Below are 57,671 nucleotides of genomic sequence, written 5' to 3'. Positions count from 1 at the left end.
ATTTTCTCCTCGATTAAAAGTAGAAGCAATCAAATCCCTTCGGGTTTATTTGACCATGACAAATCCGCTCTTATTCACAGACTATACAGGAGTTTCGCCAGAAGTGCGGTTCCAACGGGCTGGTAGTCATCTACTGACGGGTATTGAGGATCGCAACATCCACTTTCCTACAAAAAGCTTTACACTGGGAGTGCAGTTAGGACTTTGATCAAGGCAAAGACGAGGGGTGATTCCCCCCTTTACAAATCAAGCATACCCATCATAAATTTTCATCAGGAATGAAGGTGCGGACCTACTTCATCGATTTGTGAATGATATCGGTTTTTAGGGGAGTGCCTTAAATAGACCGGGACATTAGGGCTGATTTTTAGACCGAAAAAGAAAGACAAAACACCAAACCGTTATACTTTCATTGGCAAATTCGTTACTTACATGAAGAAATTCAGTACGTTCATGAAGTTGTAGGTGAATTAATTCCGGGATTTTCGGAGCTTTGGCCTACAACAGGATTTCACAAAACGATTTCATTGAATTTTACAACGAAAGAAGCAACTTTCATTACTTACTAAACAATACAAAAATGAAAATACAACTAGACTGGCTCCAACTCTATCAGAATCTTCAATTTGAAAAAACTGATACTCTTCTTCTATTTTTTAGGAATTATGTCGTTTTCTCCCATTTTAAAAAAATTCTTACAGGGGTAATCTGTTTCTTAACCTTTTCAAATGCCACGGGACAAATCACCTATAATTCAGATAATGTTCCTAAGGTAACTACCACTTTTGGTTATTTGGAATTTGGTCCTAAAACCGCTATTTATAGTCATTTTAAAACCGATCGGTCCATGTTCCACTTCAACAAGGAAATTAGAGTAGGTGGTGCCATTGGAAGCTACACTGGAAATCTAACTCTTCAAGCTGCAGGAAATACGGCAATTACAGTTCTTAACTCTAATAGATATGTAGGTATTGGGATTGGAACTCCGGAAAACAGATTACACGTGGAGCAATCATGCACGTATAACAACACCGTATATGGAGCGGCTTTCCGGATTTCATCACCTGGTAGCGCAAGTGCAGTTGGAAACTATCACAGCACCATCGCCATGAGTCGTGGAACAGGGCATGTGGCTATATCAGCTGTACAAGAGCACGTTGATTCTGATGTAATGGGCATAGCTTTTTTTACGCATCCCGGCACAACTGGTGGTGATCCGAGCGTAGAACAAGTTAGGATCGATCATGATGGTAATGTAGGCATCGGCACCGACAATCCAGAAGCCAAACTTCATGTTGAACAAAACAAAGATTACGCAGGAATTGCCTATGATGCCGGGATCAGGATAAAATCAAACAGTAATATTGGCCTCGGCAATTATCATGGGACCCTTGCTATTGGTCGGGGACTAGGCCATGCTTCTATTTCCGCAGTACAGGAAGGCATTGATGAAGATGAACTCGGCCTGGCGTTCTTTACACATCCAAGTGCCGCTGCGACTTCACCAGCAGAAGAAAAAGTACGGATCGATAAGGATGGTAATGTAGGCATTGGCACCACCAGCCCTGAAGGCAAACTTCATGTAGAGCAATCGGACACTTATGGCGGACTGGCTCAGAATGCAGGGATTAGAGTAAAGTCAGTTAACAGCCTTAGTGGTGAAGGCAATCACCATAGTACCATTGCATTGGGAAGAGGAACAGGACACGTGGCCATGTCTGCGGTGCAAGAACATTATGATTCTGATGTAATGGGTATTGCTTTTTTTACGCACCCCAGCACCACCGGAGGTGATCAGGCCGTGGAACAGGTAAGGATCGATCACGATGGAAACATGGGCATTGGCACCGACAATCCAGAAGCCAAACTTCATGTAGAACAACCAAATAACTATGCTGGTTCGGTATATAACTCGGGTATTAGAGTAAAATCACCTGGGAGTATCGATGGGATTGGTAATTATCACAGTACCATCGCCTTGAGTCGAGGAATCGGCCATGTGGCCATGTCTGCGGTACAAGAGCACAATGATTCAGATGTAATGGGCATTGCTTTTTTTACGCATCCGAGCACCACCGGAGGTGATCCTGCCATAGAAAAGGTAAGAATTGATCACGACGGAAATATGGGTATTGGCACAACTACACCTACTCAAAAACTTTCCGTGGCTGGCACAATCAACGCAGAAGAACTGCTTCTGGAAGATGTACAAGGGGCAGATTTTGTGTTTGAAGAGGACTATGATTTACGTTCCTTAGAAGAAACAGAACAATTCATCAAAGCCAACAAGCACCTACCAGAAATTCCTTCCGCGGCAGAAATGGCCGAAGAAGGTCTTGAGATCAAAACCATGAACATTCTGCTTTTGCAGAAAGTAGAGGAATTGACTTTGCATTTGATCCGACAGGAAAAAGAAATGAAGGATATGCAAGAAGAAATTCAGGCATTGAAGTCTTCTCAAAACAACCATTAATCGTGCTAAAAACCATCGTTGTGCTTTGGGTTGTATTATGTGCGACTCAAGCCTTGGTTGCACAAAACAGCAATCAAAATTTATTGCCCAATGTCACCGGCCCTTCACCAGAGGTGGCTCAATTAGGGAAGTTCGGTTCCTATGATGTAAATTATTTCACAGGGACAGCCTCCATTGAATTGCCAATCCACACGATTGTTGCCAAGGATATACAAATACCCATTGTACTGCGCTATCACCCTTCAGGGATCAAGGTTACTGATCGCCCGGGCTGGGTAGGGTTAGGTTGGTCTATGGATGCGGGTGGATTTATTTCCAGGCAGGTTTTGGGCCTGCCTGATGAATTACAGCAAGGTTATGCCAATACGGCGCTTCCTGCCTCCCTCAATCCGGCCGTAAATGCGGACCTCCATTACCTCAATGATGTAAACAGAGGTTTGATTGATGCGGAGCCAGATGTGTTTTCCTATGGCTTTGGCGGCTATAGCGGGAAGTTCATGCTCGATCCGCTGCAAAATAGCCCTGATGCGAATAACACTGTAGGCGGTACAGGAGGGCCGTATTTTAATGCTCACAGGATAGCCGAAGCAGAACAAGGCTGCGATGATGATGATGTGATGATGATCCCATATCGACCGTTAGATATTCAACCAACCTATGGCACGAGCTCAGTCACTTTCAAAGCTTTTGATCCCTATGGCCGGGAATATCAGTTTGATAAATATGAGACGACCAAGGAGGTGAATGAATCGCTGAATGTTCGCTCTGCCTGGAAGCTGACCAAGGTGATTTCGAAGAATAAAACAACTGAAGTGAGTTTTGATTATCACACCAGAAGCGGTCAGGTCTCCAAAGACCGGAGCTACTCCATAATGGTCAATGATCTGGTGCAAAACTTACCGGGAGGTTCCACTTACACGGCCAATCCTGGGGTTTATAATTCGCAGGATCATAACATGCATTCGACGGAGCAGTATTTAGAGACCATTACTTACCCGCTGGGTAAGGTCGAATTTATTCGGTCCGGTGTAAGAGAAGGGGGATTTACGGGACAGCAAATGCTCGATGAGATAAGAATCTATCAAACAGTCGGTGGTACTGATGTTTTGATCAAAAAAATTGATTTTGACTATGGCACTTTTACCTCAACAGATGGCACAGGAGCAAAAAGATCCTACTTAAAGGATTTGTTTGTGAAATCTAGTTCAGGAGTTTCCGTTCAGAAATACCATTTCGATTACAATACCTCTCAGATGTTACCGGACTTCCTTTCTACGAAGCGGGATTTGTGGGGCTATTATAATAACCAAAGTAATGCACGCTTTGGAATTGCTACATTGGTTCCCAAGCATAGCATCAATTATCAGGCTGTTCATAATGGATCTTCCACGACCATAGAAATTGGCTCGGAAAACAGCAATGGACGTGCACCGAATAGCCTTTTCGCACAAGCAAATATTCTGAATAAGATTACTTACCCCACAGGTGGATATACGCAGTTCATCTATGAAGGGAATAGTTATCTGGATGGTACGACCAGTGTTGCAGGGCCGGGTCTAAGGATCAAGGAAATCCACACCTATGAAAGTAGCACTGCCACGCCCATCAAAAGAAGCTTCGAGTATGGCGATGGCCGGGCTAATTTCTTAAATGAACATTACACATTTGATAGTGAAGTCAATCACCGGACCATAGACGCACATTCACAAGCCATATGTTGTACGATGCGCTCCCGAACATATTTGTCCTCCCCAAATATTGCATTGGAACCGTTCGATCAGGCACTGGTGGTTTATCCTCAAGTGACAGTCTATGAAGGGACAAGCACGGCCAATATCGGCAAGAGCATTTATGACTACTGGGATTATAATGATACACCGGGACCGGGGTTTCAGATTGGAACGCCGAGCGTAGAAAGTAATCATTGGCGCAGAGGCAAGCTAAAGCAAATGCGGGCTTACCGCTATGATGGTGGGGCTAATCCTTACACATTGGTGCAGGAACAAAATCATACTTATGGCGGCTTTGGCCTTTGTCAGATGGGTAATGTGGGCCTGAAAGTCAAAAAGCTTTTTATCAATGGCGGGGATGCACTTTGGGAAGGAGGTACAAATAATGATGTGAATTCCTTTCAGTTTGCCTATTACCGGGTATTGCGGGGTGATGATATGCTGCTTAGTACTGAAGAGATCAACTATTCTGAAACAGATACGGCCTATACGGTTTTAACCGAGTATTTCTATGATAGCTATGCGCATCAGCAATTGACCTTTACAAAGACCACTTCCAGCAAAGGAGAAGCGCTTTCAAAAGAATTATACTATCCGGGGGAAGTGTCAGGTACGGTTTATACGGATATGGTCACTAACCATCAGATTGCTTATCCTGTTATTGAAACTTCACTTCGGGACAGTATCGAGGTTCAAAAACTGGTCAGAAATTATTCAGAACCTGGGACAGACATATTTGAGCCAAGTACCATCACCACTCAGCGTGCAGGAGGGACAATCTTCACAGAAGCTACTTTCCATAGCTATGACAGCTATGGCAATCCGACAAGCTTTACCGGAAGAGACGGTGTGCAGAAGTCTGTACTTTGGAGTCATGATGGTCAATATGCCGCGGTGGTGGGCGAAAATATTGATTTCATATCACTACAGGTTGCCGTAGGCTTTAGCCTCCCTTCAGGTTACAATTCCTTGCAGGAACTAATGGATCAGATGGGTGAAATTGCCACAAATGCGTCAGCACAGGCCGATTGGCAAGCCTTCAATAACACGCTCAGGTCACAAACGACGCTTGCAGCGGCCTTTATCCAGACCTTTACTTATGATCCGGCCATTGGTCAAACATCTGCCACAGGTGCGACCGGACTGACCAGCTATTACCGCTATGATAATCACAATCGGCTGTATCAGGTGAAAGATTTTCAGGGCAATGTGCTGGAAGAACATCTTTACAATTTCAAAAACAACTAATCCCAAAACCATGAAAAGAATACTTTTTCTATTGCTCACGGTAATGGGTTTTATGCATGTTCAGGCCCAAACATCGACGAAGAATTACATCATGTCCATGCGAGCAAGGCAGGCCCTCACCGGGACGTTACAAAGCCAAAAAAGCAAGCAGGATTCCGTACAAACGAATATCACCTATTTCGATGGGTTGGGCCGACCGGAACAAATTAATCAACACCGAGCATCCGTGTCCAATAGTGGCACACCTGGTGATATCATTATGCCATATTTCTATGATAATTATGGCAGACAAATCAAACAGGGCTTGCCCTTTGAGGTGAATGCCTCAGGCAATTACCAGTCAAATGCCATGACCCAATTGGAGGCCGAGTATGATGCAACCCGCGCTGTTGGAATTCCAGAGATTGATAATCCGTATACCGAAACAAAGTTTGAGGATTCATCACTCGGTCGTACGATGAAAACCGCTTCACCGGGTGATTCCTGGAAGATGAGCGGCGATCATACCGTGGATTTCCTCTATCGTGCAAATATTACATCTGACTCTATTCAGGACTTGGATATCGATCAATCCGGATATCCGATTGTATCTGACTATGGGATATATACTTCAGGTGAGTTGTGGATGGTTGAGATCAACGACGAAGATAATCACAAAGTCTATGAGTTCAAAGACAAAGAAGGAAGGGTAATCTGTAAGAAAATAGAGAACGGCGCGGAAGATGCCATCACCTATTATCTCTATGATGATTTTGGCCAACTCACGATGGTGGTTTCACCTGAGGCTGTATCTCAAATCATAGCAGTGAATGAATGGACGAAGCTCAATGATGCGAAATTTAGGGATCAATGGCTGTATATCTATCGCTACGACGAGCGTGGGCGCATGATCGAGAAAAAAGTGCCCGGCGCCGCACCTGTCGAAATGGTCTATGATGCAAGAGATAGGATCGTGCTCACCCTTGATGGGAATAGACGAAACGGGGGCATGAACTCGGGCACGATTGAACATGTGGAAAGCGGATTGCTGGAAGTCACGGAATATCAAGGCAAGAGCTATACCAGAGCCCCTGGAGCAAAAATCTTGTTCAAAAAACCAGATTTCGAGACCACAAAATCTGATGGCTTTTTTGGCAAGAAAGCGAGCAATGCCCCAACGAGTAAATGGATTTACACGAAATATGATGCGCTCAATCGTCCGGTTATGACCGGAATCATTGCTTTGACAGAGTCACGGCAAAGCCTGCAAGATGCAATTGATAATGATAGTGGCTATGATTTTTCCGTAGCCTATATCGGAAATGGGAGTGGCAATATTTATGGCTATGATAATACTAGCTACCCTTCCACCACAGGTACGGAGATACTCTCGGTCACCTATTATGATAACTATGATTTTATCACGCACCAATCATGGGGCAATAACTATACCCATACAGGGCATCATACGGCAACCAAGGGATTAGTAACAGGTGGGCTTGTCAAAGTGCTGGGTACTTCAACCTATCTCAAATCCGCGACCTACTATGATAATCGGTTAAGGCCAACGCTTGTAGCAAGCCAGAATTATGTCAGTGGGGTAGACCGGATATTGACCACCTACCGCAATGATGTTTCGCCCTTAATTGAGAATACAACCACTACACATGTTTCCTCCGGTGTAACGACCACTGTCCTGGAAGAATTCACTTATGATCACCGTGATCGTCCGACGAAAGTGCAACATAAAATCAATAGTGAACCAAAGGTTACACTATCAGAATTCACTTATAACTTAGTAGGACAGATGATTGAGAAGGACCTACATGGAGGCGCCGCACAATCCGTTGATTATGCCTATAACGAGCGTGGTTGGATCAAAACCATTAATGGCGGAATGGCCGGAGATGGTGATGTGAATGACCGATTTTTTCTGGAACTGAATTATGATGATGCTCCTACGCCTCAATATGAAGGTAACATTGGTCAGATGCTCTGGAAGACGATGGGTAGAAGTGAAAATGAAAACCAGCAAAGCTATGATTACAGCTATGATGATCTAAACAGGCTCACCAAAGCGACCTACAACAGTACAGGGAAAGCCAATTACTTCAATGTGGGTGGTAATGACAATGGTAACATCAGCTATGATCTGAACGGTAATATCAAAAGCTTGAAACGCTACCATGAGGGTACTTTGATTGATGACTTGAGTTTCAGCCATTCCGGCAATCGCATCACCAGTGCCGCTGATGCGGCCAGCGATACAGGTGAGGGATTCATTGAAGCATCCAATGGTTTGGTCGCGGGTGAATATCAATATGACGCCAACGGTAATATCACCAAAGATGCCAATAAAGGCCTGACCCTTATTGACTATAACATTTTGAACTTGCCGCGACAAGTCACGGAGGCCAATGGAGATGTCATTACTTATATCTATGATGCTGCTGGAACCAAGCTGGCCAAAACAATAGATGATGGATCACCGGAGACAAGCTATTATGACGGGCCATTTCATTACATTGGGAATGCGCTGCAGTTTATCCAGACAGCAGAAGGCCGCGCCCGAAAATCAGGCACGAATTTCCTCTATGAATATAATCTAACTGATCATCTGGGCAATGTCCGGGCATCCGTTGATGCAACCGGAACCGTCGTGCAGCGCGATGGTTACTACCCCTTCGGTTTGACCTTCAATCATAGTAATGTAAGCCCGGAGAACGACTACAAATACAATGGGTTCGAAGAGCAGAAAGAAACCGGATGGTACGACTATCAGGCCCGGTATTATGATCCGGCACTCGGAAGGTTCCTGAACGTAGACCCAGCTGCTGATCTGATGCGAAGGCACTCGACCTACTCCTACGCCTTCAATAACCCGATACGTTTTATCGATCCGGATGGGATGATGCCGAGTGATCAGGCTGATCATCATACAGATCACTTGGCTGCGAGTGCGGCGACAAATGATTTTGATCCTCATAGAGATATGATTGGTGCTGATTGGTTTGAAGATCCTATGCCTCGTCTCACTGGCGGGGGAGGTAAAAAGAAGAAAAAGAAATCTATCCATGAAGATGGAGATGAAGTGCCTAGTGATGTCCCATATAATCCTACGTTGAATTTCTTCGAAGAAAATTCTAGCTATCTATCTCAGGCATTTTCGGTACTTGGTGAAGCCTCGATTGGTGCGGCACAAAAATTACGACAGACAAAAAATGTATATGGTAGGATGTCAACAGAAGTTGATGTGAAATGGAACCTGAAACGTCCAATTATGTCATCTGGAGGTCATCCAGTTGGATTTAGCTCAGTAACAACTAAACACACTCATTATATAGCTCAACTCGTTCGTTCTTGGCATTCAGTAAGTAAATTTGGTAGTAAAGCATTGAATACCGTTAGGGTCGCGGGCAACTATGGAGGTATAGCATTAACATTTGCTTCCGTCGGATTTGATTACAAAGACTGGAATAATGGCACACTTTCAACAGGTAGGTTTTCATATCGTACAGTTACTTCTGGACTTGGGTTAGGTGCGGCATATTATTTTGGTGGACCCTACGGAATAGCTGTTGGAGTTTTAGCGATTGGCGGAGAGAAAGCTTATGATGCCACTAAACCTGTTAGGCGAAACATAGGCTTTGAATATTCGAGATTCGTCGAAGCATTGAAATATTGGCATTGAAATTTATAAAATGAGAGTTTATAAGGTTAGTATAAAAAGTCAATTTAAGCACCTTTGGAGCCTAATTTTTATAATTGTCATTTTTCCATTTATAGGGTATCAGTTTGGGCTTTACAAAATGGATTCTCCTGATGAAAAAAGCATCGTGGAAGTTTTGCTCTTTGTGATTTCCGTTCTTACAATACCACTTATCACTTTACATATAAATCATTTGTTGAATAGTGTAAATATATGCGTAGAGGTCAATTTTGTTGAGGGTGTGATAAGATATACTAATCCCGAAGGAATCACCGAATTTAGAAAGGAGGATGTTGATTTCGTAATAAATGTCAAGTCTATACCCTTGGCCGAAAATAGGCTACCTATACTTCCTTGGGATGTTTACAATTACGCACTGATAAAGCTTAAAAGTGGAAGAGAGATAAAGATTTCTAGCTTATTGATCGATCAATTCGACAAGCAAATTGGGATTGGCAAAATATCAGTAAAGAAATCGTTTTACCCCTGGATAGAATAGTGTATCCAAAAGTGATGCTAGTTCCGTTCAAAGTAGTAAAAACCCTGCGCAGTAATGTTAAAGGCATTTTACTGCGCTAGATTGTCTGTGATATTTGATTTAAGTAGAAAGGCGTCGAGCATGGCAAAGACGTGGCTTTTGTCTTCTTCTTTGAGCTTTTGAATGTTTTGTATGCGCTTGAGTATGGTAGTGTCTAAGAGCAATATTTCTTGATCAATGAAAGTAATTCCTAATTATCTCTTGTTACAGTAGTTTTAGCATCATGTAGTGACAATTTGCATGAAAATATTCATCAGTCTAATATTCCGAAATACCCAAGACCGGAAAAGGTTTCAATGAATACATTTAGTGGGATTCTGGTCTCTCCTGTATTGAGTGATACTGTTGTATATGATTCTAATGGTTACCTTTCCAAGATTCGCGTAAGAGTTGACCAGCCTTATCATCATTTATTCAATTATCATTTAGGAAATGATACCATACATGTGGAGTTTGAAAAGCTAGATTTTCAGGGGAAGGTGGAATCAAGAAAGCCTTACGGCTATTACTTGGTGGATTCAGGACTTATAACGGAAAAAGTAGTATTTGAGTCAGGTGATAATATTCAATACTTCTACGAAGATAAATCAAGATTAATAGAGAAACTCTATCGCTTTAAATCCCAAGAAGTAGAAAGGAAAATCTCATATCGTTATGTTAATAACTCTCAGTATCTGGAAAGCATTTTAGATAAATACGGTCATATTACCTTGGAAATACGGCGATATAAAAATGGAAATTTATACCAAATTGATGCTGATGGTTTAGAGATTGCCTATAAGCGTATGAATGAGTAAAGATCAACTGTCGTATCAAAACGAAAAGTCTAAGTGGTCCTTTACGGAAGCGTGAAGGACTTTTTTACCAATGAACATCAGTAAAACGAAAGTTGAGACCTTGACAAAGCTTAAAGCGGAAGTAAAACAATTCGTGCTCTTAATTGATGTTGATAACTTTCATCGAAGTTACCAGCCTCTAGTACAAATACTAAAGCCTTACAGAGGTAAAGGCCTTAGAAGAGAAAGTGTGACTAAAGTTTTAATTGAGGTGCAATCTGAAATTGAAATGGATGATTACAGAGAAGATGTATTAGACGAAATGAACAAAAGGTTGGAAGGTTTTGCTTCTACAAAGAAGAACGTTGGATGGTTTTAACCAATCCCTCGGTGAGTGTTTGTTTTAGACGACCTGGATTATCTAATCAAGAGGGAAGTGAATAAACTTAAAGTGAAGAGAAAGTGAGTTCAATTGAAAAGTTACTGAGTGGCGTAAGGGAAGACTTAAAGAACGAATTTTTGAAAGTGAAGAATAAGGTAGAGGAAAAGTCAGATGTTGAAATATATTCCAACCTATCTGAACTGACTCCTCCGCGGAATACCCCTATCTATTTGACTCTTAATTTCACTCGAAAAGGTTCAGAAAGTGAGGGAGTTTCTTTAAGCCTAAGCTTCCAAAATTACAATCCAGAAGTTGAAAGATTTATTGTTTACGACGATCGTCTATTTATATCCATGGATTTAAGTTTTGAGCAAGGGGCCTTTATATCAAACCCGAAAATCAATACTCTTGACTTAAGAAGTTCTAATCTCGAGAAGAGCTTAATTGATGAAATCAAACGGTCTACTATTTTCGTGAATGATCAAATTGAGATAATAGTTAACATTTTGAATGACCCACGTTATTGGTAATAGCCGGAGCTGCGTTTGATTGGTCAAGGTGAGAATTACACCTTTTGGGGTTAATTTAAATCTAAACTGAGTGTAGGACTTTTCTTACGCTTTTTTATTTTCTGCTGTCCAAGTGGAAAAAGCATTAGCTTAATCATTTAATGCAACAATCAATGTCGAGTAGAAAGCTATCACAGGATGAAAGATGGCTTCTTGAAATGTTAGTTCAAAAAGCTACCGTGAAATTTCCATCAAATTGGAGTGACAATTTGTTGGTCAAACCTTTGAGTGATGAAGGTATGGGAAGTTTATTATTGTTCCCTGAAAGAGTCGCAGTTGATGATGACCGTTTATTTGGAGAACAAATAAGTGAATATCAATTTACAGACGAGGACGGAATAGAAGTAATTGCTTCTTTAAATATGGATGATGAAGGCAAGTTGTTTGAGCTAGATATTTGGAAGACAGACTTTTCTCCTTTGATCAGTATTCCAAAAACGCTAGAATAATTTGAATTTAATACCCTTCATAGGAAAGTTAGACTTTTTAGATACCCTTAAGTTTTCCAAACTTTATCAAGGCAAATACGAAGGACGGACCAGAGAGCTGTTGGGTACAACCAGGCAATTGTAACATGCTTCGGGTACTCCTCTGGCGGCTAAGCACGGAAAGCAATTAGGGGGAACATTATCGAATTGACCGGGCACAAAATTGGTGCAATCCACCAAATCACCGCCGAAACCAAGTCTTACAGGCAGGTCACCCTCCGTGACAAAGGTACCGCTGGTATCCATTTTGGCTACTTCGAAGAAGCCCAGGGCTTTTACATCAGGGTCCGATACGCTACTAAAGTTTCCCGGAATAGGAGCTGGTGGAATTTCGAAAATACTACCTACACGATTGGACACGTCATTGACTCTTTGCCAATAATCAAGCGCTTCTCGGGAAAATGAAGATTGAATGATCCCAAAGCCACGCAAGCGTTGAAAAGAATTATCCAATGGGACTACAGCAGTCTGCTGTTTTTCAATCGTAGTAGTATTTACCAGATCTCCGTCAAAAAGTAGCACCTCCGGCGATAAGTATTCATCATAGATGTAGCAATTGCGAGGTGAATAGAATGGAAAACTGCTGGCAGGAAGTGACATCTCTTGCTGAATGTATACCTGCTCTATGTCCCATTTCATAAAGATGGATTCATCATTGGTATCCAGCCGTGAATCGGTAAAAATCTTCACCACATACCGTTGAAATTCTACGCCTATGTCGCTGATCACGGCAATTCGATCAAATTCAAAATAAGAAGAGTCCTGAGCCCCTGCGGTAGGCATCCGTTGAAAGCTGGAGAGATAAGTTTCATCATTCATCGTCACACGAGCCCGATACGCAGTTCCTGGTACTCCAACAAGAGGAGTGACGGGTAGGTATTTTTTTTCTTCCATAGAATAGACATAGGGATACACCTGTTCGTTATCATCCTCGACGACTACTGAGGCACTCGTAACTGATATGCCTGCGGTGGTATTTAAGTCAGACCATTGAACGGTAATCGCCTGGTCATGAGGATGAGAGTTAGTCAACTTACCATAAATCACCAATTGTCTTTCATCGTTTGCCCCGTCAAATTCAATGATACTCACACACCTAGTGATGAGCATGGTAAGAAGGATTAGGAGAGCTCCTCGCATGTGTCTTGTAAGGTTTGTCATGTATTTGATTTTAAAAACGTCAGGCCATTTCGAATGTTTACGATTTAAAAGAGATATGATGGTTTTTTCTACGTATTATTCGGGAAGAAGAACTTAACTAGTACATCATCTAATCCAGATACGAAGGCTTAGTCAACGTGCTGTTGGGCTTACTCAAACAATTGTAACATACCTCTGGAACTCCTCTATCGCCTAGACAAGGAAAACAATTAGCGGGAATACTGTTGAATTGACTCGTTGCGAAATTGCTGCAATTCACCGTATTGCCACCAAACGCGAAAATGACAGGAAAATCAGCCCTGGTTATTTCGGTGCCACTGGTGTCCATTTTCGCCACTTCGAAGAAGCCCAGGACCTTTTCATTGGGGTTCGAGACAAGACTAATGTTCCCTGGAATGGGCGCCGGAGGAATCTCAAAAATATTGCCCGTCCGATTAGAGACATCATTGACCTTTCTCCAATATTCCATTGCTTCTCGTGAGATGGAAGATTGGATGATGCCAATGCCACGTAAGGTACTCAAGGAATTTTCCAGAGGAATTTCGAGGGTCTTTTGTCCCTGGATGAAAAGGGTATTGACCAAGTCACCGTCAAAAAGCAAGATCTCTTGTCCCGAATATCTTTCAATATTGTAGCAGTTTCGTGGAGAATAGAAGGGAAAATTACTCCCGGGCAGTAACATTTCTTGCTGCAGGTCTACCCGTTCCACATCCCATTTCATATAAATGGAAGAATCGCTGGCATCAAGTCGGGAATCTGTGTAGACCCTAAGCACAAATCTCTCAAACAATACACCGATATTGCTAATGGCCCGAACCCGGTCAATTTCAAAATAGGAAGAGTCCTGTGCGCCAATCGTGGGCATGCGTTGAAAACTGGAGATATAAGTTTCGTCGTTGACTGTTACACGAGCCCGGTAGGCGGTCCCCGGAATGCCTACAAGAGGGTTTACTGGGAGGTATTTTTCTGTTGCTACGGAATAGACATAAGGAAACACATGATCGTTTTCATCTTCGACGACTACCGTAGCATCAGCAATCGAAAGATCCGCCGTGGTATTCAGGTCCGACCATTGGACAGTGATTCCCTGGTCATAATTTTGTGCATTCGTCAACTTGCCGTAGATCACTAATTCTCTCTCACTGCTAGCTACATCAAAATCTATGATACTCACACACTTCGTGATGAAGAAGACGATAAAGATGAGCACAACTCCTTTTATGTGTCTTGAAATGTTTCTCATGTATTTGATGATAAAATCGCCAGGTTCTTTCGAATGTTTATGATTTAAAAGAGATATGATGGTCTTATCCGCGTGCTATTTGGAACGAGACTGCAATTCAAACAATAGTCTGGTACACCCAGATCCGCAAGGCAGGAGAAGCAACCGTATGGGACGGTAAGTAATAACCCAATTGGAAAAGAACAATTAGGAACTTCTCTGCTTCGTCCAAAGCGAATCGGAAGATCTCCTTGTAACACATAAGTGCCGGTCGTATCCACTTTGGTTACTTCAAAAAAGCCCAAAGGGACCTGGTCAGGGTCGCTCAGGTTGCTGAAATTCCCTGGGACAGGCGCAGGGGGAACTTCAAAAATGCTCCCGTCACGAATGGCGACCTGATTTACTTTTTCCCAGTAGATCATGGCTTCTCTGGTTATCGAAGATTGGATGATGCCATATCCCCGAATATTGATGAAGTTATTGTCCATCAGGACATTAGCAAGCTCTTGCTCTTGCAGGAAAGTTTTGTTGATTCGTTCACCATTAAACAGGTTCATGTCTTCATTGGCGTAACCTTCATGAATGTAACAAACACTCGGTGAGAAGAAAGGGAATTTAGAGACAGGGAGGGTTACCTCTGCGAGAATAAAGACTTGTTCTACGTCCCAACGCATAAAGATGTCTTCATCGCTGGCATCAAGTCTGGAGTCCGTTAATATTTTTACCCGGTATTGATCCAACTCTGCTCCCGTATCAGTAATGAGTAATTCTTTTTCGACACGGTAGTAGGCCGTATCCTGAGTGCCCACAGTAGGCATGCGTTGTGGAGAAGACTGGTAAATTTGGTCATTTACAGTAATGCGTGCCCGATAAGTTGTTCCTGGGACCCCTATGAATGAGTTGACGGGTAAATATTTCCCGGATTCCGCGGAAAAAGCATATGGATATTGCTGGTCATTTTCGTCCAGTACAACAACGCTAGCGTCTTCGATGGCCAGATCGGCAGAAGTATTCAAGTCCGACCATTTAACGGTAATTCCCTGATCATACGCTTGTGAATTGGTGAGTTTTCCGTAGATGACCAATTCACGATTCTTGTCAGACCCCTCAAATTCGATGATACTCACGCACCCGGCCAATAAGAAGGGTAAAAGCAAGAATAGTGTTTGATGAATAAGCCGTCTGGAAGTTGCCATGTGTTCGTGGGGTAAGAGTGAGTGCTATCGCATATTCAATTCAAAACAAGTAAGAAGGTCTTTCACGTGTGCTATTGGGGAGTAGCGTACAATTGGTACAATAAGTGGGAACACCAATATCATACACACATTGGATGCAACCGGCGGGAATATTTTCAAACAAAGTGATCGGATAATCACAATTAGGAACATCTATCCCTCTACCTATTCGTACCGGTAGGTCACCCTGAAGTACATAAGTTCCTGTAGTATCCATTTTAGCCACTTCGAAGAAACCCAGCGGTGGATTTTTCGGGTCACTGATGTTTTTGAAATTTCCAATGATCGGTGCCGGGGGCACTTCAAAGATGCTGCCCACTCTGTTCGCTATTTGATCCACTTTTTGATAATACGCCATCGATTCCCGAGTGATAGAGGACTGAAAGATCCCGTATCCTCTCCGGTTAATAAAAGTTCGGTCCAGGGGAATGATCGCTAGTTCTTGTTCCTGAATGGAGGTAGTTCTGATCTCATCTCCATTGTATAAAAGCAGTTTTTCATTGATGAAACCCTCAAAGAGATAGCAGACATTGGGGGAGTAATTAGGGAATTTTGCAACCGGCAAAACCACTTCGGAGAGAATGGTGATTTGTTCCACGTCCCATTTCAAATAAAGTGTGTCCTCTGTCTGGTCGAATTGGGAGTCGGTCAGAATCTTAAGTCGATATTGCTCAAACTCAATTCCTCCATCAGAAATGAGGGTATCCTTATCAAATCTGAAATAGGCGGTATCCACTGAACCATACATTGGCATGCGCTGTGCAGTAGATTCATAGGTTTGTTCACCAATGGAAACACGGGCTTGATAAGCAGTTCCAGGAACACCAATGAAAGGAACCGTAGGAAGGTACTGATCAAATTCGTCTGAAAATAGATAAGGAATTTCCTGTCCCGTTTCGTCAATGACTGAAACAACAGCATTTGTAATGGATCGGCCGACAGTAGTTTCAAGGCTAGATCGTTTTACACTGATTCCCTGATGATAATTCTGCGAGTTGGTGAGCTTTCCATAGATCACAAGCTGTTCCTCTTTGTCAGATGTATCAAAATCAATGATGCTGACACATCCGATCATTCCAAGGCCAGCCAGACCTAAAAGCAAGAAAAGTGACCCTATGTTTCTTGAAACTGGCACAAGGTCAACGATCAGGATATGTGATTTGTGTAGTCATGTCAAAAAAAGAAATTGGGTCTTTTTCGTGTACTGTTCGGAAAATCGGTACAATTCCAACAGTAGTCCGGGACTCTAAAAAAGCGAAGGCATTCGAAGCAATTGATCGGGACTGTGACAAACTGACTTGGCAAAAAGTCACAGTTCGGATACTCCATGCCCATGCCCAGTCCGATTGGGTGATCATCTTCAATCACCGAGGTGCCAATGGTATCCATCTTAGCCACTTCGAAAAAGCCTAATGGGGCATCGTTCGGATCATTGAGGTTTTGGAAATTTCCGGGAATCGGTGCGGGTGGCACTTCAAATATGCTTCCCGAACGGTCGGCAACATCGGTGATCCGTTGCCAATAGTTGGCAGCTTCCTGTGTGATGGAAGATTGAATGACCCCATAGCCGCGGACATTGATAAAAGAATTGTCAAATGGTACGTCAGCCACTTCTTGTTCAGGGATCACATTGGATTTCACGAGACTGCCATTGAACAGGACCAACTCATCACTTGCAGCACCATCAAATATGTAACAGGCCCTCGGCGAATAAAAAGGGAAACTGCTCGTCGGTAGTGGCACCTCTTCCAGGATGTAGACCTGATCTACATTCCATCGTAGGAATAGTTCTTCTTCCGTGTCGGGTAGATTGGTCTTAACCAGGATTTTAAGGCGCCACTGTTCCGTAGCACCCGCGTTGGTGATTATCTCGTCTCGTTCAAATCGGAAATAGGCAGAGTCTACGGCATTGGTCAAAGGCATGACCTGCGGACTGGATTCATACACCTGGCCGTCTACCGTCACCCTTGCGCGATAGGCATGACCCGGCGTGCCGGCATAGCTTGCTACAGGGACATATCGATCTGCTTCCGCGGAATATTCATAGTCAAAAGACGCTCCGGTATTGTCATCGAAAACCACTACCTCGGCATCGGTATAAGAAAGTCCTGCTCGTGTATTCAGATTGGACCTTTTGACGGTGATGCCCTGATCATAATTACTAGCATTCGTCAGTTTACCAAAAATCACGACTCGTTCCTGATTACCAGCATTATCCAATTCGATGATGTTGACGCATCCAACTACGATCAGGCTTGCAACAACAAGGAGAGCAATCTTAGGGCCTATGTTTTTGGGAATGATCAATGTTTCAAAGGTTTAGAATAGATAGGAAGGTCTTCTTCGTGTACTATTGGGTAGGCTGGTGCAATTCCAGCAATAACTAGGAACCCCAAGGTCTTCCAGGCAGGGGAAGCAGTTCAGGGGTACTCTCAAGAACATGGTTGTTGGGAAACCACAGAAAGGGAATTCTGGTGCCCGTCCTATGGCCACAGGTATGTCACCTTTCAAGACGAAAGTGCCTGAAGTATCTACTTTGGCCACTTCAAAGAAGCCCAATGGTGCGTTTGCGGGATTTTCAATGTCCTGGAAATTTCCCAGTACGGGTGCGGGAGGAACTTCAAAAATGCTGCCCTCACGATCAGAAACGTCAATGACATTTTTCCAATAGTTGGCCGCTTCTCTGGTAATGGAAGACTGAATGATGCCATAGCCCCGAATATTGATAAAGGAATTATCAAAGGGTATATCGGCCACTTCCAGCTCCTGGATCAAGCTTGTTTTAAGGACATCCCCATTGAACAGGTTCACCCGGTCATTCGCAAAATTCTCTTCATAGACATAGCACACACCCGGAGAATAGAATGGGAAGCTACTGGTCGGAAGTACGACCTCTTCCAGGATGTATACTTGTTCTACATCCCACCGCATGAATATCGGTTCATCCGTTTCGGGTATTTGCGAATCAGTGAAGACTTTCAATCGATATTTTACCGCCGAGCCCGCTTCTGTGATGATTTCTTCTCTTTCAAATCGGTAATAAGAGGTGTCCTGCGCTCCGTAGAGAGGCATGCGTTGCGATGTGGATTCAAAAACCTGATCGTCAATGCTCACCCGGGCCCGATAGGAATGACCGGGTACACCTGCAAAAGGAACTACCGGTATAAATCGGTCACTTTCCTGATCGTATTGATAGTTATAAGACTGATTGGTGGTTTCGTCAGTTACCACGACCAGGGCCTCCTGAAAGCTCAAACCGACTTGTGTCTCAAGATCGGATCGCTTGACGGTAAACCCCTGGTCGAAGCTTGTTGAATTCGTAACCTTCCCGAAAATAACGATTTGTTCTTGAGAGTTTGAGGTATCGAATTCGAGGATACTGACACAAGCGGTCATACTGATCGAGAGGACGACCAGAAAGTACAGCGTTCTCAGCCGAAGTGATAACAGGACTCCCAAGCGCTTCATCTCAAATCAAAACTTGATGTTGTAAGTCACTGCCGGAAGAGCATTGCCAAGCACAGCGAATTTGTGTGCCTTGGGAAGTCCGTTGGTGCCTTCAGGGCGTACAAAAAAGACGGAGTACGCATTATTTCTACCCAATACATTGTAGATGGAGAAGGTCATACTTTCCTCGTACCTTTTAGGCTTCTTACGCTCGAACTTCCAGATATTGTCGGCGACAGTAATGGCCAGGTCGAGACGAACATAGTCTGGGATGCGAAACTCGTTTCGATCAGAAAAGTGAGGAACCGCTTGCTGATCTACTTGATAAGCCGTGATGATGGCATTAGTTGGGATGCCCGAAGTGAAATTAAAATTGGCATCAAAGGAGCTCTTTTGACCCATTTTTAGTTTGGAAACAACCGCTAAATTATGAGGTCGATCAAAATTGGTAGGATACCACTCACCACGATTAATGGTTAACTCAGGATTGGCATTGTCAATTTTGACCATGGTCCTCGAGTAGGTATAAGACACCCATCCGGACCATTTACCATAATTCCTTTTGATCTGCACTTCCGAGCCGTAAGCCCTGCCTTGACCTGATAAGAGGTCTGTTTCCAGGTGGTTATTGAGGATCAGATTGGCAAAGTCTTTATACTCCAGCAGGTTCTCACTGTCCTTGTAGAACAGATCAAATGAGAATTCCCACTGATTGTCATTCAGGTTTTGGAAATAGCCAATAGAGAAATTGTCAGAGATCTGTGGCGGGATGTACCGGTTGCTGGGTTGCCATAAGTCTACAGGACTCTGTGCCGTCGTATTAGAAACGGTATGAATGTATTGATTCATCCGGTTGTAACTCATTTTGATCGAGCTCTGAGGAGAAAGCTGGAATTTCAGTGCAGCCCTGGGCTCAAAGCCATCGTAAGTTTTGATCAGATCACCTGTTGAAAACTGAAGTGTGTCCGTCAGGGTAGGGATGGAAGGCGCATTCGGATCGCTGTATTGGAATACGGTGTAGGGTCCGTAATTCTGAAATAGCGTGTAGCGCAAACCGAGTGATAAGGTGATTCGATCGGTAAACTCAATTTCATCGTTGATGTAGAGACTATATTCTCGACCTCTTTCTTTTTCCACTGTTTCTGGAACAATTCCTGATTCTGGTGTTTGGGGCCGTGAAGATTCAGGCTTAATTCTGTATTGTACGTATTGAGCACCCACGTTAAACGTGTGTTGATCCAGTGCGGCAGGCGTGACAATGAAATTTTGACGCGCCTGGAAGTATTCCACGCCATTTTTCACAGAAGCGGCATCTATGCCTTCTGGATCGAACCTGGAACTATTGTAAAATCCTTGTGAGACTGATGTTTCTGTTTTCAGACTTGGGTTGAGCACCCCGTCATATTTTGCTGCGAATAAGTCGGTACCCCAATCAAACCCGAATTGATCCGAGAAACGGAAAAAGTCCCTGCTTCGGTAATAAGACAATTGAACATTGTGCTCATTGTTGAATTTGTGATTGATGATTGCGTTGAGGTCTGAGAAACTCGCATCGCTGTTTTTGACGTCCAGATTTTGAACAGTTCTAAGCACCCAATCCGAATAAGATGCTCGTCCACCTAATACAAAGGTTGTCTTATCGTTGATAGGGCCGTCGATGACCATGCGGCTGGAGATGATCCCTATGCCACCATCAAATTTTAGTTTTTCATCATTCCCTTCCTTCATGTTTACCTGCAGTACCGAGGAGATTCGGCCTCCAAATTGTGCAGGGATAAATCCTTTATAAAGCGAGAAATCTTCTACCACTCCCGGGTTGAATGCACTGAAAAAACCGAGCACATGTGAAGCGTTGAAAATCATCCCATCATTGAGCAAAATCAGGTTTTGGTCCGTTTTCCCTCCTCGTACGTTGAACCCTCCGGCTCCTTCACCAACGGTAGAGACACCAGGAAGCAGTTGCAAACTCTTCACCACATCGACTTCCCCAAGAAATGCCGGTAGGCGCTCAATCTCCTCAATGGACATGCGACTTACTCCGGCGGTTACACCAGTTACATTTTCATCGGTATTGCCACTGATCGTTACTTCATCCAGGTTGATGGTGTTGTCTTGCATTTCGATAACGACACTTCCATCTTTGAAGATCTCTACGACTTTGATCAGGCGTTTCAATCCAATCCTGTGAAAAACCAGGGTGTATGGCCCCGGAGGAAATTTAAATTCAAATCTGCCGTCAGCCGTGGTAGAAGCTGCCTTGTTAGCTCCATTGACCAGTACAACGACACTTTCCAACGGTTCCCCGCTGACATCTACAATTTGACCTTTCAGTGTCACGCTTTCTGGCGCGTATGGACTGGGTCTACCGATTCGTATCAGTTTGCTTTGAGCAGCTACATCTAACAGTCCGAAGATGGTCAGGCTCAATAGAAATAGTTTTAGGTTACCTCTCACGTTAGCTTTCTCTTCAATTGGCTTGATTAATAACAACGTTATTTGTTGAAACTACTAAGAAATATCGCTTGTATTGCTAAGTTATTTCACAAATGGTCCCTACAATCGATTGTAATTTCAACGACAAATCAAATTCTCTGGAAATATCAAAACCAAAGGTTCAGTTGTGACGTCTTTTTACATAATATGATATTCTTGTGATACTACAATACGTTAATTTGTCGCAAGAGGTCAAACCAAATACTACTATGAGAAAACTTAACCTTAAATCTTTACTTTTTGCCGCACTGGCGTTGTTTGTTTTTGCGTGCGGATCGTCCAAGACTGTCGCTAGCAGAGGAGCAAGATCGATCAACGAAGAAGCTAAAATCAATAATACGGTAGAAGTATCGGATAATGATAAGGCCCTTTCCCTGGCCAACTACTTGCGACGAATTCCCGGGATCCAGGTGACTGGAGATGGCGGGAGCGCCCGAGTGATTGTGAGAGGAATGGCACAAAGCAATGAGATGCCACTGTTTATTTTGGACGGCAGAAGAATCGGCAACGACTTTGCTGCGGTGAATGCAGCCATTGATCCAGTAGACATCAAGCGCGTGCAAGTGTTGAAGGACGCCAGTTCTACTTCATTTTACGGCCTGCAAGGGGCAGGAGGAGTGATCAAAATCACTTCAAAGAAGAAAAATTAATCATTGAATGATCTGGTAGGCTGGTCCATCATTGGTCGTAATGACCAAAACTTCTTCATCCAGCCATGCCATTCGGTTATATGTTTTATTAAAGGGCATCCTTAGGGTGCCCTTCTCTTTTGTTAGCGTCCCAGCATTAAAGGTGTAAAGCGAATAAGCCATGCCGGTGTACCGCCCCTGATTTACATTGTAATCCAACCGGTTTCCAACGGTATGGATCAAGATTCCTTCTTCTTTTAGTTCAATGGCAAAATCATTGATCGGGCCTGTTTGCTCAGGTAATTGATGTTTAGCATAAGTACCATTTCCTTCATTCAAAAACAAAGCTGAGCCCAATTCAACTACTTGCTGGATGCGCATGGTTTTTGGATTTGCAGCCGGGAAAAGCGTTTCGATGGAACGGACTTTGGCAAAATCCTGATAGCTCAGAAATCGTTTTTTCAATTCAGGGACCTGACCGGATAATTCGTCTCGGGAATGAAAAGGGATGTGCGCTCCCTGATAGAAATGGAATAGGATGGGTTCCAACTGGCCATTCCGATCAAAATCGGATAGATAAAGCGTAACAGGTTCCTGCGTGGAGGCTTTGAGTTTACTGTTGAGTCCAAGGTTTCCGGCAAGTAGGTCCTCTTTTCCATCTTGATTGACATCAGCCACTGTGATGCTGTTCCACCAGCCTGCCGTATTGGGAATTGATTCTCGGATAAACCCATCGGAAGTATTTTTCAATATGGTCACTGGCATCCAATGCCCGGCAACCGCCAAATCTTTTTGGTCATCCTGATCTGAATCGAATGCACCTACACTGGTGATCATACCAAGTTTACCATTGTTGGGTAGCTGGTCGTTAGCAATTGAAAACTTTCCGGAACCATTGTTCAATAGTAAGAAACTGGCTGGTTCCAATCCGTATATGCCAGGGATCGAGAGTGAACCAATGAACAGGTCCATGTCACCATCATTATCCAGGTCTTCGGCCATAACACAACTGCCATTAGAAGCTACTTGCTGAGGGAAGGCCTGATAATCGCGCTGAAAATTTCCCTGACCATCGTTGAGGTAGAGTCGATGCTGGTAAAGCAATTGATTTTGTCGGGCTTCATTGCCGCCACTGATCACGATCAGGTCCAGGTCTTGATCACCATCCGCATCAAATAGCTCAGCGGCCACGTCTTCAAATTGTTGGTCAATGTTCAATCCGATGTTTTTCGATTGGAAGTCTTTTCCTTTTTTAAGTAAAAGTGCTCCGGGTTGATTACGGGCGCCACCCAAATAAAGGTCAATAGTCCCGTCACCGTTCACATCTCCGACGGCCAGAGCTGGTCCCCATTTTGATAAGCGATAGGGCATCAAAGACTCATAGTCAAGGTCATCGTAATTGTTTTCAAGGTGCGTGAACGGCAAAGATCGAATTTCAATATCACTAGCAGGGCCTGCTGTGCTCGTCTGAACTGGATCATAGGACAATACGTTGACGTCATCCATTTTCAGGCCTTGAAATACCTGAGATGCTGAGCCTCCCCAATATACTTTGACGCTATCCGGATTTTGGCTGACGCCAAATATCAATGTTGACTCAGATGAAGATTGAAAACCGCGACTCAGGTAGACTTCTTTGTGCTGTACATTTCCTGCAGTATGGACTTCTACAGAGGCGCCGATACCATGGATGTTTCCGGGTTTACCCTCAAGTTTTAGCTGTAATCCTAATCGGTTATCCAGGTTATTGTTGCGATAGACAAATGCGGGCTCATTGGTGTTGTTTACGATCAGATCCAGGTCGCCATCACCGTCTAAATCCCCATATGCTGCTCCATGAGAATAGGACGTTTGATCTAGGTTCCATTCTGTACTGACATTGTCATAGCCCGAACTATCACTTTGCTTGAACACAAAGTTGGAGAGCTTCATGGTAGGCATCCTCTTGATTAGCTCCTCATTCTGTGCTTTCCCTTCTAGTCGGGCGTATTCCGAGAACTGCAGGTTGCTGGCAAAGTTGATGTAGTCCAGGTCATTGGGTCTTTTGTAAATGCCATTGGAGACGAAGAGCTCGTTTTTAGTATCCAGATCATAATCAGCAATCAGTACGGACCAGCTCCAATCAGTGGCGTAGGTATTGTTGAGCAGGGCAAGATCCTTGAATAAGCCACCTTCATTGATCTGCATCGTATTGCGTGAGTATTGGTGGTGGTAGCCATTTTCGATCTTGATGGCATAAACTTCATCGGAATCTTCACCTCCGGATTGTTTCATTATTGAAGGATCTTCCGGAAGCATGTCCAGGGTGAAGATGTCCATTTGTCCATCTCCGTTGATATCAGCAATGTCGTTACCCATCGAAAAGCGGGACATGTGTGGAATCCGACTGGCGCCTTCTTCTTTGAAAGTCCCGTCCTGTTGGTTGATGTAGAGGTAGTCATTTTCATGAAAGTCATTGGAGACATAGATGTCCGGCCAGTAATCCCCATTCACATCCGAAATCCCGATGCCCAGTCCATAACCGAGTAAGCTGGAATAAATACCCGCATCTTGTGTCACATCCTCAAAACCTGCTTTTCCTGTTTCGTTCAACAAGTTCTTGTACAGTCGATCTCCGGACCGGTTGTCCTGATTGATGCGTTCTTTGGCGGAACTATAAGACCGATTGGTGTGTACCGCATGGTTGAGTAGGTACATGTCCAGGTCCCCGTCCAGGTCGTAATCAAAAAAGGCCGCATGCGTGGAAAAGCCTGAGAAAGCCAACCCCATTTCAGCCGCAGATTCTTTGAATTTCAGGTTACCCTGATTGATGTAGAGCAGGTTTTGGCCCTCCGGGATGGTTTTGTAATTGCTGACCTGACTGATGTAGATATCGAGTAAGCCATCACCATTTACATCACCCAGTGCTACACCGTTTGACCAGGTTTCTTTTTCTGATTCAAAAACCTGATCGGAGATATTTTTGAATTGGAAATTTCCTTGATTGAGGTAGACCTGGTTGGCAGTTTGATTGGCGGTGAAAATGACTTCCGGAAGTCCATCATTGTTCAGGTCACCGATGGCTGCACCCCCGCCATTGTAGAAATATAGGTATTCGATGATGTCCAGCTGTTCATCACTCAGATCATTTCGAAAATCGATCCCGGTTTCCCTGGCATCCATTAAGGAAAATTGCCTTGGGGCTTCAGGCTCGGGACTACAGGCACCCAGCCAGATCATTAAGGGTAAAAATCGCTTCAAGGATTGATTTTATAAGTCAGTAAAGCATCGTCGTTTCTGGCGATCATCAGCAGCTTGTCGTTACCCGCATTCACGAATTGAAGGTCTCGGATCTCACCGGTTACCAATAGGCCGGAAGCAGCTCTTGGCAGAACTGAAAAGGACTGATCTCTGCGGTTGTACTTCAATACGGTGCCGTAGCTGGCATCATACTGACCTGCCTGTGGTTTGGCATCGTACAGGTTGCCACCCAAAACGATCTCGGGAACATCATCGCCATCCAGGTCTTGCACCGCTGAGGCAAATACCGGTGAAAATTGTACTTCTTCTGGTAATTGACTGGCAGTAAAGGTGCCATCTCCCTGATTCCAGAAAATGGCTGAAGCCAGATAATTCACTTCCAGCTTGATGGCATCAGCAATTTGCGCTTCGGTAAAAATGTCGTTGATGGTTTGGTCCACGTACGACTCGTATTTCAGGTATTTCTTCTTCAATTGTGGGATCTGTGCGACCAACTCATGCTTCAAGGTAAAGGGTTTGATCTGCCCATCGATGGTGCGGCAGAAAATGTGATCCACCGATCCGTTTTGATCATAATCATTGATGTAGAGCTGCAATGGGCTCTCGGTGGATGCTTCAAAACGAGAGTTGAGGCCATGATTCCCAGCGATGAGGTCCAGGTCTCCATCCTGATCCAGGTCGGCAACATTCAGGTGGTTCCACCAACCCATATAGTTAGCCAATCCTGCTTCTGTTGTCGCTCTTACCAGCTTTCCGCCATCATTGCGAAACAATTCCACGGTCATCCATTCACCGACGATTACCAGGTCCATGTCCTTGTCCTGATCCACGTCAACCCATTGTGCTTCAGTGATCATGCCCAGATCAATCAATGCCGGAGCAACCTCACGAGTGATGTCTTTCAGGCTGCCACTGCCATCATTTTCATAAAGCAATCCATTGGTAGGCACGCCATAAAGGAAAGGTCGGGCCCGACTTCCAACAAATAGATCCACATCACCATCCTGATCCCAGTCGGTGGAAACTACGGTGGAAGTACTCAAGGTATTGGCGCGTAAAATGGGATCATCTTTTTTGGTGAAATTCCCCTTACCATCATTCATGTACAATCGATCTCTGAGTTCAGGCGCACCGAGTGAAAATTCATTACCACCACTGGCCACAAACAGGTCCAGGTCTCCGTCCTGATCCATGTCTACCAACTGGGCAGCCATGTCTTCGGAAGCCATATCTTCAGTCAACGCTGATTGACGGGTTGCGCGGAAAGTGCCGTCCTTTCTTTGAAGTAGTATCGCTCCGGCAGCACCTTTTGCACCTCCAATGAAGACATCTTCCAGACCATCGCCATTTACATCTCCGGTGGCAAGTTTTGGGCCTTCCTGCGAAATCATGTGGAAGACCAGTCGATCCCGATCAAAATCCACGAACGTGTTTTCTTCATGTGAATAATTCACACGCGTTTCTTGTGCGAGCAAAGCACGACTTGGTTTCGTTACGTCTGGTTCCTGCATTGATTCGCCCTCGCCCTCTGATAAAACCAAAGATTGATCTGCAGCCACATTTTTCATGACGGTGATTTTGCCAGAAGGCCAGGTAACTTTCAATTCTTGAGCCTGTATATGAGTGCCTAGTCCGAAGTTCAGCCGAGGGTCAACAGTTGATTGAAAGCCACGGATCGGCATCATTTCCTGGTACATGGAGGCACCATCAGCTGTCTTTACCCAAACCTTAGCACCAATGGCAAAAGGATTAGCTCTTTCTCCTTTCAGCGTGACTTTTAGGTAATGATGTTCGTTCAGTTCATTACTGAAGTTTTCATAGATTTTCGAAGGAGCATTCACATTGTTGACCACCAGGTCAAGGTCTCCGTCATTGTCCAGGTCCACATAGGCAGAACCATTGGAATGTGTAGGTTCGCTGAATCCCCAGGCTGCTGTCTGATCGCTAAAGGATAGGTTGCCTTCGTTGCGCATCGCATAGTTTGGGATTGGCGTGATCGGAATAGGATCGACCAATGCTTTGTAGTCCACACCTTCGCGGGTGATGGCTTTCTTTTTAAACTCATCATCAGAGATGAAATTGAGGTAATCCAGATCGGTAATGTCCTGGTAGATGCCATTGGCCACAAAAAGGTCCTTGCGACCATCATTGTCCATGTCAAACATCAAAGCAGCCCAGCTCCAATCGGTCGCTTCTACACCGGACAGTCGGCCAATTTCGCTAAATGTGCCATCGCCATTGTTGAGGTGAAGCATGTTCCGGTTGAACTGCTTGTGGTAGTTATTCTGGATCTTGTAGATGAATTTGTCCCAGCTTTCAAACGTGGTGACTTTCTTGATCCGCTCGTCCGGTTTAGGCAGCATGTCAGTCACAAAGATGTCCGGGTAACCGTCGTTGTTGAAGTCGGCCATGTCAGCACCCATGGAAGCGGCACTGATGGATGGCATTTGATTGACCAGGTCCTCCCGGAAAGTACCGTCGCCATTGTTGAGATAGAGGTAGTCGCGCTCAAAGAAATCATTGCTTACGAAGATGTCCTGCCAGCCATCCTGATCTACATCGCCCACGGTCACCCCGAGGCCAAAGCCAATGACGCTGCCATAGATGCCGGCTTCTTCGCTGATGTCCGTGAACTTGTTGCCGTCATTCCGAAAGAATTTATCACCCCCTACATCGTCACGCACCGGGCGCATGTCCTGCATCAGATTGAAGCTTCCAATCGCCTGATAAGAGTTGTTCAGCAGGTAGGCATCCAGGTCGCCATCCTTGTCATAATCAAAAAAAGCAGCATGGGTGGAATAGCCACGATCGGCCAGGCCATAAGCTGCTGCTTGTTCCGAGAATCGACCATTCCCTTCGTTGATGAAGAGTTCATTTTGTTTGTTATCGCCTTTGATGTCTCCGGAATTACAGACATAGATGTCCAGTAATCCATCTCCGTTCACATCGACCATGCTCACACCAGTACTCCAGGATCGGGTACCTGCGACACCTGCTGATTCGGTGATGTCCTCAAACTGCATGTTGCCTTTGTTGCGGAACAATCGATTTGGGATCAGGTTTCCGGTCACGTAGATGTCTAACAGGCCGTCCTGATCGATATCTCCGGTTGCGACACCACCACCATTATAGTAGTTTCGATACGTGTAAATGTTGAAATCAGCATCGAACTGCAACTGATTCGTGAAATCGAATCCTGAGCTAGCCGGATCCAGTGCCTGAAAAAGGGGAGGCGTCTGCTTTTCTAAGGGCGCCTGACAGGCCACTAGCAAAGCGAGCGTGAGTACGGTAAAAATTCTCATAAGTCTTCGAGCATCTCTCTTTTTTGCTTCTCGAGTTTGTTGGTCACCAGTAGGTCATCATAACGGGCGTAAACGGTCGATGTGTCCTTTCGGAAAACAATCAGTCGTTTATTGGCATCAACCATAACCCAGGAATCCTGCTTGTCTTCCCGTTCCATTTTGATGAACTTTTTGCCGTACCATTTTTCATACATACGGATGACATCTGGCAGCAGGCTGTCTCCGGAAGTTTCCTTGGCCCATGGTGACCAGTTTTGGTAGGTGAATTCCACCGGCATTTCATAGATCTTGTTATCTATGAAATTGGGATAAAAGCGCATGAACGAGGGCATGCTTAATTCTTCGTTGATTTGATACTCAGCCGAAAGATTACCTGGGCCATTATCAAGGATGTACTGCTTATTGAGTTGCCAACAATGAACATAAAAATCTTTGCGCGGCATTCCTAGAGAGATTCCCAAAAACAGGCTGTCTTTGCGAATTCCTCTGCCCATTTCCTCGGCAACCAGCTTTTCATAAGCACTGCGATTGTCACATGCGGCAAACGCTGAAATTAACAATCCAAATACAACTACTTTCTTCAACAACTTATTCATAACTAAAGCACGAAATTCCTGAATTATTTCTCACCACCAAAATTCGTTTGGAGTCCTTCAACGCAATGATGCGTCGCACTTCTCCGGTCACAAAAAAACCACTGGCCTCATGTCGTTGCGACTGCCATTGATTTGTAGGTGTGCCCAGAGAAACGTTTCCATAACTTGCCTTGTAAATTCCCCATTCGGGTTTTGATTTTGTAAAGTTACCTCCAGTGATCAGGTCAGTGCGTCCATCCGCATTCAAATCGAGTGGCAACAAACCATAAATTGGAGCAATTTGATGATTGTCAGGTAAAGCTTCCCGGATAAAACTGGTGCCTTGTTGGCTGATGAATGCACTGGATTGGAGCGTTTCCACTTTCAGCTTGACGGCATTGGCCATTTGTTCTGGCGTGAACAACTCTTCCATGGTTTTACTTTTGTAATCCTCTGCTCTCGAAAAGCGCTTGCGCAATCCTGGCAACTGCTTGGTGAGGTTGGCCAGCAGGTGGATCGGATACGCCTTGTCTCCTTCATATTGGCAGGTGATCTGCTCCACGGAGCCATTCCGGTCAAAGTCGTTGATGAAGAGTTGAAGGGGCTTATCCACCGAAGCGCGATAACGAGTGTTTTCACCAATGTTACCGGCGATGAGGTCCTGGTAGCCGTCTTGATTCAGGTCTGCCACTTCGAGGGTGTTCCAAAGACCATTGCTGCCTGCCAAATTCAGGGCTTTAGATTGCAAGGTAAATTTCCCGGATTCATTGGTCAGGACTTTCACGCCCATCCATTTCCCAACCAGCACTATGTCCTGATCACCATCATTTTCCAGGTCGAACCATTGGCCATCGGTGGCCATGCCTATTTTTTGTAAAGCTGGGGCAGTGCTAGCCGTTATGTCCTTGAAGTTGCCAGAACCATCATTTTGCAATAGATAAGAATTGGGAGGAACGCCATATAAGAATGGCTTTAATCGAGTGCCTACTAACAGGTCAGCGTCACCGTCGCCATCAAAGTCGGCGGCACTAACGAAGGAAGAGCTCTCCCGAATTCCAGGAAAACTGGATGCTTTTTTAATGAACCTTCCATTGCCATCATTAAAGTAAATACGATCCATCAACCATTTTGAGCCTACCCCAAATTCATTTCCTCCACTTGCCACGTAGAGGTCCAAATCACCATCCTGGTCTGCATCAAAGAACAAGGCATCCACGTCTTCAGCATCCTGGTCGTCGGTGAAGGTTTGGCTTTTTGAGAAGCTTCCATCTTTTTCTTGCAGGTAAAGTCCACCGGCAAACCCTTTGGCTCCACCGAGATACAAATCTGTTAAGCCGTCCCCATTGACGTCACCCTGAGCCACGCCGGGGCCTTCATTGCTGTGCATTTCAAACAACAGACGGTCCCTGTTGAAATCCTCAAAATCATTTTCGATGTGCTGGAAGCCAACCGGGGTTTTAATTTCAGTCATCAATGGATCTACCGTGAACGGATTGCCTAAAGTGGGCGTAAGGGGTGGCTGTACTCTTTTCAAGAGCTGATCTACCGCAATATTCGTTTCGGTACTGGTCGCACCATTAGGCCAGGAGATTTTCAGTTCTCCGACTTGCTGTGCGGTGCCAACTCCAAAATGCATTCTGGGATCTACAGAGGATAGATAGCCTTTGACCGGAACCAGTTCCTGATACATGAGTTGATTGTTAATCCTGATCTCCACTTGTGCCCCCACGGCAATACTGGAATCCGGTAAACGAAGGTCCAGCATCAGGTAGTGATTACCATTGCTCTCTGAGGTGTTTTCAAACAAAAAGCTGTCATCATTGATGTTGTTGACCACCAGGTCCAGGTCTCCATCATTGTCCAGATCGCTGTAAACGGCCCCGTTGGAAAAAGTGGAATCACTCAAACCGAGTTCAATGGCCCTATTATTGAAATCCATTCCTCCCGAATTTTCAAAGAGGTAATTGGGTAGAGGGACTGAGGGGATTTGGTCGATCAGCTTGGTCAGTACCAGGCTGTCTTTGCGGTACTTTGCCACCAACTCCCGGTTGTTGGAGTAGAAATTGATATAATCCAGATCCGTCAGGTCTTTAGCGATGCCATTGGCTACAAAAATGTCCTTGAAACCGTCATTGTTATAATCGAAAATCAGTGCTCCCCAACTCCAGTCTGTGGCGTGTGCTCCGGTCAGTCGGCTGATTTCACTAAAAGAGACCGAACCCGATACGGGATTAGGTCCGTTGTTCAATTGAAAGGCATTACGGGTAAACTGCTCGTAATAGCCATTCTTTAAGTTAGATTGATACTTGTCCCAATCTTCAAAGAGCGTTTTGGTCTTGTAGCGCTGCTCTGATTCCGGGAGCATTTCCGTGACGTAGATCTCGGGATAACCGTCGTTATTCAGGTCAGCTATATCGGCACCCATGGAACCCATACTGGTTTCCGAGATCAAGGCTTCCAAAGATTCCTCGAACGTGCCATTACCCTGATTGATGTAGACATAGTCCTTCTCAAAAAAGTCATTAGACACAAAGATGTCCTGCCAGCCGTCCCGATCCAGGTCAGCGATCGTCACACCCAGACCAAACCCAATGAAGCTGCTGTAGATGCCGGATTCCAGCGTCACATTCGTGAAGTAGCCACCATCATTTCGGTACAGCTTATTACCCCCGAGTGTGTCAGTTTCCAATCGTTGGTCTTGCCGCAAGTCATAAACGCCTACTGATCTGAGTGAATTGTTCAATAAGTAGAAGTCCTGATCTCCGTCTTTGTCATAGTCAAAAAAGGCAGCATGCAGTGATAAACCCTCATCGGCAATGCCATACTTTTTGGACTCTTCCGTGAAGGTCAGATCGCCCTGATTGATGAATAATTCATTATGTCGATTTTCGCCTCCTTTAGGACCAGCCTTACATACATAGATGTCCAGCAAACCATCGCCATTCACATCCGCCATGCTGACACCCGTGGACCAGATGTTGGGGCTGCCTACGCCAGCTTCCTGGGTAATGTCTTTGAATTTTAAATTGCCAAGATTGAGAAAAAGCTTATTGTCGACCTGATTGCCACAGAAATACAAATCCTGAAGTCCGTCATTGTTAATGTCTCCTACCGCTACTCCAGCACCATTGTAGAAATTACGGTACGTGTAAGTGTTGAGGCGTTCATTGTACTCCAATTGATTTCTGAAATCAATGCCTGATTCCGTTGGAGATATCTTACGGAATACCGTCGCTGATTCAGTCGGTTTCTGACAGCTCATAAGCCCGACCAAAACAGTAAAAAGGGCCAGTACTTGGGTGTTAATGTATCGTGGGGTCACTCGCTCCAGGGATGAATCACTCAAAATGACCCGAAAAGTTAATTGAATTCAGGCGGGTGACCATGACTCAGAAGGAAACTTTGTCATTACTTTTGATTGCAATCGATTGGAGGATTTTTATAGAGGCTTGATTGCTATGCAAGTGCGAGAGTCAGGCATTGATTATCTTGCATTCAACCAAACAATTAAGACTGTGCAACAACTGCTAAGCACTAAGTATCACACCATTCGTCTGGCCCTGTGCCTATTCCCTCTTATTTCGATCATCGGTTGTAACGACGAAGGGGAGGAGGAGATCCTTTATAGGTTGCTAGAAGAAGAGGTGGTTTTAGGATCTCAGGGGGATGTGAATGACTTTGCCGCTCAGAAAATAACTCACTTACGGGGGAGCCTGACCCTTCAATCGAGGAACGGTGATCCCTCGCCAATTACTGATATCAGCGGACTGACAAGACTTACAACGATTGAAGGTTCGCTGACCATTAGCGGTACAAGTATTACGCAGGTGGATGCATTTTCCAACCTTACCCAATTGGATGGGGAATTGGTCATTAGCTTCAATGAAGCACTTGAAAATTTGGATGGATTTATTGCATTGGGTAATGCTAGCCGTGTTCTTGAAACCATTCGAATCAGAGATAACCCTAAATTGACTGCTATAAACCAGTTCGATAATGTGGTTGAGATTGAAAGCGGACTTTTTATCTGGAACAATGAGTCGCTGGCCGAAGTGGAGTTTAGTGGGTTGATTCGAGCGGATATTGTCGGATTTTCAGAAAATCCACGGTGGAGTGACCTTACAGGGTTTTCCAACTTGCAAAAGGTCACACAATTTCGACTGTCGAATACCATTTTGACCAGCCTGGAGGGATTGGAGTCCCTCAAAGAAGTGGATTATATCTACCTGCAGGAAAATCACCAGATCACTTCGATTGATCAATTTTCAGAGCTTACGGAAGTGCCAATTGCGGTCGATTTTTACGACAATAAGGCATTGGCATCGGTTAATTTTAGCAATCTGAGATCGACAGGTTTCCTTAGAATACACAATACCTGGATGAAAGACCTTTCCGGATTCCCGGCGCTGGAGCGTGTTCAGGATGTGCAGCTTACTGAAAATGATCAATTGCTAGACCTGGAGAAATTAACGGACACTTCTATTGAAGGTTGGTTGTGGTTGTCAGGCTCCCAAATTACTACATTGGAGCTGGTGAAAGATTTAGATCTGTCCGGTGGCTTTGGTATTCAGAATAGTGGGATAACAGACCTGAAAGGCCTTGAGCATATGGAAACAATCGAGGAAATCTATATCCTCGACAATCGACGGTTGACCAGCTTAGATGGATTACAAAACCTGAGTCGTATAGGAGATGAGATTTCTATTAGTCGCAACCCATTATTAGAAAATCTGGAAGGGCTCAATGCCCTGGCAAGGGTAGATAATCATGTAAGAATTTACGGTTGCACCAGCCTAAAGGATTATTGTGCGTTGGAATTATTGGTAGCTGATGGGGTAGCTGTATTTGCTGAAATTGAGCAAAACGCCTACAATCCGACGTTGCAGGATATTAGGAGGGGCGATTGTAAACTGTAATGGACACATAGATTCGTGCTCATTGTGTGGGATTAATGTGAGTCACAGGCTTTGATTATCTTGCATCTAGCCAAACAATTAAGATCGTGTTGAACTTATTAAGAACTTTTAGCCGGACGTCTCGAATCGTACTTTGCATCCTCATGCTCATAACGATCATCAGTTGCAAAGAAGACGAAGAACCCATCTTTAATTTGTTGGAGGACGATGTATACTTGTTTAGCCAAGAGCAGGTCAATGAATTCGTTGCGCGAAAAGTCACCCATTTACGAGGTAGTCTGACCATTTTTGGCGACGATATCTCGGACCTTCGTGGCTTAGGGATCATTTCCTCAATCGAAGGTTCGTTGATGATTGGAAATACGCAGATCAGGAATGTGGACGTTTTTTCCAACCTCACCAGATTGGATGAACGGTTAGAGATATCAAGCAATTATAACCTCGAGAATTTGAATGGATTTAATCAGATCGGGAGCCTTGGTGGTCAATTAAAGTCCGTTCAGGTCTATGATAATCCGAAATTGACGACCATCAATCAATTCAATGAGTTTGCGATCTTTAAGGAAGGGGTAAGTATCTGGAGCAATGAATCATTGACTGATGTGGATTTTAGTGGATTAATTGAAGCTGGGGTAGTATCGATCCAGTCAAATCCTTTGTTGAGTGATTTGAGTGGGTTTTCACAGCTCCGACAAGTTGGGCATCTTAGTGTGGCTAATAGCCCTGTCATCACTACATTAACTGACCTTCACCTGGAACGCGTTGAATCGCTTCAAATCTCCGGACTTTCTAATTTGGCCAACCTGAATGGCCTGGAATCTATTACAGAGGTGGAATTAATATATATAGAGGGCAATCCTTTGATCACCGAGATAGATGAGTTTAGGGAATTAACGGAACTGAGCGGAGAACTGTCCCTCTCAGGGAATACATCACTGACGACTGTTGATTTTAATAGGCTCAATTATGTAGGGCACCTGCATTTAAATGAAACACAGTTGGAAGACTTTTCCGGATTTTCGGCATTGCGTGAGGTCGGTGGAGACCTGAGCCTCTCCTCCAATGATCGCTTGCCTGACCTGGATGATTTGCCCGTAAGTGAGATCCACGGTACACTATCGCTATGGGGTAACGCCCAAATCACCAGCTTAGAACCACTCACCAGTCTGGATGTGATCGGAGGATTGCGCATTCAACGCAGTGCGCTTGCAAACTTCAAAGGATTGGAAAACGTAACCGTATTGAGTGATGTCTCTATTTCTGACAACTTGCAACTGGAAAGCCTGGAGGGGTTGGGAAACCTTAAGGAAGTAGGCTCAAATATTTTTCTAAAAAACAGCCCGCTACTCACAAACCTGGAAGGCTTGAACGCCCTTGAAAAATTAGGTAACACGCTCAGCATATATGACTGCTCTAACCTGACTGACTATTGTGCCCTGGAGCAGTTAGTCGCTGATGGAGTGAAAAATCGCACAACAATAGAGCGCAACGCTTACAATCCAACGCTAGGGGATATTGTGAGAGGCGATTGTCGCCAGTGAAATCAACAAAATCGAAACAATGAGTTTTAAGTCCGTTTTCTCAGTTGGAGAACTCCTTTTACTGGGTATCTCCTTTTTATTTTTTAGCTGTGGTGAAGGAGTAGAGGGGTTCACCAAACAAGGTGATGTGGTCTTGAAAACGCAACAGGAACTAAATGCATTTGCCAGCAACAGATATGCCCGGGTTAACGGAGACCTGCTAATAGGGGCGCTTTTTGAGGAAAGTGATATTACTGATCTGACGGGATTAGGTTCTTTGAATGAAGTAAATGGACACCTCACGATCAGTCAGACAAAAGTCAAAGACCTTCGAGGGTTGACCAATGTACAACGTATTGATAGCGGTTTACTGGTGTTCCGTAATCAGGAATTAACAGCTATTGATGTGTTTTCACAATTGTCCCATTTGGGAAGAATCGCGGTGAACCATAATAATCAGATGACGACCATGGCCGAGTTCGATCGCCTGGAATCCCTTGGAGATGTAGCCATTAATGACAATGATCGATTGACTACTATTAGTGGGTTTGATGGCTTACAAACCGTGGTTAGAGATTTGCACATTACCTCAAACCCGTCGCTGGCCGAAATTCGATTTGAAAACTTGAATGCTGTCGGTCGGGACTTATGGATCATCGAAAATCACTCGCTTTCCAATTTCAAAGGTTTTACAAACCTTAAACGAATCGATCGCTCATTTACACTGAGAAGCAACCACTCGTTAGTCAGCCTGGAAGGACTAAACATCGAGGAGGTAGGGAATAATTTTCACCTTGTTGATCATCCGTCATTGACAGACATAGAACAACTTGGGCACATGAAAATTAGGTCTTTGTTTTTTGGTTCCAACGAGTCAATTACTTCCCTTGATGTGTTTTCGAATATTGAGGAGCTGTTCACCCTTTCAGTATCTGGAAAAAATTTAACAAGCCTGGATTTTCCTGAATTGGTAAGCATAGAGAGTACCCTGATTTTTCAGCAGCTTGGGTCGTTGACTTCTTTGCAGGGGTTCCCAAAACTGCGATCTGTTGGCAATCGAATGTATCTAAATGACAATCCGGTTTTAAAAGAATTCGGGGAGTCATCGCTCCTTTCTATTGCAAGTATTATTATAGAAGACAATCCTGAGTTGATCAATTTGCAAGGCCTGGAATCACTGGCATCGGTTGAGGAAATCTCGTTGCTAGGGCCTGGTATCACGGATTTTTCAGGATTGAGTAACATCGATCGACTTCAGGAGTTGTTCATTCGTAATAATCCTAACTTTAACAGCTTTGCAGGGTTGGATGGGCTGGTTCAGGTTGATAGGATATTTGCCAGCGACAATGTTGCTTTGACTAGCCTGGAGGGCTTAAATGGCCTGGAACAAGTAAACGTTTCTATTGAGCTTTATGGCAATTCCCAACTTAGTGATTTCTGTGCGGTGAGTCCCTTGTTCAGCGACGGGACTTTCACAAGTTTTATCGCAACAGGAAATGCTTATGACCCGTTACCCGAAGATCTTGTCAGCGGTGATTGCAAGCAATAATACCTTCAAAAAGAATAATTTAGTCCAAATCTGAAGTCTCTGCCAATTCCGGGTATCCGGGTACCAAACGGGAAATAAGTCTGGTCTGTCAAATTGGATACACGTACCGAGATCAAGAACCCATGTTGGTTCCATTGGAAGCGGGTATTGGCATTCAAGCCTAGCAAGGTGTAAGCAGGTGCATCCCTTACGGCCCATACCTGATTGGTAAATCCTGTTGGCGCGATGAACCTGGCATAATGACGTGCGTCTATCCCCAGCTGTATTGGCACACTTCCCAACCATGTCTTGTATTTCAATTCCCCCTGTACATGAGCGGGGGGAATGCCGTTAGATCGACTGCCGTTTCCAAAGAAATGGGTATTGGTCAGGTCATCGCCACGCATGACAAGGCCCGTAAGAAGCCCAACAAGGTTATGTTTTTTCTGATCCAGTAATACTTGCAAAAGGTACCACTCCAGCCCGAAAGTGCGCGCCTGATCGATGTTACGGTATTCAAATACATTCCGCTCATCAGCCACCGGAACATCGATGATCCGGTCTTCATAATAGGCCAACCAACTATTGATTTTAAAGGAGGTTGATGCAGTGTTTTTAGAGAGGATCCATTCCAGTTGGTAGCTGGATTCTGGCCGGATGTCGGGATTTCCCCGAAAAGTGCCACGGCCGCCAAACAATTCACCACCCGATTCTTCCGGACGAGGAAACCTGAAATACCTGCCCAATGATACTTGATGATCGATCTTCCAAAGGGTTCCTTTGGCTTCTATGCCTCCGGTAATGGCTGAGGCATATGCCCGTTCCGCATCAAGGTTATTCGTACTGGCAACGTCTGCTCGTAGCACACCGGTCCATTGCACACTTTCATTTCTTGTGCTTGCTTTTATAAAGGCTCCGGCTTGCTGATCGGTTCGCTGTGCCACTTGCGAACGAGTAAATAAATTGTCGATCCGATTATCGTCTGTCCGGTCCTCAACTAATCGTGAAGTGAACAAATCCAATCCGGATTTCAGGTGGTACTTTCCGAAAGATTTTTCCACAAAGCCATTATAGCCGGCACTGTTGCGACGAAAGCTTCGTACTACCTTGATGTTGATGGAATCAAACTGCGCATTGTAGACATCTTGTATTTGGTCGGTCTTCAAGGTCAGGCCCCAGACTTGTTGCGTCAGCTGCCAGCCATTGTTTAATGCCTGTCGGAATTTGACATCTGTCTGATAGGTATAGGTATTGTCCAGTTTGCGTAACTCAAAAGGAAAGTTTTGAAACCCTTGTGGGAACTCCCAGATACCGGAGCTCCATTTTTGTCGCCAGCTAAGCCGGGCCTTTTTTAGCCGGCCAGTCAGTGCAGAAGAGAACTGGTACTCCTGTATCGCCGAGTTAAGCGATCTTTCCTTGTTGGCGAAGAACAGGTCGTTTGTGCGAACGCCATTGCCAGTTATTTCAAAGGCGATTGGATCATTTCCGATTCCCCAACGAAAACCTAGCTGCCGGGCATTGTTGTTGGTGCCAAATTGACTTTGAATAACATTCGGTGATGCTTCAAATGCCTGTCGATCTTCCAGTTCCAGTACACCACCAATTGCGCCACTACCATATGTCGCCTTTTCAATGCCATCAACAATACGGGCAGTGCTTAGGTTAGAGACATTCAGGTCTTGTCCCAGATAGCCCTGTGGATTGAGTCCGGATCTTCGGGCACCATTTTGTTGGATACGCATGCGACTGCCGGTCTGGCCCCTGTAGCTGATGGGAAAGGAAGCTTGCTGTGCCCGCACCACTCCCGGGATCCGATCCAGCAAGTCCATGGTTTGGATAGGAGGCTGAAGCGATGCGTAGGGTAAACTATCGGAAGGAGCGATTCTGGCTGCAATGAGGATTTCCTGAAGTTGAATGGTATCCGCCTCTTGTGCAGAGGCGGAAAATAAGATCAATATTGTACAGGTGAATAGGAGGGTTTTCACCGGGTCAATCTAGGGCATCCGCAGTAAATTGTGCCCATCGAACAACCACATTTCCGCCATTCTCACGCAAGACCATTTGGAATTTATAATAGCTTCCTGCTCTGTCCTGAACCAGATAAACAGGCTGATCTGCCTCTTCAAGGTTCACAATGCGATCTCCGATCACCAGGTCCTGATAGGCAATGGCAAGCGCCGTAGCATCTGGTTTTCCCTCGCCATCCAGATCGGTTGAAGGATCGAAGGTAAACACACCATCTGCGGCCAATATATCGACCATTTCGGTAGTTATTCGTTCGAAAGAGGTGAATCCGGTAGCACCTGTACCAATGCCGGCCCGCTCACTGACGTTTACGGCTTGTACTGAGCCAGTAGTTTGATCATCACCAAAAAGAAAAACCCCGGGTCGGCCGCCGGCGCCAGTTCGTATGGCTTTGATCTGAATGTCCCAATCTATGGCATCCGTATCCAATTGAGCTACCACGCCTGTATCACTTGCACTGAGGTCAAGACCCCCGCCTTCAGGGAAGGTGCCTGGATTGATGTTGAAATTGCCTTCAAAGGTGTCTGAGGTCAGTACAACCGGGCCATCGTCCTCAGAACAACTGGCCAATCCAATGATGGTGATGCTTAATGTGAAAAAAAGGAATTGGTTGAATTTAGTGAAGTGTCTCATGTAGGCTGTATTATGCTTGTAAGTGTACGAATATAGCCGTTTATCTTTTCCGACGGGCGATTTTATGTGCTATATAATCCAGTTGAAACCTTATGTTTTTCTAAACCTACTAAAACATAAAGCGGCTGTCACTCTGAGACAGCCGCTTTTTTGTATCTCAATCTTTTCGCGAGTCCACCTAATTGGTGTAATCTGGAAAGTGGAGCCGGATCAGTCTGGGTGATTGCAGGTGATAACACCAGCAAAGGCTGGGCTTTTGGTAAAATTTACCTTTCGTAGTAAGCCACAATACTGGCTTTGGCCAATGTGTTGTTACCCAAATAATACCCGACAATCGCAGGATTGGTATTGGCATCCAGGCCGAGTTTGTCTGTCTTCAAGGCGAAAACAGTGATCACATATTGGTGAGGGCCATGGCCTTCTGGTGGGCAAGGTCCACCATAGCCGGCAACACCATAATTGGTGATGCTTTGAATAGCTCCGGTTGGTGCCAGGTTCATCTCGACATTTCCGGCATTGGTTACCAACTCATTCGTAGTGGCAGGGATGTCAAACATCACCCAGTGCCACCATCCACTTCCGGTAGGGGCGTCAGGGTCATACATGGTAATGGCAAAGCTTTTTGTGCCTTCTGGCGCATTGTCCCAGGTCAGTTGAGGACTTTGGTTTTTACCTGTGCATCCGAATCCGTTGAATTCTTCAATGGTGGTCGCCTGACCTCCCAGGTCCTTGCTGGACAGGGTGAATGTTTGTGAAAAGCCATAACTGGATATGGCGAATGCTATAAGTACAATAGATAACTTTTTCATGATTCAATTTGCTTCAATTACGAAGCAAAATTGCACTTGAAAGGTGCCCTGCTGTTTTTGATAACAGCCCAAAAAGTGTGGCTGGAAGTTCAAAAGTGGAGGAGTCTTAGGCTTTAAATCCCCCGCCTTTCAGGCACCCCCTTTGCAAAGGGGGAATCATTAGAAATCTGATACTGCTTGGGTGTTACCCCATACTTTTGCTTGAAAGCCTGAATGAAGTTGGACAAGCTTTCATAGCCAGTTTCCAGATAGATATCCGAAGGTCGGCGCAATTCAGATTTGAGAAGGTAGGCCGCGTGCATCAGTCGCTGATCGTGGAACCACTTGATTGGCGATTCCTGATAGTGTTTTTCAAAAGCACGTTTGAAGGTGGATACACTCATGTTGGAAAGGAAAGCCAGTTGATTGAGGGTGAGTTTGTTGTGCTTGTTGGCTTCTACAACCTTCACAAAATCGAAAGATCGCTGGTCATTGTGATTGAGCAGGCTACTCAATAAGCTTGTACCATCCCGGGCGATCAGATACAGCATCAGTTCTTCAAATTTGACGGCAAGTAACTTACGCTGGATTGAGCGATCCAAAGTCATCAGGTCTCGCAGGCTTAGGACGAAGGTTCGAATGAATGGATCATACGCAAGTGGGGTAGTTGATTCCTCTGGCCCGGACTCAGATAAGTCGATCTCATGTCTTTTGATGAAATCCAATACGGCCTGTTGAGAAAAGAACAGGAGCAGACTACTGTATTTGGCTTTTTCCGAGGAAAATTTCTCCGTCATAAGCACATTGCCAGCCCGCATGATCAGAAATTTTGTGTTGTTGATTGCTACGGGGTTATGGTCCGCAATGATTTCTTTCTCCCCTTCCTGAAGAAAACTAATGGTATGCCTGGAAAGGATGACTTCTTGTCGTGAAGACTCTTTGTCTGCGTGATAGTCGTAGATCAACACATGGTCATCTCCTGTGTAAGGTAAAAGCTGATTCGGTAATGTATGACTTTCCATGTGCGATCAATACATGGTGTTGGGGTTCTTGGAAGCGGCAGGTATTTGCTGGATGGAATCCCAGTGCTCACAGATCTTACCCCGGTGGTCGAAGCGGAAAAAATCCATGGTCACATACTGATCATTGCCAGGCCAGGTTTGGTGGGTATGCAAGGCCACCAAATCGCCTTCGGCGATGCAACGCACAAATTCAATGGATTTCTCCGGGTATTCTTGTTGCATCCGTTCGAAGTAGCTGATGAAACCGGCTAGCCCATCGGCTACATCAGGATTGTGCTGGATGTATTCATCGCCGACATACATTTCTATGGCTTTCCTGGGATTGCCCTCATAGGCCATTTTGTAGAAGGCGATGGCATTGGCTTTGTTTTCTGCGAGTGTCATTTTGGCAATTTTAAATCTTTTTGTGTTCGATCAATTCCAATGTCAATTTGTTAAATTCTTGACCCCATTCTAAGGTGTTCTTACTGGCATAAACTTGGCCAACCCAAAGCTATTTTTTTAATGCGAAATTCTGTTTCCAAATGATTGGAAAGCACCTCTGTAAATGTCTGATGACCTAACCCAACTTCATATCCATGAATGAAAGCAACTATGGTTTCTTTGTTGATTGGATGGATATACATAGCCATCCTTGTAATGAAGAGCGTTAGTGTTTCTTTTAAATCCATGAGATCACCTTGAAAATAAGTCATAATTTTTTAAGCTTCGGATTTAATTTTTCTTAAAATCCCCCAACACCCTTTGTTCATTAAAGGGGGAATCAGGCATCAAACCCGAAGCTTCCTAATCAATGAGAAGGCAGCACAGATAAATTTAAAAAAGCACCCTCTTACAAAGGTGCTTCTTCCATCAAAAATGTCAGCTGGTTCAGATGTTGCGTTCAGGCCGCTTTTCTCTCTAGCTGCGCCACTCTTTTTTCCTTGGCCCCGGAGATCTGTCCGGTTTCTGCATAAATTTTCGCATCATTCAAAACCGTATCCAGGGTTTTGCTCATTTTGTTTTTCATCATGCCGCGCATCAAAGCACCCATGAGGCCTTTGCTTTCAAATTCCGCCTTCATCACGAGTTTAGACTGATATTCACTAACCGCAACTACCGTCCATTCATTGGCAGCTCTGGTTACAAATCCTGGCATACCATCATTGACTTCATAAGCCAGTACCATTTGGTCTTGATCGTATTTGGTCAACGTTTCCTTGATCTTGCTGAATCCTTTTACATTGACATTGCAAGCGCGCTCGCTGCAGGTTGCTCCTTCAAACATGGAAGTACCTGAGCCTTCGGAATGATCCACATTGGACGACCATTTATATACCTCTTCGAATCCCGGACCTACCATTTCCCAAAGTTCTGAGGCAGGTACGTTGATGACGATCTCTTTCTCTAATTCAAATCCTTTTTGTGCCATAGCAATAAAGTTTACGGTCAATAAAAAAATTAATGTTCCAATTATCCTTTGCATGAGATTTATGATTTATCTGCTACAAAGGTCATTTGCCAGTAAACGGAAAGATTTCTGAAAAAGGCCTTCTAGTTTCTGATTTGGCCTATTCTGTAATTGGAAGGAGATACTGCGTATTTTTCATGGAAGTTGGCCGAGAAAGTGGTGATGTCCTGAAAGCCGGATTCATAGGCGATGGTCGTGATTGGATCCTGATCACTGATCAGTCGGGCAGCGGCATGTTCCAGGCGCTTGTTTTTGATATAGCGTGCAGGAGTTTCATTGAATTCCTTTTTGAACTCCCGCTTGAAGGTGGACAGGCTCATATTACAAATGAAGGCAAGCTGTTCCAGACTCAGGGTGTTAAAAAGGTTTTGCTCGATGGTTTGCCGGAATTTGACATTGACTGGTGTAAAGATCTCAGAGAGGAGCTTGCGAATGTTAGCATGATTTTCCGATTTCAGGAGAATCATCATGAGTTCCTTGAGTTTCAGGATGCCCAGTTGCTCGTCCATGACTTCCGGTTCTTCAAAGTAGATCATCAGGTTGCTCATGTACTGTTCCAGCAACTGATTGCCAATGAGTTTCTTGGGTCTTGGGAGTTTGTCTTCGATCAAAAACGAAGGGACTTCATCTTTGTAGATTACTTTCAGCAAGTCCGGGTACAGAAAAATAGCAATGGCCTCGCACTCCTCAGAGCCAGAATTGGGCATGTACCGCTGCACATAGTTGTTGCAATTTTTGATCACCGCTTCCTTTTCTCCAAGCCGGTGGATCCCGCGCGAGTCGAAGCTCAGCATGGTACCTTCTACCATATAGAAAAAACAGGCAAACTCCTGAATGGTACCTTGCATGTCCATAGGCGTTTTGAAACGCGCTTTTTGAAACAAAGGCATGCCTTTGAATTCAATGACCTTACTTTCGAGAATCATGCAACAATGCTACACGATAAAAAGGATCAGGAGTTTCTGGAAAAGTTCAAAATTGTATTTCTAACTCCAAGTTTTGGATCATTAAGAGGATGTTGTGGAGTTTAGCGTCATCCCAGAAATAGGTCAGGAATCACATCGTGTCTATTACGAGTCGATCTTGAGATTCAGACATTAGCTATCTATGCTTGATTTAGAAGATTTTTTTTATCCTTGCCATTATACCCCAATGCCATCAAGCTAAGGTCACTCCCTGGGGAGTCTTTGCTCGAAAAGATATGTTCATACCGATTTTCAAAGATTCCATCCATGGAATGACTTCTTAACATAGGAATTTCGGCCTAGCTTGATGGCCTTGGGGAGTGCCAGATCAATCCCTCCCAAAATCCACCAATCGCATTTCCAGGTCACTAGGCTGACTGTAAAACTGAGTTGTGAGTTGTACCAGTCCTACATCCCGCGCATAGAGGTTGTTATTGAAGCGGGTACCATGCGGGTAGTCGAGTTCCAGAGATTCAATCGTACCCTGGAAGTTGATACAATCAAAGACGCCAGCGGGTACCTCGATGGTTTCTACAGCTGTCTTCTGGCGGTAAGTGCCTATGGAAATCGGGGCATCTACCGGACCAAAATTGCGGATGAATTCCTGGCTACTGTCAAAAACGAATATTGGCAGTCTTTCCGGGTAGGTTAGCAAGTGACTAATGGAATCATAGAGGATTTCATGTCGGGGCTGACCCATAAAAGTACCCGCACGTACGAACATGGTGCGACCCTCAATCAAAGTATCAGCTTCGATCCGCAGGGTATCACGCAGTTCCATTGGAGTTTCAGATCCGTCTGGTTGTACTTCGAACCAGTCATAGATCCAGTAATTACCGACTTCCAGTTGAGAATATTCGGAGACGGTGGTGATTAGTCGAGGAACTGGCAAGTCTTGGTCGTTGGTTGAGCAAGCTGCCATGAGGAGCATTGTTAGGGAGCAAAAGATTAGGTGCCTTAGGTTCATTGGTGAGCGTTTCCCAAGTAACGAACAAAATTCACCATCTAGTATTCAGGGCCGCCAAATATATGTTGCAATCGTTTGTATTCGCCGAAAATGACGAAAAATTTAATTTTATACCCATGAAAATTGAGCGTTTGCATCATATTGCTATCATTTGTTCAGATTATGAACAATCGAAGTGGTTTTATACGGAAATACTTGGTTTCCAGACTGATCGGGAAGTGTATCGAAAAGAAAGGGACTCCTATAAATTGGACCTGTCTCTCAATGGGCAATACCTAATAGAACTCTTTTCATTCCCCAATCCACCCCAAAGACCGACCAGACCTGAAGCAACCGGACTAAGACACATTTGTTTTGGAGTAGCCAATATTGAAGCAGCCGTTGATTATTTGTATTCAAAAAGTATCGAGCCCGAGCCCATTCGTGTGGATGAATATACGGGTAAGAAGTTCATCTTTTTCTTCGACCCAGATGACTTGCCCATTGAGATGTATGAGGTTTGATGGATCCAGTAGTTAGTTACTTCCAATCGCTTTCTTGATCCTCGTAATCTGATGCAGGTGATGTCGTTGGTGATAGGAGATAGAATCCAGGGCGCTAGCCAGATCGATCCTGCCAGCCATAGGGTGTTTGAAGACCGCTTTGCTTAAATACTTTTCAGGATAAGTCTCCACAAAAGCAACGGTCTTTTGCCGGCTCTTTTCCCATTGTTTTTTCATCTCATCTAATGAGTAATCACTTTTCGGGTTTGAGACGGGCTTGGGAGCCTTCCAGCGAAGCGAGCTTCTGAGCATCGTTCTTGTGAGTGCCATACGCAGTTTGCCTCCCATTTTAAAGTTCGGCATTTTGTCTCCAGCCTGCATTTTTTTGGTCATGTAAATCACCGTTCCTGCCTCTGCTACGTGGAGATGTGAAAGCACCTGAATGACCGACCAACCATACGATTGATCGTGCAACTGTTCTTCCGACAATCCTTCGATGCTATCAAAAAGAGCTTTGGTTTCACTTTCGAGTTGGGTCAGTTTGGTTTGCAAGGTTCGGTTCATATATCAATGCTTGTGTTGACAAGATAGCACTTCGTGAAAGAACTACAATCGGCATCTGGTGAGTTATCAGAAAATGTTGGTGGAGCTTCGGATATGGTGGTTGAGTTGTTCTAAGTAAGTCAGGGTAAAATGGTCACCGCACCAGATTGAACGTAGCCAATCTGCTCGATTCTCGTATAATTTATAAATGACAATCAACAAAGGCTACCTTAACAACAAACATTCATTCAATCTACCCAATCAAATAATTGGATTGCTGATCTGGATGATTACCGCATATATCTTTTATGCATTCTTTCAGATGTTCCGTGAGGCATTTCGAATATTCACAAACGAAATGGGAGATAAGGCTTTCCTGATTTTAAGCCCGGAGGAACATTATTATCACAACCTTTTTCTTGCGGGCATTTCATCGGCGCTCGGTTATGCTGTTGCACTTAGGTTGATCCTTCAGTCAGTGACTTATACTTCCAACCGGCGAGTTAAGACCTTGTCAAGGCGAGCATTGAATAGCGAAGGTTTTTGGACCTGGTCTTTCCTGTTGTGGTTTGGTAAAGTGGGTAGCCTGATGGGTATTTGGTACCTGTCCTATGCCATGCAATATGAACTTGATGTCCTTCAGGAATTTGGGATCATATTACTGTTGCTTCCAATAGTAATGTTCTATGCTTCCTGGCCTGAAGTACGTCGGATCATTGGTGTGGGAAAAGTAAAATGGTTGCTCAAAATCACGGTTATTTTTCTCGTAATGAGTATTGGCATGACGTTTAAGAATTTCATCCATTTCGAAGAAGTCAATAAGTCTTTCCTTTCCAGGTCCATCGAATATGTTCATGACTTAAAAAGACCTGTCACCCTGAGTCATCAAGATGATTACCTATCCAGGCACCGTATTTTCAATATTTATTTGGTAAGAGATTCGGTAGCAAGCCAAGTGGTCATTTATTTTGGTGATATCGATCATCGTGTGAATATTCAAAATATCCCAGCAGCAATCTCCTTAGAAAAAAGAGCATTGTCAATGTGGGGAGTTGGACGAGTAGTAGCAAATCTGCACATAGACGAGCGTATTCCGATGAAGCAAATAAACCCGATCATCCAAGAACTTAGAAAAGCGGATATAAACAACTTCATTTATTCGACGGGCAGAAAGTTTTCAAGATACCCGGCGGATTATCCGGGGTTCAGGCAGTCAGGAATTCATAAGCTACTTTATCCTAAATATTATCCGGAATTTGAAAGCTTTTTGGACTCAATGGAGCGAGCTGATATGGCAGGGAAGCGGTTTAAACTCGGTGAGTCTTTGATGTATAGGAATGACGTACTAAAACAGTACAATCGAATTGAAATTCAATTAACCCCAGACCGGGTTTTGCTCAACAGTCAGGAAATTGAACCATCAGTACTTAAGGAAAAAGTCTATGGATTTATAAAAAAGTATACGCCTGATTACGTAATTGTCTTCGATGCCGAAGAAGAAATAAGCTATGGGAGATACATCGAATATCTGGACCTGATTTGTTACCAGGTGGATCGATTAAGAAATAAATCTGCGATGGATCGATATGGACGTCTATTGGAGCCTTGGGAAAGAGGACCCGAATATGATTCAGTTCGTAGAGATTATCCGAGATATATATTGGAATGGTCTCCTGAAGAGCAGCGATTGAATCAGTTGATAAAACAAGTTGAATAGGAAAATAGCAAATGATGTAAACCAAACGTTACTAGGTTTTCTTATTGCCTCTGGGGAAAATTATTTATGTGGGTGACAAGCACGTGAGAATTTACGTCCTTAACTAAATCTCCAGTTGCGACATTGATGTTAGATGATATTTAAAGCCACTAAGAATACATTTCTAAGCAAATGCAACCACATCAGGGTTCCAAACCGCTGATAGGGGTTACTTAATCCAGAAAAACTTCTTCTTCGGTAGATAGCCTTTCATCAACTTTACGAACTCCTTTTTACCCTGGCTTTTGGCTACTTTGAGTGGATTATCGGAGCTGAGCCAGGCGTTTTGTTTTGGGTCTGCTCCATGGTCGAGTAAGTACCTGGCGATCTCCAGGCGATCGTATTCGATGCTTTCGATCAGGGCAGTGGTCATTAGTTCGGGATGTTCGTAGTTGGGATCGACACCCGCTTCGATGTGGTATTTGACCAAATCAAAATCGCCGTTCTGGACAGCAACCAGCATTTCTTTCCAATCTCCTCCTGACATGATATTTGATTGAATTCATTTAGAAAAATACATTGATTGGATGGGAATTAAAAAAGTTTGTGAGGACACAAACTTTGGCTAGGGGTGCGGGTAGAAAGCCTTCAAAACAGATTTCTTACTAAATCTCCCTTCACCCTCTTTTGAAAGAGGGCGGCCCACGTAGGGAATATCGGTGTTTTGAAGGCTTCCGTGGCAAGAGAACTTACTCGTTGTGCAAAATCTCAGCAGGGTTGGATTTGGCGGCTCTCAGGGTTTGGGTGCCAACGGTGACCCACGCGATCACAAAAACAATCAAGCCCGCGGCAATGAAGACCACTGCGCCGATGTTAGTGCGGTACGCAAAATTGGAAAGCCACTGATCGATCAGATAATACCCTACCGGAAGTGAGATCAAAGCGGATATGCCCAGCAGCTTGGAGAAGCTGGAAAACAACAAGCCCATGATCCCGGAGATACTCGCACCCAGGACCTTTCGGATGCTGATTTCCTTGCGGCGCTGCTGTGCCGTGTAGGCAGCTAGTGCGAACAGTCCTAAACATGCAATGACAATGGCCAGTACGGCAAAGAAGCCTAGAATGGTGCCCAGCTTGCGGTCTTCATTGAAGTTGGCATTGAACTCCTGATCCATGAACGTGAATTCAAATGGCTGACCTGCATTGTGTTCGTTCCACACTTGCTCGATCCGATCAACCAAGGCGATAGGATTGTCTGAAATGTATTTTAGGGCGATGGAAGTGGTTTCCCCATTCATGAAAAAAATCAGTGGTCGTACCTTTTGCTTGAAGGTGTCAAAGTAGAAATCTTCCACCACACCAACGACCTGCAGTTTGTTTTGGTCTCCTACATATTTGATCTTTTTCCCGACCGGATCATCACCCATTCCAAATATTTCTACAGCCGTCTGGTTCAGGATCACTGCAGCACTGTCACCGGCAAAATTCCGGTCGAAATTCCGCCCGTCAATCACCTTCATGCCAAGCGTGGGGATATACTGATCATCGATTCGCCAGGTCTGCATGTTCACTGCATTTTCTGCCGTATTATCTTCTTCTCGATTGAACGTGTGGTCTGATCGCGTATCTCTTGTAGGAAGAAAATACGAGGTTGTCACATTCGAAATGTCCGGATCTGCTTTCAGGGAGTTAATGAACGCTTCGATACCTGTACCCATGGTGTAGGTATTTTCCAGGATCATCACCTTGTTACGGTCATAACCCAGATTCTTGTTCTGGTTGTAGAGCAATTGCTTGTAGACAATGCTGGTGCCCAGGATCATGATGATCGAGATCGAAAACTGGAATACCACCAGTACATTTCTGAAAATGCTGCTTTTGGCTCCTAAAGCCAATCTGCCCTTGAGTACTTTATTGGGGCTAAAAGAGGAGAGGATAAAGGCAGGATAGATACCAGCGGCCAATCCGATGAGCAAGCTTGCCAACAGTACATAAGGCCAGAGTATCATGTCCCCAAAAAATGGATTGATGATTTCCTTGTCAGTAAAATCATTGAGAAAGGGTAGGCTTAGGTAAACCACACCTACAGCAATGGCGAATCCGAACAAGCTGATCACGATTGATTCCGTCAGGAACTGACCCATCAGGCTTCTTTTCAATGACCCCATGACCTTTCGGATCCCTACTTCTTTGGCTCTGTTGGCAGATCGGGCGGTGGAGAGGTTCATGAAGTTGAACGCTGCCAGCAATAGGATCATGACACCTACAGCGATGAAGATGTAGATGTTATCGATACTGCTGTTGGGCTCAATCTCAAACTGTCGATGAGAATGTAGATGGATACTGGTCATGGGGACCATTTCGTAACGCATGAAACCTCCGCCCGCAGTAAAATCGTCGTAAGAAATACCAGCCATTTGTTGCAGCCTCGGACCGATATAAACCTTTAGCGCTTCTGGTAGTTTCTGATTGAATTCACTGACATTGGTCTGGTCTTCCAGCAGCACATAATTCTTGTAATTGTTAGACAACCAAATCTGGTTCTTGCTGTGCTCCAGCCCTTCCATGGACTTGAATACATGGAAGTGAAAATGCGAATTGTAGGGAATGTCCTTGTATACTCCGTCAATTCGGAAGAGCTGATCGCTTGTAGATCTTATGGTTTGACCTACCGGGTTTTCCTCCCCAAAAAATTTCCTGGCAGCACTTTCGGAAAGAATCATGGATTCCGCTTCAACCAGGGTGTTTTTATCGCCACCATAGATGAATTCCAGTTGGAAAATATCCAATATCTCCGGGTCGGCCCAGGCTACGTCTTCCTGCTCCAGGAATTGATCGCCTTTCTCCAGTAAGATTGGCCCTGCATCTCGTAATCGCCCACTCACGGCCACTTCAGGGAAATCCTTTTTGAGCATGTCTTTCATGGGTGCTGGTGAGGTGGCAAACTTCATGTCCATGTCATTGAAGAAAATATGGCTATTGACACGGTAGATATTTTCGTGATTAGGGAAGTGCTTGTCGTAGTTCAGCTCATCCACGATGAAAATACTGATGAGTAAGCAAGCCACGGCCGCCAGAGCAAGGCCTGAAATGTTGATGATAGAGTAGAATTTCTGCTTGCTGAGATTTCTCAGCGCGAGCAGAAGGTTGTACCTGAGCATGATGATATGATTTGAGTTTTGACTTTTCTTTAATGCAAATGGGCGGATGAAATGGAAGGCCTGAAACCAATAGTTCAGGGTGGCCCGGAACTTGCCGCGAGCTTCTATTTCCATATAATATTGTTGCAGGAGATCGCCCATGATCTCTTCGAGTAAATGGTCTTTGCAGATCCGGTCCAGGAACCAGTCAGCCATTTTTGGAGGAGTCGGTTCCATGGCTTAGATGGTTTTTAGTTCGTATTGTGTCCAAAGGTTAGCTCGAGCATCTCGGGAGATTTCCAGGGCATTTTTGCCAGCAGCAGTTACTTCAAAGATGCGTTTCCTTCTGCCACCACGCTCTTTGGTGGCCCCGGATAGTTTGGAGATCAAAAGCCCCTTTTCTTCCAACCGGCTAAGTGCGGAATGCACAGCACCGATAGTGGCCGTTCTGTTCACTTGCTGCTTCAATTCCCCAACGATGGCCAGTCCATAGGCTTCTTCACCCATGATGCCTACCAGCAGGAGGATCAATTCTTCAAATTCTCCGAGATATGTTCCTTTCATAAGGCTTTTAGGTTTATTACTTCTGCAAACCAGAACTAATGATACGTAAATGTAAATTGTTTGTTCTGCAAAACAGAAGAAATGATGGAATGTTGCTAATTGTTGACTTTAGACTATGATATGAAAAGAGTCTTATTTCGCCAATGTCACAATCGAACTATAAAAGTGATGTCTATTGGTAAGGCTGTCGCTCAAAGTCGTGTAACCAAACTGGATTTTGTTTTCACCTGCTTGCAACAAGTCTATATCTATTTTTAGGACCTGATAGGGAGAGTCGGGTGCTTGTGAAAAGGTTCGATTTTCATTGATCATGTACAGGATTTCTGACACGTCATCTATTGGATGCCTCACGATTTTGAATGGAATGATTAATTGACTGCCGTCTTTGATAGGGCGGTGATAAGCGATGGAATAATCACTGTAAGGAAGTACACTTAGGTAATCCTGCAATAAGCTGTCTGTTTCTATGGGTTCACCAAGCTCTTTTTCAACCACTGCAGGATATTTTTCTCTGCTGATATCCAGCCAAAAGTGTTCCTGATCCTCAAAACTGAAGTTATTCAAAAAGGCGGCGCTCATGTGCTGATAGACCTGACTGTTCGGATCATTCATAGGAATGGCGGTTCGCATCCGGTATTCGTAAGGGGGAATAAAATAAACCTTATGCTGATAATGCCATTGATTAACCGTATCATCATAGATCATGTCCAGCTTTTCGTAAGATCGTGCTTTCGAGTGTGAAAACTCTTGAATTTTCATCGCTTCTTCTAGCAGATATGTTTCCCAGTCTTCAGTAAAGCTACTGTTAGGAAAATCCATGTCATGGTAGACGCAGAAACTAAGGTCTGCCCAATAAGCTGATGAAGTATAACAATCACTCAAAAAAGTTTCGTTTCTTTCTTCTTCATGTAAAGGCTGGCTGGGGAACCACACTTTTGCTCCACCGAGGCGGTCATCATAATATCCTTGATGCACTTCATGAGCCGATAGCATGGAATCTACTTGATACTCCCATAAGTGTTGGTAAGCTCTAATGAGGCTGTGGTTGGATTCCTGATCATAGCGGTCTTGCATCTTGTCAAGGCTTGTGTCTACGATGAATTTTAGTGAATCGAAATCCAATTCTTCTGCGCTATCGGTGGCTACAAGCTGCCTAAGCATTCTGGCATGGAGCTCGGTGATATTAAAATGGTACTGTTCGTGCCTCAGTAGATCTTCCGAGCCTCTTTTATGTTTGGTCCAGGATTGGAGGTTGTTCTGCCCCGCATAGATTTCATATGCTCCGGAGGAATCAGGGATGGCATAAACCTTACTGGAAATCCCTGCGTCATAGGCCGTTCCCCAGGGAATGTCTCCATTAAAATCGGACCATACCAATTGATCGGTCGCATCCCATTTTTTGATGATTTCCGTTTTGAGCCAGGATAGGTTCGATAACATCAGGGCAATAATGACAGCAACGGATCCGAAGAAGATTGATTTTTTCGTTTTTACCAGGTTCGCCATTTCAACACAGTTGAGAGGTATCTGATGAATTGTGTAAAGGCTTCAATGAAGAAAGCCAGGAGAAGCATAATCAGGTAGGAAGCAGGGAGGTATTTCAACTCCAGGTTGCCAGTTGGTGAAAGAAAATTTCTAATAATTAGAAAGAGATAGACCCAGGTGGCAGTGATGGTGAATTGTATAAAACCACTCCAAAAAGGATTTCTCCTTCCATGCTCTTTTTGGTAAAAAATGTGATTAATGATATTGCTGGACAACAAAAGTAAAAAGCCAATAATGGCAAGCAGCCATTCAGCAATTATGCCCTCAAACATTGTTCTGCTTAGCCCTAACATCAGAATGAATAATGCCGCTGTACTGAGTGAGGACCAAATTTCTCTGGAAGAGAAGGTTCTGAAGTAGGCGATTTTGCGGTGGTTACTTCGATGATTTTTTGTAGGTTCAGCTTCAGGAGTTGCTGTAATGAGTGATTCAGGGCCCACATCATGAAGCTGCAACAGTAGTTCTCTAGCTGCTTCTACGGCGCCAGGTTGGTAGTCTGAGGGATTATGGAGAATGGAGAGAAGCTCTTCTTTGTTCCTGGATTTGAACTTTTCTATGAATAGTTCCTTCATAGGGAGTCATTTTGTATTGCCGAAGTTAATCAACAGGGCTGAATAAAAGTTTATGGGTGCAAACTCCTTTACTTCAACCTCACTCCATCCTTTTCCAGTACGACAAGCTTCTTCTTGTACAAGGTCCCCAAAGAGCGTTTAAAGTTCTTTTTGCTCATTTCCAGCTGGAATTGGATGTCTTCAGGGTCACTTTTGTCGTGGAGGGGTAGATAGCCATCATTGGCTTTTAGTTCGTCCAATATTTTTTGAGCACCTTCTTCGAGATTATCCATGCCCGTCTTGCGTAGGCTTACATCGATTTTGCCGTCTTCTCGTACTTGTTTGATGAAGCCTTTGATCGGGTCTCCAAACATCACATCCTGAAAGATCTCATTGCGATACAACATTCCCCGGTACCGGTGATTGATCACGACTTCTATGCCGATCTCTGTACCCTCGCCGATGATCAGGTCCACTTCCTGACCTTCTTCCAGGGCGTTGGTTGCTTTGTCAAATACCTTGTGAAGCTTGGCCGTGGCCACCAGTCTTTGAGTCACTTCGTCGAGTCGTAAGTAAACAATGTAGGACTTGCCAACCCTCATTTTGTCTTTCTGCTCACGAAAAGGAACGAGTAAGTCTTTTTCCAGTCCCCAATCCAGAAAGGCGCCTACACCAGAGACATCTTTCACCCTTAGGCAAGCGAACTCTCCCAGTTGAATGAAGGGTCTTAGCGTAGTAGCGATGGGCCGGTCTTCCGAATCCATGTAGACAAAAACATCCAGCGTCTTACCAATTTTTGCATTGGCCGGCACATACTTATTAGGGAGTAATACCTCATTTCCGGATTCATCGCCAAGAAATAAGCCCACCGAGGTGTCTCTGAGAACTTCCAACTGATTGTAAGTGCCGATTTTCATACCGCAAAACTAGAGAATTGAGGAGTTATTCTTTTTGCAAAGAAGATAAAGGGGGGTGGAGAAAAGGTTTTGCCTGAAAACGATTACTTCAAATCATTTACCCCTTAATCTCCTAAAGGGGCGTATGTTTTCCCCTAGAGGGGCTAGGGGTCTTTTTGAAGTCACTTCAAAATCTTTTCCAGCGAAAGGACGAATTTTTCCGACCAGAATAAAAAATCACCGCCTCAATGAGTAAATCCTTCGTGGCAAACGAATATGCTATAGGAGACTATCAGATAGTCCATTGAAAGTTGTAAATTCTAACTATGCAATCTTCTGTTGTAAGTAAAGACGTAATCAAAGCCCTCCAGTCAGGAATGGACTGGGCTTTTAAGATTGTGTTCGAAGCTTACAATGCCCGGATATTTGGACTAGCACTGAAAATGGGATTGAGCCGGGAGGACGCTGAAGGTGTATTGCAGGAAGTATTCATTGCCATTTGGGACCAACGCAAGTCGATCCAGACAGATTTGTCCTTCAATGCCCTTGTTTTTACCATCGCTCGAAGAAAAGTTATCGCGACTATTCGAAAAAATAGTTCTCGAACAGATCATGAATCAGATGTACGGCAGATGACCGCTGTTTCCTCCACGGAGACAGAAGACTATGTCATTTTCAAAGAAATGATCTCCGAAGCGCGCGAGCAAATTGAAAAATTGCCCAAAAGGCAGCAGCAAATTTTCATGCTCAGTAAAGAAAATGGCCTAAGTAACGATGAAATCGCTGCTCGCTTGGGACTGTCGAAAAGGACGGTGGAAAATCAACTCTTCCGGGCGACCAAAGAGCTGCGGGAGTCACTGCAGTTGAAATCAAAAAAGAATTAATTCCCGATCAATATGAGTAAAGACGATTCGGGAAACCAATACACTAGTACCAATAACGTGAAAGTGAACGAAGAAACGATCAAAGCTTATTTGTCAGGCAAACTTGCAGAAGGAGAGATGCCAGCGGTTGAAGCATACCTTGCTTCGGAAACCGGGGAGCGACAGTTGAGCCAAATGATGGAGCAAGCCTGGGAGGAAGAGGACGTAGTTTCAGATCGAGAAGTGTTTGAACGTGTTGAGAGCAATCTTCAGGATCATATCAAGCAGACCAAACAAGAAGAAGTTTTCAGATGGACCCGATTGCGCGCCACAATGGGAATTGCAGCAAGTATCGTCTTGTTGCTTGCCTTTGGCGTGCAATTTCTACTGCTGGAAGATTCGTCGAAGGAAGCAGTGGCTAAGGTGCCCATGATGATCAAAGAAACAACGAAAGGCCTGAAGTCCACGGTGCATCTGCGTGATGGATCGAAGGTCATGTTGAATTCCGAAAGTAAAATTTCTTACCCACAATATTTTACCGATTCCAGCCGGGTGATCCATCTGGAAGGAGAAGCCTTTTTCGAAGTGGCGAAGGACAAGTCACGCCCCTTCACCGTCATTGCCAATGGCGTTTCCACCACGGCATTGGGCACGTCATTCAATATCAATGGCAGAGGAAATCAATGCAAGGTTTCCCTGGCTACCGGTAAGGTGGCAGTACATCAAGTCAATGAACAAGAAAATTATTTCCTAAAACCCGGCCAGGCAGTTCAGTTCGACCTGGAGGCAAGAACGGTCAGCCGAAGTGAGTACACCGGGTTTGAGGATTTTTTATGGACTAAAGGCATCATCGCCTTTAATGATGATCATTTTGAACGCGTGATAGAGAAGCTCTCCCGATGGTACAATGTTGATTTCAGCATTGAAAACACAGGGGTTGTCAAGCAATATACCGGCCGGTTCGACAACAAAAGCCTGGAAACCATACTGGAGAACATGTCTTTCACACTCGGTTTTGACTACTTCATTCATGAGAAGAAAGTCAAGATCATTTTTGAAAATTGAGGCCAGCTCCTCCTAAAATTCTAACCTATGAAAAATATGTACAAGTTGATGATCTCGAAGATGAGCTGTCTCATCCTCATCGGGATGCTATTTTCAAGCCAATTATCCATAGCGGGTGCTGCACAAAGCATCTGGGATGTCACGCTGGATTTGGAATTGAATGACGAACCATTGACCAAAGCGTTCGAAGAAATAGAGGCCAAGACTGATTTTACTTTTAATTATTCTAAGTCCGATGTAAAGGCCATAAAATTGACCAATAAGTACAAGGATGTTTCCCTGGGCCAGATCTTAACTGATTTCTCTAAAAAAGGGAAGTTAAAATTTCGCCAGATCGGGCAGCACATCAATGTCAATAAACTTCCAGAAGTAACCAATTCTACACCGATAGAAGTGGTAGAAATGGCTCCTATTCAGGTGAAAGTAACGGATGAAAGTGGAGAGCCTTTGATCGGTGTGACTGTGGTCATTCGAGGAACGAGTAGCGGTGCCGTAAGTGATTTCAATGGCATAGCGCGTATTGATGCCGAGCAAGGAGCCGTATTGGTGGTCAGTTATGTAGGTTTCCAGTCGCAAAACATTACCGTGGGTGCGGCCACTTCGTATGAGGTCGTACTGGTGGAAGACCTCAATCAATTGGAGAGCATCACCGTAACAGGTAGTAGGAATGAGAATCGATCTGTGACAGATACGCCTGTTCCGATCGACGTGATTGATATGGAAGAAATCGTAGCTCCCGGTGGGCAAATCTCCATCACGGAAATTCTGAATGTGGTAGCACCTTCTTTCACATCACAGACCCAAACCGTATCAGACGGTACAGACCACCTGGATCCTGCTTCATTGCGTGGATTAGGACCTGATCAGGTCTTGGTGCTGATCAATGGTAAGCGCCGACATGTCAGTTCCTTGTTGAACGTGAACGGAACTGTGGGTAGAGGTAGCGTGGGTACGGACATGAATTCTTTGCCTACAGCGGCGATCAAAAGAATTGAAGTATTGCGTGATGGTGCTGCTGCTCAATATGGATCAGACGCGATAGCGGGAGTCATTAACATTATTTTGAAAGACGCCACGGATCAGCTGGACCTTACGGTAACTACCGGAGCGAATTTTAGTTCGAATAGCAACCAATTTGACGGAGGAGTTGATGGAGAAAAGATCCAGATTGATGCCAATTACGGCATTCCACTTGGAGACGGCTTTATCAACTTTACAGGATCACTCGGCACCCGGACTCCTGCTTTGAGAAACAGAGATTATCAGGGAGATATTTTTCAGGGATTTCATGGAGCGGAGCGACTATTTGCGGCTTC

The 57,671-nt window shown here is 44.5% G+C and carries 45 protein-coding genes (2 of these 45 running past the window's edge); 18 read left to right on the top strand and 27 right to left on the bottom strand.

The window, feature by feature from the left end; translation table 11 throughout:
• The 9 genes from R8G66_17885 to R8G66_17845 all read left to right on the top strand — a co-directional run.
• Positions 1–208, top strand: partial view of a TonB-dependent receptor plug domain-containing protein gene (locus tag R8G66_17885; protein MDW3194250.1) — the 3' end only. 2,396 nt of this gene lie to the left of the window's left edge; the window shows 208 of its 2,604 coding nt (coding positions 2,397–2,604); its start codon lies beyond the left edge, outside the window; the stop codon is at positions 206–208.
• Between the two features lie 372 nt (positions 209–580).
• A complete protein-coding gene (locus R8G66_17880) occupies positions 581–2,473 on the top strand; it encodes a hypothetical protein (GenBank protein MDW3194249.1) in 1,893 nt (630 codons plus the stop codon).
• A gap of 2 nt (positions 2,474–2,475) precedes the next feature.
• The gene (locus tag R8G66_17875) at positions 2,476–5,451 is read left to right on the top strand and encodes a hypothetical protein (GenBank protein ID MDW3194248.1); all 2,976 of its coding nucleotides are present in this window, start codon (positions 2,476–2,478) and stop codon (positions 5,449–5,451) included.
• Positions 5,452–5,461: 10 nt separating this feature from the next.
• The gene (locus R8G66_17870; protein ID MDW3194247.1) at positions 5,462–9,121 is read left to right on the top strand and encodes an RHS repeat-associated core domain-containing protein; all 3,660 of its coding nucleotides are present in this window, start codon (positions 5,462–5,464) and stop codon (positions 9,119–9,121) included.
• 10 nt (positions 9,122–9,131) lie between these two features.
• Complete coding sequence (locus R8G66_17865) at positions 9,132–9,638, top strand: hypothetical protein (GenBank protein ID MDW3194246.1); 507 nt, start codon at positions 9,132–9,134, stop codon at positions 9,636–9,638.
• Positions 9,639–9,973: 335 nt separating this feature from the next.
• Positions 9,974–10,474: a hypothetical protein gene (locus tag R8G66_17860; GenBank protein ID MDW3194245.1), complete on the top strand. Its 501-nt coding sequence runs from the start codon at positions 9,974–9,976 to the stop codon at positions 10,472–10,474.
• A 70-nt stretch (positions 10,475–10,544) separates the two neighbouring features.
• Positions 10,545–10,832 (top strand): hypothetical protein, encoded by a 288-nt coding sequence (locus tag R8G66_17855; protein ID MDW3194244.1) that lies wholly within the window; start codon positions 10,545–10,547, stop codon positions 10,830–10,832.
• A gap of 83 nt (positions 10,833–10,915) precedes the next feature.
• Positions 10,916–11,365, top strand: coding sequence for a hypothetical protein (locus tag R8G66_17850; protein MDW3194243.1), 450 nt, complete (start codon positions 10,916–10,918; stop codon positions 11,363–11,365).
• A gap of 152 nt (positions 11,366–11,517) precedes the next feature.
• The gene (locus tag R8G66_17845; protein MDW3194242.1) at positions 11,518–11,853 is read left to right on the top strand and encodes a hypothetical protein; all 336 of its coding nucleotides are present in this window, start codon (positions 11,518–11,520) and stop codon (positions 11,851–11,853) included.
• A 66-nt stretch (positions 11,854–11,919) separates the two neighbouring features.
• Here the strand turns inward: R8G66_17845 and R8G66_17840 are convergent, their stop codons facing one another.
• The 7 genes from R8G66_17840 to R8G66_17810 form a co-directional block, all read right to left on the bottom strand.
• Positions 11,920–13,002 carry a hypothetical protein gene (locus R8G66_17840; protein ID MDW3194241.1) on the bottom strand — a complete coding sequence of 361 codons (1,083 nt, stop codon included), beginning with the start codon at positions 13,000–13,002 and terminating at the stop codon, positions 11,920–11,922.
• 160 nt (positions 13,003–13,162) lie between these two features.
• Positions 13,163–14,296, bottom strand: coding sequence for a hypothetical protein (locus R8G66_17835; GenBank protein MDW3194240.1), 1,134 nt, complete (start codon positions 14,294–14,296; stop codon positions 13,163–13,165).
• Positions 14,297–14,340: 44 nt separating this feature from the next.
• Positions 14,341–15,471 (bottom strand): DUF4249 family protein, encoded by a 1,131-nt coding sequence (locus R8G66_17830; protein MDW3194239.1) that lies wholly within the window; start codon positions 15,469–15,471, stop codon positions 14,341–14,343.
• 40 nt (positions 15,472–15,511) lie between these two features.
• Entirely contained in the window at positions 15,512–16,645 is a 1,134-nt protein-coding gene (locus tag R8G66_17825) for a hypothetical protein (protein ID MDW3194238.1), read from the bottom strand.
• A gap of 38 nt (positions 16,646–16,683) precedes the next feature.
• Positions 16,684–17,817, bottom strand: a complete 1,134-nt coding sequence (locus R8G66_17820; protein MDW3194237.1) for a hypothetical protein — start codon at positions 17,815–17,817, stop codon at positions 16,684–16,686.
• A gap of 12 nt (positions 17,818–17,829) precedes the next feature.
• Positions 17,830–18,978: a DUF4249 family protein gene (locus R8G66_17815; GenBank protein MDW3194236.1), complete on the bottom strand. Its 1,149-nt coding sequence runs from the start codon at positions 18,976–18,978 to the stop codon at positions 17,830–17,832.
• A 6-nt stretch (positions 18,979–18,984) separates the two neighbouring features.
• Positions 18,985–21,447 (bottom strand): TonB-dependent receptor, encoded by a 2,463-nt coding sequence (locus R8G66_17810; protein MDW3194235.1) that lies wholly within the window; start codon positions 21,445–21,447, stop codon positions 18,985–18,987.
• Positions 21,448–21,659: 212 nt separating this feature from the next.
• Between R8G66_17810 and R8G66_17805 the strand changes: the two genes are divergently transcribed.
• Positions 21,660–22,100 carry a TonB-dependent receptor plug domain-containing protein gene (locus tag R8G66_17805; GenBank protein MDW3194234.1) on the top strand — a complete coding sequence of 147 codons (441 nt, stop codon included), beginning with the start codon at positions 21,660–21,662 and terminating at the stop codon, positions 22,098–22,100.
• On the opposite strand, the gene R8G66_17800 is transcribed toward R8G66_17805, so the two are convergent.
• The 4 genes from R8G66_17800 to R8G66_17785 are packed head-to-tail and all read right to left on the bottom strand — an operon-like array spanning position 22,101 to position 32,542.
• Positions 22,101–25,319, bottom strand: a complete 3,219-nt coding sequence (locus tag R8G66_17800; protein ID MDW3194233.1) for a VCBS repeat-containing protein — start codon at positions 25,317–25,319, stop codon at positions 22,101–22,103.
• Positions 25,316–28,621 carry a VCBS repeat-containing protein gene (locus R8G66_17795; GenBank protein MDW3194232.1) on the bottom strand — a complete coding sequence of 1,102 codons (3,306 nt, stop codon included), beginning with the start codon at positions 28,619–28,621 and terminating at the stop codon, positions 25,316–25,318. The genes R8G66_17800 and R8G66_17795 overlap by 4 nt, the downstream gene beginning before the upstream one ends.
• Positions 28,618–29,217, bottom strand: a complete 600-nt coding sequence (locus tag R8G66_17790; protein MDW3194231.1) for a hypothetical protein — start codon at positions 29,215–29,217, stop codon at positions 28,618–28,620. The genes R8G66_17795 and R8G66_17790 overlap by 4 nt, the downstream gene beginning before the upstream one ends.
• Positions 29,210–32,542: a VCBS repeat-containing protein gene (locus R8G66_17785; protein ID MDW3194230.1), complete on the bottom strand. Its 3,333-nt coding sequence runs from the start codon at positions 32,540–32,542 to the stop codon at positions 29,210–29,212. The genes R8G66_17790 and R8G66_17785 overlap by 8 nt, the downstream gene beginning before the upstream one ends.
• A gap of 169 nt (positions 32,543–32,711) precedes the next feature.
• On the opposite strand from R8G66_17785, the gene R8G66_17780 reads away from it, so the two are divergent.
• The 3 genes from R8G66_17780 (at position 32,712) to R8G66_17770 (ending at position 37,181) form a co-directional block, all read left to right on the top strand.
• On the top strand, positions 32,712–34,112 hold the full coding sequence (locus R8G66_17780; GenBank protein MDW3194229.1) for a hypothetical protein: 1,401 nt from the start codon (positions 32,712–32,714) through the stop codon (positions 34,110–34,112).
• A gap of 143 nt (positions 34,113–34,255) precedes the next feature.
• A complete protein-coding gene (locus tag R8G66_17775) occupies positions 34,256–35,653 on the top strand; it encodes a hypothetical protein (GenBank protein ID MDW3194228.1) in 1,398 nt (465 codons plus the stop codon).
• Between the two features lie 19 nt (positions 35,654–35,672).
• Positions 35,673–37,181, top strand: a complete 1,509-nt coding sequence (locus R8G66_17770) for a hypothetical protein (GenBank protein MDW3194227.1) — start codon at positions 35,673–35,675, stop codon at positions 37,179–37,181.
• 5 nt (positions 37,182–37,186) lie between these two features.
• Here the strand turns inward: R8G66_17770 and R8G66_17765 are convergent, their stop codons facing one another.
• The 9 genes from R8G66_17765 to R8G66_17725 form a co-directional block, all read right to left on the bottom strand.
• A complete protein-coding gene (locus R8G66_17765) occupies positions 37,187–39,145 on the bottom strand; it encodes a TonB-dependent receptor plug domain-containing protein (GenBank protein ID MDW3194226.1) in 1,959 nt (652 codons plus the stop codon).
• 4 nt (positions 39,146–39,149) lie between these two features.
• Positions 39,150–39,818: a hypothetical protein gene (locus tag R8G66_17760; protein MDW3194225.1), complete on the bottom strand. Its 669-nt coding sequence runs from the start codon at positions 39,816–39,818 to the stop codon at positions 39,150–39,152.
• A 266-nt stretch (positions 39,819–40,084) separates the two neighbouring features.
• Entirely contained in the window at positions 40,085–40,627 is a 543-nt protein-coding gene (locus tag R8G66_17755; GenBank protein ID MDW3194224.1) for a YbhB/YbcL family Raf kinase inhibitor-like protein, read from the bottom strand.
• 113 nt (positions 40,628–40,740) lie between these two features.
• Entirely contained in the window at positions 40,741–41,628 is an 888-nt protein-coding gene (locus tag R8G66_17750) for an AraC family transcriptional regulator (GenBank protein MDW3194223.1), read from the bottom strand.
• 6 nt (positions 41,629–41,634) lie between these two features.
• A complete protein-coding gene (locus tag R8G66_17745) occupies positions 41,635–42,012 on the bottom strand; it encodes a nuclear transport factor 2 family protein (protein MDW3194222.1) in 378 nt (125 codons plus the stop codon).
• A gap of 80 nt (positions 42,013–42,092) precedes the next feature.
• Entirely contained in the window at positions 42,093–42,299 is a 207-nt protein-coding gene (locus tag R8G66_17740) for a hypothetical protein (protein MDW3194221.1), read from the bottom strand.
• Positions 42,300–42,511: 212 nt separating this feature from the next.
• A complete protein-coding gene (locus R8G66_17735; GenBank protein MDW3194220.1) occupies positions 42,512–43,093 on the bottom strand; it encodes an SRPBCC family protein in 582 nt (193 codons plus the stop codon).
• A gap of 68 nt (positions 43,094–43,161) precedes the next feature.
• A complete protein-coding gene (locus tag R8G66_17730) occupies positions 43,162–44,004 on the bottom strand; it encodes an AraC family transcriptional regulator (GenBank protein ID MDW3194219.1) in 843 nt (280 codons plus the stop codon).
• 367 nt (positions 44,005–44,371) lie between these two features.
• Positions 44,372–44,965 carry a hypothetical protein gene (locus R8G66_17725; GenBank protein MDW3194218.1) on the bottom strand — a complete coding sequence of 198 codons (594 nt, stop codon included), beginning with the start codon at positions 44,963–44,965 and terminating at the stop codon, positions 44,372–44,374.
• A gap of 161 nt (positions 44,966–45,126) precedes the next feature.
• Between R8G66_17725 and R8G66_17720 the strand changes: the two genes are divergently transcribed.
• On the top strand, positions 45,127–45,513 hold the full coding sequence (locus R8G66_17720) for a VOC family protein (GenBank protein MDW3194217.1): 387 nt from the start codon (positions 45,127–45,129) through the stop codon (positions 45,511–45,513).
• A 12-nt stretch (positions 45,514–45,525) separates the two neighbouring features.
• Here the strand turns inward: R8G66_17720 and R8G66_17715 are convergent, their stop codons facing one another.
• A complete protein-coding gene (locus R8G66_17715; protein MDW3194216.1) occupies positions 45,526–46,056 on the bottom strand; it encodes a DinB family protein in 531 nt (176 codons plus the stop codon).
• 187 nt (positions 46,057–46,243) lie between these two features.
• Between R8G66_17715 and R8G66_17710 the strand changes: the two genes are divergently transcribed.
• Entirely contained in the window at positions 46,244–47,752 is a 1,509-nt protein-coding gene (locus R8G66_17710; GenBank protein MDW3194215.1) for a hypothetical protein, read from the top strand.
• A 208-nt stretch (positions 47,753–47,960) separates the two neighbouring features.
• Here the strand turns inward: R8G66_17710 and R8G66_17705 are convergent, their stop codons facing one another.
• The 6 genes from R8G66_17705 to R8G66_17680 form a co-directional block, all read right to left on the bottom strand.
• Complete coding sequence (locus tag R8G66_17705; GenBank protein MDW3194214.1) at positions 47,961–48,278, bottom strand: ankyrin repeat domain-containing protein; 318 nt, start codon at positions 48,276–48,278, stop codon at positions 47,961–47,963.
• Positions 48,279–48,480: 202 nt separating this feature from the next.
• Entirely contained in the window at positions 48,481–51,108 is a 2,628-nt protein-coding gene (locus tag R8G66_17700; GenBank protein MDW3194213.1) for an FtsX-like permease family protein, read from the bottom strand.
• Positions 51,109–51,111: 3 nt separating this feature from the next.
• Positions 51,112–51,435 carry a helix-turn-helix transcriptional regulator gene (locus R8G66_17695; protein ID MDW3194212.1) on the bottom strand — a complete coding sequence of 108 codons (324 nt, stop codon included), beginning with the start codon at positions 51,433–51,435 and terminating at the stop codon, positions 51,112–51,114.
• Positions 51,436–51,567: 132 nt separating this feature from the next.
• Positions 51,568–52,941: a hypothetical protein gene (locus R8G66_17690; protein MDW3194211.1), complete on the bottom strand. Its 1,374-nt coding sequence runs from the start codon at positions 52,939–52,941 to the stop codon at positions 51,568–51,570.
• Complete coding sequence (locus R8G66_17685) at positions 52,926–53,552, bottom strand: hypothetical protein (protein MDW3194210.1); 627 nt, start codon at positions 53,550–53,552, stop codon at positions 52,926–52,928. The genes R8G66_17690 and R8G66_17685 overlap by 16 nt, the downstream gene beginning before the upstream one ends.
• A gap of 68 nt (positions 53,553–53,620) precedes the next feature.
• On the bottom strand, positions 53,621–54,448 hold the full coding sequence (locus tag R8G66_17680; protein ID MDW3194209.1) for a S1-like domain-containing RNA-binding protein: 828 nt from the start codon (positions 54,446–54,448) through the stop codon (positions 53,621–53,623).
• Positions 54,449–54,753: 305 nt separating this feature from the next.
• Here R8G66_17680 and R8G66_17675 point away from each other — a divergent pair, with 305 nt between their 5' ends.
• The 3 genes in view from R8G66_17675 to R8G66_17665 are tightly spaced (at most 27 nt apart) and all read left to right on the top strand, a layout consistent with a single transcriptional unit that may run on beyond the window.
• On the top strand, positions 54,754–55,311 hold the full coding sequence (locus tag R8G66_17675; protein ID MDW3194208.1) for an RNA polymerase sigma-70 factor: 558 nt from the start codon (positions 54,754–54,756) through the stop codon (positions 55,309–55,311).
• Positions 55,312–55,323: 12 nt separating this feature from the next.
• Positions 55,324–56,355: a FecR domain-containing protein gene (locus R8G66_17670; GenBank protein ID MDW3194207.1), complete on the top strand. Its 1,032-nt coding sequence runs from the start codon at positions 55,324–55,326 to the stop codon at positions 56,353–56,355.
• A 27-nt stretch (positions 56,356–56,382) separates the two neighbouring features.
• Positions 56,383–57,671, top strand: partial view of a TonB-dependent receptor gene (locus tag R8G66_17665; GenBank protein ID MDW3194206.1) — the 5' end (the start) only. The gene runs 1,912 nt beyond the window's last position; the window shows 1,289 of its 3,201 coding nt (coding positions 1–1,289); the start codon lies at positions 56,383–56,385; its stop codon lies beyond the right edge, outside the window.

Source organism: Cytophagales bacterium (assembly GCA_033344775.1).
Lineage (GTDB): Bacteria > Bacteroidota > Bacteroidia > Cytophagales > Cyclobacteriaceae > JAWPMT01.
The sequence above is the reverse complement of the archived record's forward strand: the minus strand, read 5'-3'. Positions and strand labels throughout refer to the sequence as shown.

Coding starts and splice junctions, on each gene's coding strand:
- R8G66_17880 (MDW3194249.1), top strand. CDS start 581: ATGAAAATACAACTAGACTGGCTCCAACTCTATCAGAATCTTCAATTT.
- R8G66_17870 (MDW3194247.1), top strand. CDS start 5,462: ATGAAAAGAATACTTTTTCTATTGCTCACGGTAATGGGTTTTATGCAT.
- R8G66_17865 (MDW3194246.1), top strand. CDS start 9,132: ATGAGAGTTTATAAGGTTAGTATAAAAAGTCAATTTAAGCACCTTTGG.
- R8G66_17860 (MDW3194245.1), top strand. CDS start 9,974: ATGAATACATTTAGTGGGATTCTGGTCTCTCCTGTATTGAGTGATACT.
- R8G66_17855 (MDW3194244.1), top strand. CDS start 10,545: ATGAACATCAGTAAAACGAAAGTTGAGACCTTGACAAAGCTTAAAGCG.
- R8G66_17845 (MDW3194242.1), top strand. CDS start 11,518: ATGTCGAGTAGAAAGCTATCACAGGATGAAAGATGGCTTCTTGAAATG.
- R8G66_17840 (MDW3194241.1), bottom strand. CDS start 13,002: ATGCTCATCACTAGGTGTGTGAGTATCATTGAATTTGACGGGGCAAAC.
- R8G66_17835 (MDW3194240.1), bottom strand. CDS start 14,296: ATGAGAAACATTTCAAGACACATAAAAGGAGTTGTGCTCATCTTTATC.
- R8G66_17830 (MDW3194239.1), bottom strand. CDS start 15,471: ATGGCAACTTCCAGACGGCTTATTCATCAAACACTATTCTTGCTTTTA.
- R8G66_17815 (MDW3194236.1), bottom strand. CDS start 18,978: ATGAAGCGCTTGGGAGTCCTGTTATCACTTCGGCTGAGAACGCTGTAC.
- R8G66_17805 (MDW3194234.1), top strand. CDS start 21,660: ATGAGAAAACTTAACCTTAAATCTTTACTTTTTGCCGCACTGGCGTTG.
- R8G66_17795 (MDW3194232.1), bottom strand. CDS start 28,621: ATGAGAATTTTTACCGTACTCACGCTCGCTTTGCTAGTGGCCTGTCAG.
- R8G66_17790 (MDW3194231.1), bottom strand. CDS start 29,217: ATGAATAAGTTGTTGAAGAAAGTAGTTGTATTTGGATTGTTAATTTCA.
- R8G66_17775 (MDW3194228.1), top strand. CDS start 34,256: ATGCTCATAACGATCATCAGTTGCAAAGAAGACGAAGAACCCATCTTT.
- R8G66_17770 (MDW3194227.1), top strand. CDS start 35,673: ATGAGTTTTAAGTCCGTTTTCTCAGTTGGAGAACTCCTTTTACTGGGT.
- R8G66_17760 (MDW3194225.1), bottom strand. CDS start 39,818: ATGAGACACTTCACTAAATTCAACCAATTCCTTTTTTTCACATTAAGC.
- R8G66_17755 (MDW3194224.1), bottom strand. CDS start 40,627: ATGAAAAAGTTATCTATTGTACTTATAGCATTCGCCATATCCAGTTAT.
- R8G66_17750 (MDW3194223.1), bottom strand. CDS start 41,628: ATGGAAAGTCATACATTACCGAATCAGCTTTTACCTTACACAGGAGAT.
- R8G66_17745 (MDW3194222.1), bottom strand. CDS start 42,012: ATGACACTCGCAGAAAACAAAGCCAATGCCATCGCCTTCTACAAAATG.
- R8G66_17740 (MDW3194221.1), bottom strand. CDS start 42,299: ATGGATTTAAAAGAAACACTAACGCTCTTCATTACAAGGATGGCTATG.
- R8G66_17735 (MDW3194220.1), bottom strand. CDS start 43,093: ATGCAAAGGATAATTGGAACATTAATTTTTTTATTGACCGTAAACTTT.
- R8G66_17730 (MDW3194219.1), bottom strand. CDS start 44,004: ATGATTCTCGAAAGTAAGGTCATTGAATTCAAAGGCATGCCTTTGTTT.
- R8G66_17725 (MDW3194218.1), bottom strand. CDS start 44,965: ATGGCAGCTTGCTCAACCAACGACCAAGACTTGCCAGTTCCTCGACTA.
- R8G66_17720 (MDW3194217.1), top strand. CDS start 45,127: ATGAAAATTGAGCGTTTGCATCATATTGCTATCATTTGTTCAGATTAT.
- R8G66_17715 (MDW3194216.1), bottom strand. CDS start 46,056: ATGAACCGAACCTTGCAAACCAAACTGACCCAACTCGAAAGTGAAACC.
- R8G66_17710 (MDW3194215.1), top strand. CDS start 46,244: ATGACAATCAACAAAGGCTACCTTAACAACAAACATTCATTCAATCTA.
- R8G66_17705 (MDW3194214.1), bottom strand. CDS start 48,278: ATGTCAGGAGGAGATTGGAAAGAAATGCTGGTTGCTGTCCAGAACGGC.
- R8G66_17700 (MDW3194213.1), bottom strand. CDS start 51,108: ATGGAACCGACTCCTCCAAAAATGGCTGACTGGTTCCTGGACCGGATC.
- R8G66_17695 (MDW3194212.1), bottom strand. CDS start 51,435: ATGAAAGGAACATATCTCGGAGAATTTGAAGAATTGATCCTCCTGCTG.
- R8G66_17690 (MDW3194211.1), bottom strand. CDS start 52,941: ATGGCGAACCTGGTAAAAACGAAAAAATCAATCTTCTTCGGATCCGTT.
- R8G66_17685 (MDW3194210.1), bottom strand. CDS start 53,552: ATGAAGGAACTATTCATAGAAAAGTTCAAATCCAGGAACAAAGAAGAG.
- R8G66_17680 (MDW3194209.1), bottom strand. CDS start 54,448: ATGAAAATCGGCACTTACAATCAGTTGGAAGTTCTCAGAGACACCTCG.
- R8G66_17675 (MDW3194208.1), top strand. CDS start 54,754: ATGCAATCTTCTGTTGTAAGTAAAGACGTAATCAAAGCCCTCCAGTCA.
- R8G66_17670 (MDW3194207.1), top strand. CDS start 55,324: ATGAGTAAAGACGATTCGGGAAACCAATACACTAGTACCAATAACGTG.